We start from the raw sequence: 54,551 nt of genomic DNA, 5'->3' as shown, positions 1-54,551 counted from the left end.
TTTTGTATATCAAATTGCAGCGAATTGGGGAGGTTTTTCTGTACATCCCAACCTGAAAGAAAATTTCCCTGAACAATACAAAGCGCATGTAAAATGTATTCGCGAACTATTTGATCTAATGAAAGAATACGGTTCGGACCACGAACAATTTGAATTATACACTTGCTGGGACGGTGAGGAAAAGCAAAGAAAAAATGAGAAATTACACAAAATCATTGATTTAAAGATCTTTCAACTTGGCGATGAGTTTGAATTGAAAGATAAGCAGTATATATTGATCAAGACCTGATGCGAACTCAACATAACAAAAACAATGATAATCTGAATTGAGGTTACGATATGTCCTTAATGCCATTAAGAATACCCATGGGCTACGCTATTTGCTTTAATAAATTTTCAGATGTTGAGCCAATCCCTTGTAAGAGTGGGGATGGTTTTATTGATAATTGGGAGTATTTCACCGAAGATATTTTGCAAATCGCAAGGATGCAGCTTGTCGATGGGGTTTGGGGGTTACCAGCCAACGGGAAACTCATCATTGACTTGGGATGGTATCCGGATGGTCAAATCTCCGGTCAATACAGACTGGTGCAGGTCAATGAGCATTGGGAAGTGATTCGTGAAAAGCACTCCAAAAACAGGTATGAGATCAGGGATACGATCGAAGATTGGATGAAGAATCCCGCTGGTTTGTAACCGCGGCACGAGATTAGCTTTTAAAAAAAAGGAGACCATCTTATGGAAATACGATATGTTTCAGAATTACCGACAGAAGACGGGATATACGAGCTATACGAGAATCTGGATTGGAATCAATATTTGCAGCTAAGCAAAGAACGACTGCTGACCGCCATGAGGCAAAGCTGGTACGCCATCTATGCCTACCATGACAATCGCTTAATTGGTACCGGCAGAATCGTTTCCGATGGGATGATCAATGCTTACTTGTGCGGACTGGGGGTCCACACGGACTATAGAAGCAACGGGATTGGATCCGAAATTTTCCGTTTACTCGTAGAGCATTGTAAAAAATACAACCTGCATCTGCAATTTTTTTGTGAAGAACAGTTGGTTCCGTACTATGAAAATAAGAACTTTAAAGTTTTTGCAGTTGGAATGACAGGCGCTTAAGATGCTGTGCCTGCGGTTCACACCAAAATTCGGAGGTGCTTTATGAGTGCAAGCTTACTAGACCCTAGAAACCACCCGGATTGGCTGCGTCCTCATTCTATCGAATGGTATGCACAACTTGGAAAATTACAAGGGCAGTATTCGTTTTCGTGGCACTCCACAATCGCCGAGCCTAATGCCGAAGCCCTATTTGCAGAAGAAGTAGCGCAAGCGGTGCAGGGCAGGAAAGTATTGGACATCGGATGCGGGCACGGAGAATTTACGATCCAATGGAGTCCCCTAGTTAAACATATTACTGGTCTGGATATTACGAATGACTTCATCAAAACAGGGAATGCAGCGAATCTTTCCAATGTATCCTTCGTTACGGGAAATACGAAACACAGACTCCCCTTCGAGTCGGATGAATTTGATGTCGCGTATAATCGCAGAGGGCCAACCTCCTCTTATCTGGACGTTGGAAGAGTGGTAAAAAAAGGAGGAAAGATTCTCGGATTACATCCGGGGGACGGTATAGCTGCGGAACTCTCGGAATGGTTCCCGAACTTGTTCGAGCCGATTTCGGCGGGGACTCCCATCCTTGATAATCTCAAACAGCGCCTTGAGCAAGGCGGCCTGGGACATGCCGAGATTGAAACGATGAGAAGTATGGAATACTTCCATGAGCCTGTTGATGTGATCCGGATGCGCTGCTTCGGTCAGGCACCCTCCATTTACGAATGGGTGATGGAGAAATGCCTCACCGAAGTTACGCGGATATTCGAAATAAACACCGTAAACGAGGGCTTACCCGTCACGTTTGAACGCTATCTGATACGGGTCACGGTTTAAGTTTGTACTTCCGGCGTTTAGGAAACAATTTTACTTTGAATAATGGCATGCAAATCTTCCGGGGCGATCCAAGGGCTGCCCGCGTTAATGCGCGGGATTTTCATCAGATCCGCTTGACGGGTTGCCATGGCCTCAACGATGGTAAATCCGTATTTAAACCCGCCTTCTTGATAATATTGAATGGCTGTATCGGTATATATGCCGAAAGGGTAAGCTACGACATCCACCGCATGTTTATTCACAGGATGCAACTGCTGCCTGCTTCTTTTCGCGTCTTCCACAATCCGGGCATGGTATTGCTCGTCGGTTTCGATCGTTCCGTTTGAAGTAGGAAGTTTGGAAGTGAAGTACGCGTCCCCATCAGGGTCATCGTTGTTGGTTTTGTGATGCAAAGCATCCGTATGACTCTGGTTCTCGACCAAATCCGTTTCTTTGTTCATGATGGACAATTGCTGCGCCGTCATCGTTGGGGGCAGGTGTGATGCCTCGGGCAAGGTTTCCGTCATGATGAAGTTAACTATCGGAATATGCTGCTGTTTTATAAATGGATATACGTTCTCATAAACGCTCTCATATCCATCATCAAATGTAAGCAATACCGCGTTGTGTGGAATAGGGCTGCCGTTCAAATAATGTTTTAATTGATGCAAACTAATAAAATGGTACCCTAGATTCTGTAGATGACTGATCTGCTCTTTGAATAATTGGGGGGTAATCGTAATCCCTCCCTCATCCGTTGCATGTACATGATGATACATCAAAACAGCGACTTGATCCCGATAAAATGCAGTAGTCAAACCACATCACTCCCCACAAATGAATTTAAGGACGAGCGAAATCTTTGGTAATCAACCCTATTATACCTAAAATTTGGTTGGAAATTTGTAGAACTATGTAACCCCTCCTTCCTTTTTCTCGTATAGAACTTGTAAGGAACGGAGGGGTGATATGGATTGGCACGCCATATTCATTTTTATTTTGGTCATTCTTAATTTCCCGGTATATCGTTTCATTTATAAACTGATTTTTTCCGATCCGGAAGATTTTGACGAGTCGGTCAAATATTCTTTTACGCCTAATTTCATCTCATTTTTTAGGGGGAAGTACTGGCAGGACAAATGGGGTACTTTCAAACTAAGGATGTACATCCTCTTGTGTCTTGCCATTGTTCTTCTTGAGTACATGGCAGTGGACATGGTCATGGGGTACTTCCATTGATTGAGCCCCTCTCCCGTCATCCCTTATCCCGCAATATCTACACCGCAAGGTTCTCCATGTTCATCGACAAACACCATAATGATATGATTGCCGCAAATGCCATCGTCGTGATAGCTCAAATCAAAGCTTTTCCCTGAACCGACGGAAAAAGACTCGAGCTGCATTCGATTCACTATCTGTTCCTTCGTTATACTTGTACCTTCTACTATGTATTCCCGATAATGATTCAGCACTTCATCGGCGGCATACTCTCGAAATGCCATATCGTTCTCTTCTATGCGAGCAAAAATTTCTTTTGCATTCTCTATGATTTCATGCAGATCGTCTTCATCCGGCATGAAGGCAACCTCGATCTCCTCTCCTTTCAAAAGCCTCCGGCATGTATATAAATCCATATCCCGGTCTTTAATGATAACACCCCAGAATTCATCGCGGATCTCTACATTGTTCATGTTCTCTGTTCTCCTGTTCTATTATTTCATAGGAAATAACCATATACACTGAATGCAAACGTCGATACCAGCGCCATTCCGACAATCAAGCCTCTCCACCAGCTAATTTCTCCGTGGACGATCGTATTGCCCATATCTCGGTCCCACGTTATCATTCCTTCTCTTACTAGTCGAGAATGGCCAAGAATGCACGCTATTAATTGGGGTATTCCTATACCGAGTCCCGTCCCTCTCCACCAAACCAATCTGCTGCGCTGAAACGCTTGGGCTGGCGTTAATTTCTGTCCTTGATGATTTAAAATGGTAATCTTCAATAACCATTTCCCCAACGTCGTCCCAAAGATGGCTAAGCAGGCTCCTTCTACAAACAACCAACTAAAGGTTAACAGTACCGATAGCAACGTATTGTTTACATGATCCAGACTTTCCGCATCAATAAGAGCCCATAGGATACCGACAGCAATGCCAAATGTATAAACATCGAAGCTTCTTGCCCAGAACCGGACCCATGGTCTTGGAGCCGGAGGCGATCCGTTGGATACATTCTCCGATACAGAATCCATGTTGATCAACAATCTTCCTCCTCATCAATCACCCGAAAATAACTCGCCCTTCCAGTCAACCAATACAATCTCTTGTTTCTCCGAATAGCACCAATCGATTATTTTTCCTACCAACAATGGTGTGGCGGGAAAATCGTCCCATGCGGGTGTCCGGACTCTGATGTAGCCGGTACGCTGTAAACGATATCCGGTAAACTCTTGACCCATCACAACCAAATACGGACTTTTTCCCATTATGCTTACTTATCCGATCGAGTTTCGTTTATGGCCGCGTTGTTACGGTTTCCCCAGTTGGGAGATTGCCGTCATATCCAAAAGCAAATGTACCATGATAACAGGAACGATCTTCCTTGTTTTCGCAAAATAAATTGAAAACACAAAAAATACGATTCCGGTATACAGCGCGGGGATTAAGCCTTGGTACAGGTGGTACGAAGTTTGAATAATCGTACTGGCCAAAACGGTTATTTCTTCTTTTTTGATCAAGAAGTTCAGCTCAGTCATCGTATAAGCTCGAACAATTAATTCTTCGAAAAAAGGATTGATAACGATGAATGCAAAATAGCTTACGGTCATTTTCGTTCGTAGAAAATCGACGTTTTGGGGAGCCTGCAAAAAACTAGGGGAAATCGTAACAGCTATAATAACAACAAAATACAAAACCAGATAAAGCAATATCCCGTGAAAAATATCCGTTTTACGAAATTGAAAACCAATGTCTTTCAAGCTGCGTCCTTGCCTATGCAGGACAAAATAAAGCAGGCTAAGCGAAAGCATTTCCCATAGAATGCTATAAACAAAATTGGGATGTGTGCCGCTTTTTGCGCCTGTAAACAGGTAAACGGAATTCACGATCAGCGGGAAAATGGTAACGAGTAAAATGCTGACCAACAGTAGCAGTCGAATCTTGGCCTCCGATTTCACCGATAAACTCCTTTATTATGGATTTGTTTTTGTAGTAAAATTATACCACATCCCGGGGTTTCGGGACGTCCATAATCAAGATATACGGAGGGCCAATGCCGTGCAGGACATCACTTACCTCAAGAAAAATAACTGCTTTTACATTCTGATGACTTCCGACGAGGAGGAAGGAAAGACCGAAGTGCTGGTCATCCCGTGCGAAAACTTCCCGTCCATGGATCGTGCCTGGGAAAAGTGCACGGTTTATGAGATTGGCAATAAGGAAAGCTTCGAATCTTTCAATCATTTACTCCCTCCAACGGAAGGAATCTTGCTGAGCAAGTTGGGATATTTCTTTACGGAAAACTTCTACAATGCCGTGGTTAAGCTTGTCATGGAATAGGTAATACTACGAGAGGAGGCGACGGCCCCTCTTTTTTTCTTTGCTTGTGCAAACTATTTGCAGACTTTTTACGAATATACCTATAAGCCGCAATGATCGTCGGGAACAGAGGTGAACTATGGACAGTGAGCAGCGTTGGATGTCCTAAAGATATCCCAAGAGGTTTCGCAAAATACCCGCCGGAGAAGCTAATTTCGCTCTTGTTGCGGCGGGTATTTACCATAATACACAACTTTAGACTCACCCGATAATTTAATCTTAAATATGTCGGAATTGGGCTTTAGAACATGCTCCTCTGCTACAACGTCATATTCCCCTGTTAATGTCTCCTCGCTATATTGCCGTATGGATTCAATCAACGTTTGGCTTTCGTTTAGTCGAACTTTCACATAATTGCTAGTCGTAACCGACTCGTAAGTTCTTGGCTCATTTGTCGGCACAAAGCTATTGTTCTGGATATTTCGCATCGTCGTTTCTAACGCTTCATGATCAAAAAAAGCGTAAGGGGTCGGATAGGAATCATAAGGATAGACGCTCAATTCTTTCGTTTCCGGGGAGTACCTTTGCAACAGGTGCCCGTCCCACACCCAAATGTGCCCTTGCATGGGTCCTTCGGTATATTCGGCACGATACCGGCCTTTGGAGTCAAGCCACAGGCTCCCGGCATCCTTGGATTTTACAGTAAGCTTATTTTCATCGTAGGAAACATCTACGAACTTGATGAAGTGAAAGGTTTGTACCTCTCCAAGATCGACCTCGTAAGGGATCTGAAGAGTGACTCTCTTCTTTCGGAATAGGGATAAGATCGCAGAGAAAATTTTAGCTAGAAATTGGTTTCGCATAATTCACCCTCGTAAGTTAAGTAGTAGTCGTATTCGTACAACAACTTATGCAAAAGGATTCGGTCGTTTGACAGGAAGCAAGCGTTCTCCCCATAGGGTAGGAAGCAAAACTTCATTTTTCTCGTACAGCGTCGAGATAACGAGATCATGACCATCGAGTTCGTGCTCCATGCTGTCGAGCAGCGTATCAAAGACATAAACCTTGCCTTCGTAGTCGTGCTTAAAATACAGCTTGCCGGATCGCCCAATCGCCACGACAGCAGGGTAATAATACCCGGATTCGCCTAGACAAAAGCAATCCTCGCCCGCAAAGCTCACAATAGCCCTATAATCCTCATAGCGGCCAATTTCTTTAAGGGCATCCGGAATGAAATGAAACGTGTAGTCATGCCAATCATCGGCAAAACGGCTATTCGGTTCGTCCGGATGATATTTAAAATAAACGCTGTCGTCAATTCCGGAAAACTCTTGAAGAAACGCTTTCGCGCTATCGAATAAATCGATGCCCGCTTCCTTGCATCGAAGCTCAAAGCCTGAAATATCCACATGTCTGCCTTCATACCATCCCGCTTTTTTCAGCAGCAATATCATTTGTTCCCGTCTGCCGAGTTCATGAGTATCTGGTGTCATTCGGTTTCCTTCCTTATTTGACGATCGTCCTTCAATTTACTCCATAACGCCTCATCGTAGAAATCAACACACAAGCCTTGATGCTTTGGAGTAAAAAGGTCTAAATGATCGTGATCATGCCCGCCGTTTCGTATAAAATAAGAAGCCCCGGTTCTGGACAGCGGCTCCAAGCCTCCGGAAGCAAACTCGAATGCTTTCTTGCTTCCGTAAAAAAACAAGGTGTCGGCGTATTTTTTTATCAAAATTGTGTCTTTATTCTCCACATAGGTAAACGGGCTGTAATCCTCATATCCCAAATCTGAAAATTGACGCGGATTGCACTCGAAGCTTTTCGGCTCCCCTTTGGTTCTAAACATTCTTTGCTTCATCTCTTTCCAGAGCTTCGTGTTGAACTGGACCGAATGATGCATGAATACCATGTCCAGATTTTTGTTATAGGCGGAGAAATGCTGTAAATCTTGGGGGAGCAGCCGGGTTGTGACCGGCACATAGATCATCTTGTCCCGATGGATACTTGCAGCAAGAAATAAGCACGCCAAATATTGCAGAGATTTCTGGTCTCCGAACAACATAAAAGTTCCACAACTATGTTCGAGAGCGAACATGTTATCCGTAGGAAAGTTAGGGATGAAAACAGTATAATTTTTGGTTGGCAGGTTGATTTCTTTCTTTATGAAATGCAGCTTCATCTAAGTCACCGTAGGTTAGCCCTTCCCCATTATTCACAAAATTTCAATACACTCGTTCTCTATTTTATCGGAATTGTCCGTCTCGTCGGCCAGTATTCATTTTAACGCATCCGTGTTCTAGTGTACCAATTGTTAATTTTTGGTAAATGTATTGTCTCTGCTTCTCTCGTACTATATGATTGCATTGTAGCAAAAATATACAATTTTTGGAGGGATTCCTAGTGAAAACTTTTAAATCGCTGCTGTTATCGACTGTAGTTGCTGCGTCTCTTTTTGTTACGTCCGCCGCTTCCGCTCATCCTTTGGTCAATTTGCACAGCTATAATTCGTTTGCAACTTACAAAACCGCGTTGGACAAGCAGTTGACCATTGATTTAAACCATGCCTACGATCAATGGGAGCTCGACGAACACTATAAACAATACTACGCTGATATCGCGACGGGGACCGTATTTTTTAAAGGTACGGGATACGGCGAGCCGCGATTGAATCTGGTACATTACAAAACGTTCAATTCGTACAAAGCGGAATTGGACAAATTGCTGACATACGATTGGAATCATGCCTTCGATCAGTTTGAGCTGGATCGGATCACGGCTCAATATGATGCCGACATCGCCGCTGCCAAAATTTATTTTGGAGTATGACGCAGATTGCTGTCAATGGAATCATCATTGGAAAAAACTCTTGCGGGTCATCCGTTAGAGTTTTTTTCTTTGACAAAAAAGCCCGCCGCTAGAGTCGCTTTTCGACTCAACGCCGGGGCCGGTGGGCGCGCACTCTTAAGCGCTCAGCCTAAACGGGAATTCATTCCAGACGCTGTTAGGGTCTTCGAACAGATCTCTTTTGGCCTCCCATACTGTATCGTAAATGCTTCCTTCGTAAGCAATCGCCCTGCCGAAGGCAAACGAGATATAGTAATATTTCCAGTCCAGAAACGTTTTGCTGGCTTTCTTAGCCGCCTCCTCTATATACTCCCATGCCTCTTCCTCCGTAATGTAATCCAAGGCATGGCTCCATCTTGCAATATTGATCGCGCGATCGTAATCCCACGCGGCAATCGTTTCAATCGCGTTGAAGTCTTCGTCGGTAAAATTCAGCTTGCTTTTGATGACATTTTTAGCTTCTTCATAACACGACTTGGATTTGCCAAGTTCCTCTTCCACAATCGGATCGCCCGATTTCAAAGCCGCATAGACTTCGTTATATCTTGTTCGATGCCCTTCATTTATCAACCACTCCAATATATCGATGGCATCGTCTCTGCCGGAGATTCCCCAAGCGGACGCCAGTCCTTGCCTTAGTTCCTCGCGATCCCATTTGATCTCAAGAACCCGCGTCGATTCTGTCCTGTACAGGGCAAGGATTGCGCCGTAAGCAAGCAATCGCCGCTTGTCTTTGGACAGCTCGTATTTGTTTTCCAGCTCTTTTCTTTCCTTATTCATTTTGGCGGTTAGGCGGCTGCTCCACAGCAGTAATGCGCCTACGGCCGCGATGATGCACACTATGACGATCAATACAATCTTCATATTTTTACAACACCTTTTCTGAAAAGTTTTTTCCGTACAGCCCAATCTCATAGAGATGCGTCATCTCATGGTACATATATCGGATGCGCACTTTTCCATTTTTATGTAAATTTTCACACACTTTTAGAGCAGGAGACGGCATGAAGCGTATGCTGCACACGGTGTGATAAGTTAAGAACAGAACGGACGGGAGATATTCCTGGACCTGCGGACATGGAGGAGAATTGAATGGGGCTAATTCCAAGCATTGACGACGTATTTCAAGCGGTACAATCGGAAGATGCCTCGCGGCTACAAGACGCCGAGCCTCGCCCATACGGAAAACAGCGACGGGCTAACTCCCTTAGGGTTCGCGGCGCATTTCGGCAGCAAAGCCGCCGTGCAGGTGCTGCTGGACTATGGTGCGGATGTGAATGCCGTGTCGCATTCCAAAATTTCTTACATTCCTTCGAATACCGCGCTGCATGCCGCGATAGCGGGGGAACGGGACCCGGAGGTCATCCGGCTGCTTCTGGAGGTTAAAGGAGCGCTTGTGCGATAAGCGCCGCTCCTTTTCTCTTTAACGCGCTTATTGGATTTGATAAAGCGTCACTTCATAATCTTCGAACGTTTCTTCCAGCATCTTCCCTACAATCTCCCAAGATCCGTTAGCTAACCCGCAGCCGATCCCATAGGGAAGCGCCACCGTCAAACCGTGCTCTTTCGCATAGTTTTTTAACGAGAGCAGGGCCTCTTTTAGCGCGGCATAATCCGTATACACTTTCTTTGATCGGCCATAGGTCAATTGACCGAAGATGTTCGCGACGAACTTCCCTTGCACGGCTACAAGCTGAAGGGTTCCGAGAAGCTCCTCCGGAGCCTTATCTTTGCAATAATCCAGGTAGGACGTATACAGGTTCGGATATTTCGTCTTTAATAATTTCGCTACTCCCGAGCCCATCACGGCTTGGCAATTGACTTGGTGACCAACGATGTCTTCCTTAGCCTCCAGCAAATCTCCCGCAATGATCGTTACTGCCACGCAAACCCTCTCCTTCGGTTAAAATACTTTGCAGCCTTATCGACTACGTTCCGCAAACGGAAATATTAACAAGAATCTCCATCCGGACGATATAATACTAACATAACTTTTCATGAGGTGAGGAGACACCGTGGGAATTTTCGATCTTTTTAAAAAGAAGCAGCAGCCTCAGGCTCAAGGGAACGAGCTTATCCAATCCATCCGTCACGCGATCGAGATCATGGAGCATGCCGATTCGGAAAGCCACGAGGAAATCATCGAAAAGATCAGTCAATACACCGAGGACGAGCGTTTGGCGTGGGAGCTGTACTGCTTGATCCCATCGGTCTATTGCCGGATGATCGTCAAAGAGGTTCAATATTCGGACGAAATGATCGTTATTTTTCCTGACGATACGCAGCAGAAGGCTTTGCTTTCCAACAATCGGGTCTATAAGGTCATTCAAGGCGTCGTGGCGGACAAGTTCAGCGGAGAGATCGACAACGGGAAAATTCAAAACATTTTATTCCAAAGCTCGGAATTTAACGCCATCAATAATGCATTAAACGACGGCAGCTCCCTGGAAGATCTGATGACCGGGCCGCTGGTCATGTTCGCGCCGGAAAAGTAGTCACCCCTTGGCAGCAATATCGATGCATTTCAGCATGAGCCTGATCGCTTTGCCGTAAGAGCCGAACCGGTTCAGGCTGCCGATCAAATAAAGCTCCGACGCCGGGTGGTAGAACATAAACGAGCCCGTGGACCCGAAGTTCCCCCACATGTTGTATTTTTTGGGCATGACCAGAGGAACGGTACGAAACGACACCAGGCCATAGCCGTAATCAATGCCGATCGCAAATTTCGACCAGACCTTCATGCTCTCGAAGCTGTCTTTCCGGAGCAGTTCATGGTTCGCCAACGCTTTCACAAAGGTGAGCAAATCTTCGGAGGCAGATACGATTCCGCCGCCCGCATATTCTACGCTAAGACTGGAATAGTCCGTCACTCTGATATTATCAATATACAAGTCGGCGATGGGGTGTTCAGACTCGGCAATAGGCTCTCCGTGATGGGCCAGATGCGAATGCTTCATCCCCAGAGGCTGGAAAATGTAATGCCGGAGCGCTTGATGTAAAGGGAGCGATGTGACCGTTTCAATCATGAGTCCCAGGAGATGGTACCCTGTATCCGAGTAGTGGAACCCTTGCCCCGGCGGAAAATGGGACGGCAGGTTTTCCCTGGACCACTGGATCACCTCCTGCGGCGTCCAGAAACGGGAAGGTTCCTCCAAGATAAGCTCCATCATCGCCTTCCCCTGTTTCGGCTTGTCTTCGAAGTAATCGTGCAAGCCGGAGGTGTGGCCCAATAAATGCTTAATTCGAATTTCGCCGGTGTAGTCCTTCCCCTTAACGACATGCAGCCCGTGCAGCAGGTCTGTATCCACATACCGTTGAATCGGGTCCTCGTACGAGACTTTTCCCTCCTGAACCAACAGGACCGTTAGCACCGAGGTGAACAGCTTGCTGACGCTGGCAATAAAATAACGCTGCCCGGCATGGGCAGGACGGTTCCCGGTCGAGCCTTCCGCGATGTTGAGATGAATGCCGAGCTTTTCCGAATGGACTAGCAGATAGGCATTCTGGATTTTCCGGTCGTTCCGTACAACTTTGCGAAAATGCTCCTCCATCCGTAACTGAGCACGTTGTTTATTCATGCGCTTATCACTCCATCGGGCATCATGTCAACGTTCCTTTCTTGCGTAAGCGGGCCGCAGCCATGATGTCTACGGCGGTGCTCTCCAGCATCTCAACTTCCCTCTCCTCGTCGAAATCCTCGGAAAGCAGGCCGTTGGCTACCATAACGGAAAGCCCCAATTGAAAAATCCTCATTTTTAATAAAATGACTCGAAGCTCCTCCTCGGAGAAGCTTTCCAGCTCGGGATCTTCCTTCATTTGTTCCACAAGAACGCCCATTTCATTGTCGTAATTGTTCATGTAAGCATTGTTCTTCATAACCAGATCCCGAAACAGAACAGGGTATTCCTTGGCAAAACGCAGGCTCGCCACTCCAATATCCCGGAACGGGTTGCCCGTGCTCTGTTCCGCCAGCTTGCGCCGGCTAAGCTCGAAGATCTTATGAATCACTTCCCCGATCAGCTCTTCGACATCCTTGAAATTGACATAGATCGGGGCAATGGAACTCCCCAGCTTCTCGGCGACCTTTCTTATCGTGATGCTGTCCATTCCTTCGAGCTTCGCGATCTCGAAAGCGGCATCGATGATTTGCTCTTTGCTAAACTTCGGTTTGGGGGGCATATTCGCCTCTCCTTTAAAATATCTATTGATATATATCATATGATATTCATTGCCCATTGTAAAATAAACCGAGCGCTAATGGTAACCAATCGAGCTAGCGTGAACCGGTAGGCAAAAAATGGTACAATCATGATGGCCCCACAGCCCTCCCCGGCAAATGCTTAACAAGGAGGAATTCCAATGACAACAGAGCTTAAACGGCTTGCCCATCTCGTTCGGGCGAATTTTATAACCAAATCCACCTGCTTGGCGAAGGAGTCCGGTGAGATGAATGTCCGCAAAACGGCGGATTTTATTCGAGTGGATAGCGGACTGCCGTCCGATACGTTCAACAATTCGGTATGGCTGAAGGAGCAGGTGAAACCGTCGGACACCGGTCTGATCGAAGAGACCGTTGAATACTTCAACAAGAAGCAATACCCTATGGCGCTGTGGTCCTGGGAGGATCGCAATAGCTGCACGTTTGAAACGTTAAGAAGCCTGGGGCTGAACGAAGCGGAGATCAATATCGCCATGTATGCCGACTTGGATGCTTTGCGGCCGGATACGTTTTGTCCGGCGGAGCTGAGGCTGAAGGAGGTGGCGACAGTCTGGGAAATCGAACAATACGGGGACGTACTGACTTCTTTGTTCGGCGAATCGGCGGAAGCCGCTAACGTTCGGTTATATTATAAGAGGGTGCCCGCTTCCCTTCTGCAGAACCATTCCGTCATGAAACCGTACATCGGATCGGTTCAGGATGAAGTCGTGGCAACGGGCTGTCTAATTTTCGCTCCCGATAGCGTCGGCATCTACGACATTGCCACAAGGCAGGAATACCGTGGAAAAGGCTTCGGGTCCGCCATGTTTAATTTCCTGCTTGCGGAAGCCCGGAAGCTCCGCACCGGCTGGTGCGTACTCCAAGCTTCGCCGGACGGCATTAACATTTATAGGCGATCGGGTTTCGAGCCGGTCTGCGAAGTAACGGTTTATGAAAACCGGTACTTGCTTGAATAAAAACGGAGGAATGGCAGTTACAGCCCGTTCACCTTTACCATCTCCACAAAAGCGGCACAAGCTTTGCTCGAAAATCCATCGTTGCGGCGGACAAAGCTTGTTGTCGTATAGCGGAACGCTTCCGGAACCGGGTAGCTTCCCAGCTCCTCGAACTCCCCGGATAGTACAGATTGGGGCAGCAGCGTAGCGGCAAGTCCGGAACGTACGCAGCTCAGAAGCGTTTCCAGAGAGCTCACTTCCAGCATATTGGCCAAAGGAATTCCTTCGCTGCGAAGCCACGCTTCCAGAACCGCCCGGAAAGGACAGCCCTTCGGTGAAACGGCCCATTTGGTATGGGCCAGATCCGGGTACGTCTCCCCGGTCGTCCGGGTCAGCAGCCGGAGCTCGTCTTTTGCCGTATGTTCGAAAACCAGCTTGGATGAATCGATCTCACCGGTAACGAACGTTCCGTCAAGCTGATGATTCAGCAATTTGGCAAGCAGATCCGCGGAAGTTCCGGTCGTGATCGAGAGAGAGACGCCGGGATACCGGGCTTGAAATTCCGCCAGAGCTTTCATTAAATTACGGCAATTTACGGTTTCCACCACCCCGATCGCCAGCGGGCCGCTCGGATAATCCGTCTCCCGCACCGCTCTCACCGCTTCTTCGGACAAATTCAAGATCGTTAGGGCGTAATCGCGAAAAGCGCCGCCTTTTTCCGTCAGGACAACGCCTTTCGGATGCCGATGAAATAACGGGACCCCCAGCTCAGATTCCAGCTTCCGGATTCTCGCGGTCACATTCGATTGGACGTAGCCCAGCCGTTCTGCGGCGCGGGATATGCTGCCCTCCTCGGCAATGACTGCAAATACTTTAAGATCCGTCAATTCCACCGGACATCCCTCCGTTCATATATCAAAAATAATGATACCTTTATCAATATTGATCATTATACGATATGCCTCTATTGAATTACAATGACATCAAGCGTTTCTAAGCAAGCAAGGAGGAGAACAGCAAGAGATGAACAAAGCATGGTGGTTGTTAATATTGGCCGGGGCAACGGAGGTCGTCTGGGTCACAGGCCTGAAGCATTCGACGGCGTGGTGGGAATGGCTGCTCACCCTCGCATTTATTGTATTTAGCTTCAAAGCCTTTCTGGATTCGGCCGCCAAATTGCCGATCGGTACGGTGTATGTGATGTTTACGGGGCTCGGTACGGCCGGTACGGTCATTACCGAAATTGTGCTCTTCGGGGAACCGGCTCATCCGCTCAAGCTCGTGCTCATCGCTGCGTTGGCTGCCGGCGTTCTGGGGCTTAAGCTCGTTACGAAGGATGCCGAGGCCAAAGGCGGTGAGGCATAATGGCATGGGCTGCTCTGCTGGCCGCCGGACTGTGCGAGGTCATCGGCGTTGTTGCCCTCAAACGTGTGACGGAGCATCGCCACTGGACCTCGTACACGTTCCTTATCGTCACGCTCGGAACAAGCTTCACATTACTGTCGCTCGCTATGAATCACATCTCGATGGGCACTGCCTACGCCGTATGGACCGGCATCGGAACCGCAGGAAGCACGCTGCTCGGAATGTTCGTCTTCGGCGAGCCGAAGGAATGGAGGCGGATCTTGTTCATCGGCCTGATCCTCGCGTCCGCTATCGGACTTAAACTGATTTCGTAGAAAAAAGAGGGCTGCTTCTCTTAGCGGAGCTGCCCTCCTTCCGGAGTTTCCGTAGCTTATACCCTTTTTGCCAAGATCGTATGGCCCTGCCGGTCATATTCGACGGAAAAATAATCATCCTCCGTCTCGGTAAGCCGTAACGGAACTTGTAAGCTCCGTATCCCTTCCTCCCAATGCAAAATTTCGACCATATGCTTCAAGTGAAAGTTCTTTTCTTCGTTGAAAATATCGAGATATTCCATTAAGTACGCCTTGCTTTCCCGGGGATCGACCCGAACCGCAAAATGGTACATCATAGGCTCCCGGTGTCTGACGCCCATCCAGGCCATGTCCGCACCCGCAAACCGATTGTAGATTTCCATCGCTTCGTCGAGGGTGAAGCGCCTCGGCTGATCTGCAGACCGCACCACGCCGTCCGAGACTAATTCGTAGCTTTCCTTTTCGGTTAAATACGTAATAAGCTTCTTCTCGATCTCTCCGTCTTTTTTGAACCTGTGCGGCAATAACATGTGCTCCTCCTACGTCCAGCCCCAGAAGAAAGCGTCCCGGTCCCAGGCTACCCTTCCCTTGTGCAGCTTCTTGAACGCCTTCTTCACTTCCTTATCGATAGACGCGTTCCCGTTCTCGTTGACATAAATAAACGCTTCGCCAAAATGAGCGGAGATATGCCGCACGGCATCGCTTTGATATAGAATGCCCGCAGACTTCACTTCATTCAGCATCCACTCGGCAACCTCATCAGCGGTAAAATTCATTCGTATTCCCTCCTTTCCTTGAATCGGAGCCACTCCTCCACGCTCGCAGCCTTCACCTGAGGGTTAGGATGCTCCATCAGCTCCTGCAAAATCCCATCGATTTCGGGGCCCCGAAACTTGGAGATCACTGCAGCGAACTCGATGAGGACGTCCGGATTGGACGAATCCTTCAGGAACAACAACGGCCGAAAGTCCTTGATACGGCGATCGTGATCGATCTTCAGCACCCAAATGGACCTCAGAATCGACTGGATTCCCAGTTCGTCAGCTTGTCTTAGTTCGGACAGCAGCTCCTCGTACCTTCTCAAAATGAGCTTGTTATCGTTCATTTCTCCGCCGCGCAGGCACCCGGGACAGAGGCATCTCTTGGTTCCTTTCGCCTTCGGGTAAAAGCGCCAGCCGATCGTCTGAGACAGCTTTTTGGTTCGCAAGATTTCGTTCTTGAGGATTTTTCTCGGCACGATCACCTGAAAGCCCATCCGGTCTTCCCGGTTCAAAAAAGCTTTGACGGCCTGCCCGGCGCTCCCCTGCCGGTGCTTCTGGTAATAATCGCCGAAAAAGACGGTCTCGTCATCGCTCAGCTTGAAATAAACGGCGGTCATACTCTTTTTGTTAAACCGTCTCAGCTCCCGGAGCCATTGGTGCGACGCATAAAAATCGTGAATCACCGGCATGCAGAAGACGCCGTCTCCGACCTCGGCCGCATGAACCTCGCTCGGCTTGATGCCGTTTCGAACGATATTTGCGATCGATTGCTCCGGCGTCAAATGTACAAATACGGGCATAGGTCACCTTTCGCTTTAGAAAAATATAGTCAACCGTGCATTCCGGCGTCTTCCGGCTCGCCCTCGTCGGATGTATCATAGTAATTCATGTTCATTCTCCTCCGCAGGGTCCGATTCCCAAATTATATCATATTGTACTCGAAGCGAGCCGCCGTGGGAAATGAAAAAAGCACCCGTTAAGGTGCTTTCCGAGTGTTGAGAAAGTGGTCAATTGAGATAATAGGGGTTACGAGGGGCGGGGTATCCACTTCCGACCACTGTTGTCCTCGGGAAATTTGATTGGAAGCCGCTTGTTAGCGGACATTTCCCGAAGACAAAGGTGGCCGCTATCGCTTCTCCAGTGGATACCCCGCCTCCGTGTGCATCTCTATTTTTTTAAAAGCCTACTTTCTCAACACTCTGACCGGTTAAGGTGGTTTGCTTACCCGCTGCCGTTACTTAATCACTAGCACCGGTACTTTCGAGTGCTGAACGACATTGTGGCTGACGCTGCCAAGGACAAACTCGCGAATGCCGCTTAGTCCCCGGCTTCCCATAATAATAAGATCGACGCCGTTTTCTTCCGCATACTCCAGAATCGTAACGGCCGGCTGGCCTTGCTGCAGCACGTGCTTCACCCGGGACACGCCGGTAGTCAACCCTTCCGCTTCTTTCAGCACGGACCGGGCAAGCTCTTCGTAGTCCTGATCGAGGTTGGCCGGAACGGTGACGAAGGCGGATCCATAAGCAAGGACCGGAGTTTGATATACATGGATGACGATTAATTCCGCCGAATCTTCCTTGGTAATGGAGATTGCTTTCTGAAGAGCCTTCACGGACAGCTCGGAACCGTCAAAAGCAACTAGCACTTTTTGGAATGGCATAATTGGAAACCTCCCCGTAGATCGTTTACACTTTTATGGTAACGTCTACACGGGGCCGAAGATATGATCTAAATCACACTCTGCCGAAACCGGGCCGCGGACAAGCCAACATCCCCCGGGACGAGGGGGCGAATCGGCTAGCAGAAACGTCCCCGAAAAGGCCGGTCGAGGAGTACGATCGCCAACAGGTCAAACAAGACGAGCGGAAGAATAAACGGAAGAAACGAAACGGTAGCATTACTGCGATTGTTAGAGCCCGTTTGCAGGTAAACGCGGTTATGGTCTACTTTGACGATCCGCCCTTCGTACGAAGCTCCGCTGATTGTAATAATTCGCACTCGTTTGTTAATATAATTCTTGCAGGTACGGTAATGTTCGTGATTGGCTGACATAGCACACCATCCTTTCTTGTTGGACATGGTATATTCTATGTGCTTCTACGAACAAAAGTATGGACTAATCTGGCAGAATCCTCGCCAATTTCGTAAACTAGTAATAATGTGCAGTTGCTGGAATGGAACTGGAAAAGGAGCTTAAGCATACGATGATAGAAAAAGTTTCTTGGATCAAAGAGCAGCTGGGACCGTATTTCTCCAGAGCTGTCGATATTGCCTTTATGCATGTGCAAGAGAAAGTGCCGCAGGAGATGCGGGACGGAGAAGTCGACGAGGAAGGCTGGGTAAAATGGAAGCCCCTGGATTCGACCATCGGCGAAGACGAGATCCGGGCGGTAGAGAGCGAATATGCGATCGAATTTCCGCCGCTTTTTAAAGCGTTCTTGATGAGCTATCATTACGTATCTCTGCAATTCGATAATGTGGAAGTAGATGGGGAATACATAGGGGATTGTCAATTTATAGAGATGCCTTCGCTATCTTCGGAAGAAAGACTTCAGTCCTTGGAGTTTTTAATAAGTGCCTGGGAACCTCTGCTGTCGGCAGGCTATGTGCCTTTTGCCGAGTGCGAAGACAGCCAAGGTCCGGTATGCTTCGATACGATGCAGCGACAAGAAGACGGGGACTGCCCTGTCGTATGGTTCTTGCATGATCATTTGCACGAGTTAGGCGAGGAGGCGTCGAGGAACAGGGATCATCTCCTGCCTTACGTCAGACCGATCTTCGGTTCGTTCAAGGAAATGATGACCGTTTTGTGCAACCGGGAGGCGGTAACGGAGGACACGGAGGAGTAGCGTCTGCGGAGCTCGGGAGCCACTCCCTTACAAAGTCCGCACGAATCTTCATGCCATCTTTGCTTCCTTTTGCCGTCTTATTACGTATATACCAGAGGATGGAACGCTATACCACCTTGAAAAATTTGCCGGCAGGAAAGGATGTCACTCCATGGAACAACTCACTGAAATTACAGAATTCGCGGACAGGTTGTTTGATCTGATCGAGATTCCTTTTACCGAAACGACCGAGCTCGAACGGCAGCTGATCGCCGCTTTCAGCTTCGGCGCCGTGATGGCGGTTGCGGTCCGGGATGACCTGGATCAGCCGCAGACGCATGCGCTGACGATCGCAATGCTGATGCGCGCATTTCAATACAGCGAGCATCAAGCCGCCGCTTTCGCCCACGATCTGATCCAAGCGACGGACCGGGACCATCATCCGGCGATGAACACCATCATTCATCGAGGCATCAACGGACACTACGAGTACGTGAATGAAGAAATGGAAGATTTGCGTCAAAATCTGCTTGATATTTTAAATTCGTTTAGCGAGTGAAATGAGTGAAATCGATGAAGATACGGAACCGATTTCCGGAAACCGATAAACAAAAGCATGCGGAGTTCATCCGCAACGGCTGGGCCTTGCTGAAGGAGCCCAAATCTCCCATGCGCGCTCTAGTCCTGTCCGTTCCTTTCATGATCATCAATCTCATCGTGACCGTCTGTATCGTAAGTATGTTTTCGACTGTCCCTCTCGCAAATTTTTTGCCAGAATCGATATCGTTTACGATCGACTTGAAAAGTATAATGGGAATTGTATCGCTGCTCTTGGTTCATGAGCTGCTGCACTTCATCTTGATCCCGAACTTTATCGCGTCGAAGAGCACGTATGTCGGCATTACCTTGTTCGGGGGATATGTGTATACGGAAGAACAAGTATCCAAAACGAGATATATCGTCATTACGCTTTTGCCCTTTATTGTCATATCCATCATACTTCCGGCCTTGCTGGGCCTATTGGGGGCGCTCTCCCCTTTCATCCTCTTTTTGATCGTCTTAAATTCGTTGTCGTCTTCTTTGGATATCTTGAATTGGATTCTGATCTGGATTCAAGTCCCTTCCAAAGCGGTCATTGTCTGCAACGGAACGAAGACGTATTGGAAATCGACAACAAGGCAAAAATCTTCTCATATCTAAATCGCTTAGGACGTGAACGAAATGGAGCAAACTTTGTCTTACGAGAAAATTTTCGAATTGGTGCAGGAAATACAGAGCGCCCAGGATTCCGGGGAGCCGTACGAAGAAAAGCTGAAGCAGCTCAAGGCTAATGTCACCTATCCGGATGTTGAAGAGCTGCTGTTACATACCGACGAAGGCGCCGAGTTTGTCGCCAGAAGACTGTTCCATCACCGACCGGTCCTGCTGGGAGAATTGAGCAGGGATGAGCTGGTCGGGCTCGTGGAACAAGTGATGCAGTGCTCGGGAGAAGAGTGGGAAATGGACATTTGGCTGGATATGATTACGAGTTCGGTCGCGGACCCGAGCATCAGCAATTATATTTTTTGGAGCGACGAAGATTTGTCGGCCGAGGAGATTGTAGACAAAGCGCTGGCCTATAAGCCGATCATCCTGTAGAACAATTGACCCTCAATGGGGACAGCGCCTCATTTTATTTTGCGCAAATAGCCTCTCGGGTTGAAGGTTACGAAAAATTTATGCCGGCTTTCGTCGACTGCAAACCGGTCATTTTCTTGAAGAAACGCGTCCAGTGCTTCCATCGGGCCGGGACCGTGGCTCGGAAGCACGGGGTGTCCGGCACGATCAGGTCAAGCATCGAGGCGAAAAACAACGTGCTGCCCCCGTTAAACGTTCCGCTTTCGATAATAAGATCCGGCTGAACCTCATAAATAATTTCCTGATAGATCATCAAATCGAGCGGCATTTTCAGGATCTGCACCCCGAGCCATTTCGTATTCTGCCATACGAGGCTATCATAGTAATGCCGATGGAATTGGTCGATGAAATCACTCATGCCCTCCTCTCCTCTTCCTCTCCATTTATAAAAGCCACTGTATGTGTGCGGCGGGCAGAATGGTTCGTACACCAGCCTTCCCAAGCGGTTTTGCGGCGAATTTGGTTATAGTCAAAAAGCCACACCACTCTGTTTCCGGTTTATGGTAATCTATCCATGGCTTATAAGCCGGTTCATACCTTAGCTTCAGGAAAGGAGTGACGCGATTTTGAAGAGTGAACTTCAAATTGGCATATCGGTGGGAGGACTCGCCGCTTAATCGGGCTTTGTTCTCCCGCATGGTATGGCGGGAGGCAGATCCACAATGATGAATTTACGAAACATGGTGCAGGGCCTGGAGTCCGACGCGGTCGCTCTGGAGCTGATAGCACATTGGGAACACGACCAAGGGACGTTAAAATTTTGGAGAGCAAGCTCGACCTTTGTGTACGTTGTTAAACGGAAACGGAACACATATTTTCTAAGATTCACGTTTGAGCAGGAAACCCCGCTGGAACAAATCGAAGCGGAGCTGGATTTCATGCAATACTTGCATCAGCATGGGTTCCCCTGCGTCATTCCGCTTCCGTCCGTAAACGGCAGGCTCATCGAATCCGTACAACTGCCGCAAGGGCGGTACTACGGTGTTGTGTTCAGCAAAGCCGACGGAGTGCCGCTGTATGAGGTTGACGAGCTTCCTTGCGAGGCGTGGGGACGGTCGCTGGCATCGCTACACGGCTTGTCCCGGACGTACAAACCGGCGGGCGGAAAGCGCCGCAGCTGGCGGGAGGCGCTCCTGTTCGCAGAGAACGTCCTGCACAGGCATCCTCACGAGAACGAAGCAATGGCCGAGCTTGCCAGAGTGAAGGCTTGGCTGGAATCGATGCCGGCTTCGGAAGAAGCTTACGGTCTGATTCATTACGATTTTCAGACGGATAACGTCTTTTGGCAGGAAAAAACCAAGCAGCTGAGCGTAATCGACTTCGATGATTCCATGTACCATTGGTTCGCTATGGATATTGCGGCGGCGCTTGCAGATCAGTTGGAAGACGAGAACCCGGAAGGCGAGGCGCAGCTTCAGGCTTTTGTGCGCGGGTACCGCTCTGTCAGACCATTGGATGAGGCTGTGGTGCAGGCTTTTCCGCGGTTTCGGAGATTCGCCGAACTATACAGCTTCTCCAGACTGCTTGCTTCGCTGGAAAACAGCGAGCTGGAGGAAGCCCCTGAGTGGTTAGACGGGCTGAAGGCCGAGCTGCAGCAATACTGCGACGAAATGCGGCAGAGCTTTGCGAAGCCGTGGTAAGTACTTAGACATATGAAATGAAGCTTGAAGCAAGGCCGGAATTTCCCTCCAGGAGGGATTCCGGCTTTGCTTGTTGGAGGAACGCCCCCGCCGCCCTTTCTCAGAGAGCGGTGCCGCCGGGAATAACGAGCACCTTGCCATGAACGCCGGAATCCAGCGCCCGGTAGGCGTCGGCGGCCCGATCCAGCGCAAACCGCCCGGCAGCGCCGCTGGTCAAAGGACGCTTCGCGGCGAGCTTCACCGCATCCGCGATGAGTCCGGCCATGTCAGTCGGGCCCTCAACCCCGCCGGGGCCATACTTGGTCACGAAGACGGAGCCAGCCGTCATGAGCTCCTTCATGTCGACGGACGGCAGATCGCCGGACAGCTGTCCGTAGTTGATCAGGCAGCCGCGACGCGCCAGCAGGCTTAAGCTCAGCTTGTACGTCTCCGTACCGACGGGATCGAACACGGCGGCAGCCCCGCGACCGCCGGTGAAGGCACGGACGGCGGCCTGCACGTCTTCGGCGGAACGGTCGACGGCTTGAACGGCCCCGGCCGCCCGCACCGCTTCCAGCCGCTCGCCGCCGCTGGCGATGCCGATCACCTCGACGCCGCGCTCGGCCAGCGTAGCGACAAGCAGACGGCCTACGGCGCCGGCAGCGCCCCATACGACAGCGGTCGAGCCTTCGCTGAGCGGCCAGTGGCGGGCAAGACCGCCGGCGGTCAGCCCTGCGTGAGCCAGGCTGGCGCCGTCCTCGAACGTAAGCGGGTCCGGCAGAGGGACCAGCATGGCGGCTTGCGCGATGACGGCCGTCGCGCAGGACCCGGGGACGCCGGTCCAGCATACCCGCGTACCCACGGGGAGCGTGACCTCCGGGCCGACCGCCAGAACGACCCCGGCCCCCTCTACACCGACGCCGTAGGGAAACGGAAACTGGATGGGATACGTACCGGACCGCACCAAGGACTCCACGTGGTTCAGGCCGACGGCCTCCACCCGCACAAGCGCCTCGCCGGACTTTAAAGGGGCCAGCTCTTCTTCTGCAACCTCGATGACTTCCGGCCCGCCGGCACGCAGCGCCCGAGCAACCCGCCGTGTCGTGACCGCTCCCCCGGAGTGAATTTCCTCGGAACCATTTCCGTGCAGCCGATCGTTATTCATATTCGAATCCTCTCCTCGCAGGCTGACGAGTCAGCAATATTGTTTCCTGGAAACAATATTAGCGGCGATTACTCTGTTTGTCAATATTGTTTCCCGGAAACTTTTTTTGTTGGAGGATGATCAAGCTCCATTACCGTTTTTGAAATGGCCCCTTTCTTGATATACTGATAGAATAGAACCGATCGAAAATGAAGGAGATTTCTTCATGGCACATACTTCCAACGGCAGCCGGCCCAACGGGAGCCAACATTCCAAAGAGCCGCTCATCCGGCAGGTCATTGCCTTGTTCGGGCAAGTCCAGCGGCGGATGGAGGCCGAAGATGACGAGGAGCGGCAGTGGATGGCCCGGAACTGCGACAATGAGGCAATTATCGGGCTTTTGAAAGATACGACGGTGACCGAGCTGCATGTGCTGGACGCCATAGGACGGCTGGAGCCGGTGAACGGCATTACCGTCTCCAGACAATTCGGCATCCCGAAGGGCAGCGTCTCCAAAATTACCCGGAGGCTGACCGCCAAAGGATTGATTCAGAAACAGTTCCTTCCCAATAACAAAAAAGAGGTCCTGTTCCGCACGACCCCGCTCGGTCAGGAGCTGTTCCGGCTTCACGAAGCGCTGCACCGGCAAATGGAGCAAGGCGTCATACGCTTCCTGCAAAAGTATGACGACGCGGAGCTGCGCGTTCTTACCCGAATTTTGCAGGATTCCTTACAAGCCTCCTGGGTAAATCCGCAAGCGAACTCCGGCCCGGATGACGAAGCGGGGAGAGCGGAGCCGCCCTCCGTGTAAGCTTGCGCGCATAAACGAGAGAAAGCGCTTAGCCTGACCGGCGCCCTTCTGCAAGCTCATGGGGCCACCGGTATGTCGCTACATACCAAGCAGAGCCCGGCTAAGCCGGGCGATCCCCTCCTGAATATCCTCCTTGGGAAGATGACCGTACCCTAAAATGAGCCGGCTGCGGTGCGCTTCTTTGTCGTTGGCGTGCTCTTCCACCAGATACACCTTAACTCCCATACGCTCGATTTTCCGAACCGCCTCTTCGTCGAACCGGCGTCCGGGAAACTCCGCGACGAGATGCAGCCCGGTCGAATCGCCGATGATGTTCACCTGGTCCGAAAAAGCGGACCGCAAACATTCGATCAGACAATCTCTGCGGCTTTTGTACAGCTTCTTCATCTTCGCAATATGCCGTTCCAGATAGCCCCCTTCCATAAAACGCGCAAGAATGAGCTGATCCATCGAAGGCTTGTGCAGATCCGCGTACCACTTCAACCGGCGGCATGGCTCGACGAGAGGCCTGGGGAGAATCAGGTAACCCATGCGCAGCGCCGGAGATAAAATTTTGCTGAACGAGCCGATGTAGAGGACGCGGTCCGGCTCCAACCCCTGCAAGGAGCTGACGGGCGGCCCTTCGTAGCGGAATTCGCTGTCGTAATCGTCCTCGACCAAGTAGCAATCGTGCGTACGCGCGTATTGAATCAACTGAATGCGCCGCTGAATCGGCAGCGCTCCTCCCAGCGGATATTGATGCGAGGGCGTAACGAAGGCCAATTTAGGCGAACTTGCCTGCGGCAGCAAAGCCGTCTGCAGCCCGTGCTCATCCACCGGTACGAAGCGAATGGAGGCGCCTTGGGCTTGAAACATCGCCTGAATATCGCAGGTGATCGGATCTTCCATGATCACTTCGTCGCCCGGCGACAACAGCAGCTTGGACACCAGAGACAGCGCTTGCGTAGCGCCGGAAGTGATGACGAGCTGGTCCGGGTGACAGTGCACCCCCCTGCTTTTCAGCAAATACCGCGCCAGCACATGCCGCAGCTCCGGACGCCCTTCGGGAGCATCGTACCCCAGCACCGCAGGCGACGCTTCGTTCCAGACGGCCGAAGACAGCTGCGCCCATATTCTGCGCGGAAACCGGTCCAGGGCCGGAATGCCCGAGCGGAAATTGACGAGGTCCCCGTCCCGGAGCAGGTTACCATACGCGCTCGGCGCAATCGCTTCTGTCACTCGTCTGCGCTGTTCAAGATAGGCGCCTTCCGCCACGAACGTCCCCGAGCCCCTCCGCGAGATGAGAAAACCTTCAGCCAGCAGTTGATCGTAAGCCTCCAGCACGACATTGCGCGATACCTTCAACTCCCCGGAAAGCTCCCGCGTGGACGGCAGCTTCTCTCCGGACGGAAGCTCCCCCTTCAATATGCGGTCGCGGATTTGCCCGTACACCTGCCCGATCAGCGGCATGTCGAGCGACCGGTCAATCGGAATCCACAGCATAGACCTCTCCCCTTTTGCCAAAGTGGCTCCATTCAGATTCGGCTTCATTGGCACTATTATAAACCACTCGGCCATGCTACAGTAAATTTGTTGGATTTCATTGACAGCAGAAATTAATTTGAATATTATCTAATTAGATAAATATTAAATTAGATGCATATTAAAAAATATGGATGGTGATCATCAACCCATGCAGTTGGATAAGATCGTCAATTATCATAAAGCGCTCGCCGACCCGACAAGAATCCGCATCCTTATCCTGTTGGCGGACGGGGAGCTGAACGGACAGGTGCTGGCCGACAAATTAGGCGTAACCCCTGCCACCATTACCCACCACGCCGCCAAGCTGCGGGAAGCCAGCTTGCTTTATGAGCGCCGGGTGAAAAATACCATCTACTTTTCGCTGAATCATCATTTCATCAAGGCGAACGCCGCCGCTTCGGTAGAGCTGATCTACTCCCATTCCAACGAGACAGGAGGGCCTTCCATGCCCGAGGACAAAGCCGAACGTCTTCAACAATCCGTTCTGAAAAACTTCTTCACCTCCGAAGGCAAGTTGAAACACGTGCCAGCCCAGTTGAAGAAGAAGCTGATCGTATTAGAAAATATCGTCTCGAGGTTAGAGAAAGGACGAAAGTATACGGAGCAAGAAATCAACGACTTCATCCGGCAGTATCACGAGGACTTTGCAACGATCCGCAGGGAGTTTATTATGCACCGGTTCATGTTCCGGGACAACGAAGAATACGAGATGAACCCGCGCAAAATGTGGGCCAAGTGGGATAAGTTAACTTAAGAGAGGAACTTGCGGGAGGAATTGCTGTGGACCACATTCACAAGCTCGAACGATGGCAAAACAAGAAATGAGAAAAACTCCTTACCGGAGTCTTTTCGGGCAAAACGTTATAAATCCGCAGCGAAAGGCAGACCTGCAAGCTTCTCTATGCGGCTGCCTTTTTCGGGTCGCCTAACGGCTGTTTTTCAATAAGCGCGAATCCAGGATAAAATTGCCGAACGGAATGAAGGCGGCAAGCATGGCGAACAGCACTTTCAGCACGGTCCAGCGGTGGGCGAAGGTAACGTGGATGACGGCCAGCACGTACAGCACGAACAACAGGCCGTGGAGCGATCCGACAATTTTGACGGCTTGCGGCATGTCCAGGAAATACTTGAGCGGCATGGCGACGGCCAGCAGAACGAGATAGGACATCCCTTCAATAAAAGCGACGACGCGCAAGCGGCCGATGGGATGATTCAACATGGCATGACCTCCAAAGTACGAAATAGGATGTAACCGCTGTCTTCTGGCCCGCTTTGGACGAACCCAAAGATGCATCTTTATTATAAACTGCCGGAATCCGCCAAGTATTGGGCAATTGTGACTTTTTTCAAACACCTGCCCGTACCGTCCACAGCCGGCAGCGGCGCTTGGTCAATGCCCCGCGCCCGGCTGTGGACGGTACGGAGCACCTGCGCTTTGAGCGTCTCTCCCTGCGACAAACGGCTTGCCATCGACGCCATCGCGGCGCCGAGCGCCGCAGCGAGAGCGGCCACACTGCCTCCTCCCGGCGTCGGCTCCGCGCTTCCGGCCTCTTGAACGAACTCCCCGACCGTCCGCTTCCACCAGATCGCCGACGTCATCGTCCCGCCACCTTTCCTTGGGCTTGCAGCTCCAGCGCTTTTAGCACATTTTCGAACAAAATCGCCGTCGTGAGCGTCCCGACGCCGCCGGGCACCGGAGACACCGCCTTCACCGCTTCGGCCGCTCCTGCGGACACATCGCCCGCGATGCTTCCGTCCGCCGTTTCGTTAATTCCCGCATCAATGAGAATGAGCTCCGGGTGAACCATCTCCCGAGTCACAAGGCCAGGCTGTCCTGCGGCGGCGAACGCAATCTCCGCATGCCGCAGATGGAAGGCAAGGTCCGGGGTACGCGAGTGACAGACGGTGACGGTGGCTTGTTCCCGCTGCAGCATATGGAAGAGCGGCAGCCCGACCGTCTGGCCCCGGCCGATTAACGCGACGTTGGCGCCTTCCAGCCGGTAGCCGTAATGCCGGAGCAGCCGGATGCATGCTTGTGGCGTAGCGGGGTAAAGACCCTCGACGCCCGTCATCGTTGCCAGCTTACTTGCGGGCGTCACCCCGTCCACGTCCTTCTGCGGAGCGATGGCACTCTCGATCCGTGCCTGGGACCAATGCTTCGGCAGCGGAAGCTCCAGCATAATCCCGTGAACGGCGGGATCGGCGTTCCACTCGGCGATCAGGCTCATCACTTCGCTTTCCTGCGCGTCAGGCCGGAACGTTTTCAACTGAAACGCGATGCCCAGCTTTCCGGCAATTTTTTGCTTGGCCCGGACATAGAGCAGCGAGGCGGGATCGCCTTCGACCAAAATAACCCCCATGCAAGGCTGACAGCCCACCGCCTTCCATTCCTCCGTTCGCTTGAGAATCCGCTCATATACTTGATCCGCCGCCTCTTTCGCTTTCAGCAGTTGTGCCATAGATCTCGACCTCCAATGTGTTTTCACTAGAATTCGGTACATAAACGAAAAAAAGCATTCGCCAAAGCTCCTCCAACGAGTCTTCGGCAAATACTTTTACCCAGGCGAACGGCAAGATTCCGACCGCATGCTCCCTTGTGGTTATCCACTCTTTTCGCCAGTCGCATACGGCTTTCGTTTGTTGTTGATATTGTAGCAGAAGGAACGGTGTATGGAAACCTTGATTTTGCGAATGTACATAGAACATCGGAATTACGCATAATTCATTATTTTAATTAGGCATAATTACTTATATTTGTTGAAAATCACTTGTTAACACAAGTTGTCATAAGTATAATTAAGTTATCTTGCATTATTCATGAAGAAAGGATTGATTCCTCATGTATCCTTGTCTATTATTCGATGTAGATGGCACGCTGCTCGATACGGAGCAGGCGATTCTCAGTTCGCTGTCGGACCTGCTGCAGGAGAGGAACATCCCTTATGAGCCGAAGGACCTTGCCTTTGTGCTCGGGATCCCGAGCGCCCGCTCGCTTCCCCGCTTCGGGATTCAAGATATTGAGGAAGCCGCGGAACGCTGGAACCGGCTGATGGAGCGGCATGATTACCAAATCCGCGTATTCGAAGGCATCGAGCCGATGCTGCGCCGGGTCAAAGAGCTTGGACTGCGGACCGGCATCGTCACCTCCAAGACCCGCACGGAATATATCAAAGATTTTGCCCGGTTCGATCTGCACCCTTACTTCGATGTCGTCGTCTGCGCCGACGATACGGCCCGGCACAAACCGCATCCCGAGCCGATCCTGACCGCCTTGAAGCGGCTTGAGGCAGAGCCGAAGGATACGATGTACATCGGAGACAGCATCTACGATATGCAGTGCGCGGCCGGAGCGGGCGTCGCCTCCGGACTGGCGCTGTGGGGAGCGCACGATGCCGGAATTGCGGCCAATTACCGTCTGAGGCATCCGAAGGATATTCTGACGATCATGGAGGCCGCGCTTCCATGATCCCTTCCGCTGCTTAGAAAAGGAGCGTCAAGCCATGTCCAAAGCGGACAATATGTTATCGATCCTGTGGCTGCTTAAAAAGGGGAAGCGCATGACCGCCCAGCAGCTCGCGGACGAGCTGGAGATTCATGTGCGCACCGTCTACCGGTGCATCGACGCTTTGTGCGCCAGCGGAGTTCCCGTCGTCGCCGACGCCGGGCATCACGGCGGCTACAGCTTGCTCGAATCGTTCAACGAAGCCCCGTTGTTCTTCGATTTGGAAGAGCAGACGGCGCTCGTCCATTCGGCGGATTTCGCCCAGCAGGCGGGCTATCCTTACGGCGAAGCGCTGGAGCGGGCCATCGCCAAGCTCAAAAGGTACACGAACGAGGATCAGCTCCATGCGCTGGAACGGCGCGAATCGGGACTGGAGGTCATCCATCCGCCTGTCCCTCCCCGGCTCGGGTCGATCCTGCAAGTATTGGAACAATCCGCCGCCGAAGGCCGCACCCTGCGGATCGTCTACCAATCGGGATACGAAGCCGACGTTACGGCGCGGAGCATCGACCCGTACGGGCTGGTCCATTGGAAAAGCGCATGGTATATTATCGCTTACTGCCGGCTCCGTGGAGAAATCCGCAGCTTCCGGGTCGACCGTATCCGCGATTGGACGCACACCGAGGAGAGCTTCGAGCGGCCGGGCGGATTTTCCGCCCGGCAGTTTTTGCTGAAGGATCTGCTGCCGGGCCCCGAAACGCAAGAAGCGCTGATCACCGTCCGCATCCAGGGGCAGCCGCAGGCGATTAACGATCTATGCCGCCACTGGCTGCTCGGTCACACGCTCGTCGAACGTTCTGCCGATCATGTACAGTTTCAAGTCACCGAGTCGTTTGCCTACACCCGCTTGCCTTACATGCTGCTCGGCTACGGAGGATCGATCTTCGCTGTCGAGCCGCTCCCGCTCAAAGAGTGTATGGCGGGCATCGCCTCCGCGCTTACCGAATATTACGAAACAATTTAACTTCACTGGCCGTCCGTGTCAGTGAAGTTTGTTTATAATAGGATTATCAAACAAGGTGGAGGATGACGCGATGACGACCCCGATCTCCAAGCAAGCTTTACCGGACGAAACCGGCCATACGTGGGAAGAGTGGCTGATGATTTTGCAGAGAACCGTGGACCAAGCCTGGTCCTACGAGGATATCGTCAACTATTTGCGGGACGAGCATGACGTGGAGCCACGTTGGGGCGAGACGATCGCCGCCGCCTTCGAGCAGAAGCGGGGCCGTAAGCCCGCGGGATTGACGGCATCGGCCGGCTTCCAGATCGGGGTACGCCGGACGCTGCCGGTCTCCCCGGAACGGGCCTGGGAGCTGCTGACCGCGCCGGAAGGGCTGCGCTTGTGGCTGGGCGGGCTGTCCTCTCTCCCGCCGCAAGGGGAAGTCTATTTGACCGAAGACGGCACGTCCGGCCAGCTTCGGGTGCTCAAGCCCTTGTCCCAGCTCCGCATGACCTGGCAGCCTCAGGAATGGGAGTACGCGTCTACCGTTCAAATCCGTCTGCTGCCGGCCAGCTCGGGAAAAACGACGATCAGCTTCCATCAGGAAAAGCTCGAAGACGCGTTTCGCAGAGAAGAGATGAAACACCGTTGGGAGCAAGTCATCGCCAAACTGGAGGAGAGAATCTAGCATGAACAAATTCAGCCATGTCGACCTACATCCCCTTTCGCAGAGCCGCTTATAAGGCGCACTGCCTCCTCTTCATAACCTAAAAAAGAGGGGCTTCCGCCCCTCCAAGTGTTGAGAAACCTAGAGGTAGAAAAACTCAGACCAATAGAGGTGGGGTATATCCCGTAAGAGTTTACGTCCGCCTTTGAAACCCGTGAAAATACCGCTAATTCTAATCAAATTCACAGGTTTCAAGAGCGGCTGGAGGGATATATCCCACCGGCGTATGCGGAGAATTTCTAAGCGAAGCGGGTTTCTCAACACTCTAGGTGCCTCCGCCCCTCTTCAATCCAAAATGACCGGTTTGTCCGGATCGCAGAGAAACTCGAACATCGTCCGCAGCTGCGCCTCGGTGTTGCGCTCTACCGATAAGACGGGCAGCTCGTCTTCGCCGAAAAAACCGACGGCCGACGTTTCAACCCCGGTCTCAGCGCTTCCCCCGGTAATGTCGCATTGGATAAACAACTTATAAACATGATACGGCTCCGGCGGATGGCCGTGAAATTTCTTGTCCAGCACCGCAAGCAGCCGGACAGGCCTTGCGTCGAAGCCTGACTCCTCCTTGATTTCCTTGACCGCAATCTCCGACGGCGACAAGCCGATATCCGCCCATCCCCCCGGGAGCGCCCAGGCGCCGTCATGCTTTTCGCGGACCAGCAGAAGCTTGCCGTCCCGGAACACGACGCCGCGAATGTCCACCTTCGGCGTGGCATAGCCGGTATCGCTGGCGAACGTCAGCTTGATTTTCTCGGAGCCCGTCTCCGTATAATGAGCCAGGATGTCGACGCTCATTTGCCGCAATTCCTCGAACCGCTCCCGATCGTAGACATCCTTCGTATACGCCAATCCGGTCTGCGCGATTGCTTGAATCTGCTTGGCCCATTCCAACCATCGGTGATTCATAGGACAGCCTCCTTCATAGCTGTGTAAGGATCGTTCCCCCTCATTATACCTTCCTGACGTCCCTGCCTACAATTATTTCCAGCCATTCGTCAACCGCCCGGATTTGTCCAGCCACCGAATTCGGTTGACAAGATTTCCAATTGCGGGGATACTAAAGATACAGAAAACTTTTTTGGTGCTCAAACTATTTTTTTGCAACTCGTGGGGTTTGCACACTGAAGGAAAGAAGTGAGACGGATTGGAATCGGTTAAAGAGGAGATCAGCTTCCTCCTTCCCCTGATTCGCTGCATTGCTGCGCAGTTCGGGGATAAATGCGAGGTCGTGCTGCACGATTTGACACAGGGGTACGAAAGCACGATCGTCGCCATCGAAAACGGCCACATTACCGGAAGGAAGGTCGGCGACTGCGGCAGCAACCTCGGGCTCGAAGTGCTGCGCGGCACGGTTACCGACGGAGACCGGTACAACTATATCACGCAGACGAAGGACGGCAAAATTTTGCGCTCGTCCTCCACGTATATTAAGAACGGCGAGGGCGAGACGGTCGGAGCTTTGTGCATCAACTTCGATATATCGGACTTGCTCGTGGCGGAAAATACGATCCGGTCGCTCACCATGCACAGCCTCGATCAGGAGGTCAAGGAAGTTTTCGTGAACGACGTGAACGATCTTGTCGATTATTTGTTGCAGGAATGCCAGAAGTCGATCGGCAAGCCCGTGTCCCATATGGCCAAAGAGGATAAGATCAAGGCAGTGCAGTTTTTGGATGCCCGGGGCGCGTTTCTCGTGAAAAAAGCCGGCGACAAGGTATGTCAATTTTTAGACATTTCCAAGTTCACTCTCTACAATTATCTCGATGAAATCCGGGTAAATCAGGAACGCAGCGCGGCGCAAAAGTTTTTGTAAGTCCATAGACATAGAGCGTACTGCACCTGCGGGTGCGGCCCTCAACGATCGAGCGAAGCTTTTGCGGATGATTCGGACCTCCGCGGCTTCGCTTTTTTCCGTTTTCGGAAACGCTAAACAAATGCAGAATGATGTAATGGTTTTCATACGACTATTTTCGACAATTATGTCGATTTTTCAAACTATATGTCTTATTGTGAGGAATTTTACAAAAAAAACAATTGCCGGACTAGGAAAAATGGTGTATATTTCCTACAAGGCCATAGGCTGAATTTTCCATACGGGATCCTTTTAACATGAAAAAGGCAAACTATTCGAAAGAATAGGACGCAAAACTAGAGGGGCTAAGGCTGCTATTGCTATAGCGGCTATGCCAGCCAGCTACCTGTCATCAAGGATAAGAATGAAGGTGACGGTACCGAACTGTCTCCTTTTTTGCTTTTTCGCTCTCTTGTGACAGGCGAACAAATCTGCTAGACAACGAAGAGGAGGAACACGAATGCGAGCAAGCAAGAAGAAAATGGCTATTTTAGGAACCGTCGCGGCATTATGTCTCTCTACCGTTTCGAGCGTCGGCGCTGCAAACCGTCCGACTACCATGGCGCCTAGCGGAATGGTCACGACTCAACATTATTTGGCCTCGGCAGCGGCATTGAAAGTGCTGGAGGACGGCGGCAACGCCGTAGACGCAGCCATCACCGCAGCGGCTACGCTGGCCGTTATTTATCCGCATTACACGAGCATCGGCGGAGACAGCTTCTGGCTCATTTACAACGCCAAAAAGAAAGAGTTAAAAGCGTTAAATGCCAGCGGTCCTTCGAGCGAGAAAGCGACCATCGATTACTATAAAAACCAGGGCTATAGCAAAATTCCTTCCAGAGGCTACTTGTCGGCTAACACGGTACCGGGCACGGTTTCCGGCTGGTGGGAAGCGTACAACTACGCCGACGAAGAGATCGGCAACAGCAAGCCGTGGCGTTCTCTGCTCAAACCGGCGATCAAATATGCGGAAGACGGATTCCCCGTTACGCCGAACCAGGTACATTGGACCAACGTCAATCTGGATACGAAGGATGACGAGCTGAAGCATTTGCAGCGCTTCGAAGGCTGGGCCAAAACCTACTTGAAGCCTGACGGGCAGCCATACAAAGCAGGCGAGCTGATGAAGCAGCCGGATTTGGCCAAAACATTAAAGGTCATTGCCAAAAAAGGCGCGGACGGCTTCTATAAAGGCGATGTCGCCGAGAAAATCGTCAAGGACGTGCAAGCGAACGGCGGACTGCTGACCCTGAACGACTTTGCGAACTACAAAGCCGAGTGGCAAAAACCGATTTCGGCGGACTACCGCGGGTATAAGGCATACAACGTTCCGCCGAACTCGCAAGGCATTGCTTCCCTTTCGATCCTGAATATTTTGAACAACTTCGATGTGAAAAGCTTGGGCGAAGGGACGCCGGACTACTACCACCTGATCGTAGAAGCGACGAAGCAAGCGTTCGCGGACCGCAACAAGTGGCTGACCGATCCGAAATTTGCCGACATTCCGGTTGATTACCTGCTCTCCCCTGAGCACGGCAAAGAAATGGCGAAACGTATCGATATGACCAAGGCCGCAGCCGACGTCGTGCCGATGGATCCGAAGGGCGATACGACCTGGATGGGCTTCATCGACAAAGAAGGCAACGCCGTATCGTTGATTCAAAGCCATTACTTCGATTACGGTTCGGGGATCGTGGCGAAGGACACCGGCGTTCTGCTTCAGAACCGGGGCAGCTACTTCTCCTTGGATCCTAAGGAAGTCAACCACCTTGAGCCGAAAAAACGTTCGTTCCATACGATCAACCCGGCGATGCTGTTCAAAAACGACAAGCCGTACATGATCTACGGTACCCAAGGCGGCGAAGGACAGCCGCAGACGCAAGCCGCTCTTGTTACCCGCATCGTCGATTTCGGCATGCCCGTTCAAGATGCGATCGAAGCGCCTCGCTGGCTGCACGGACGCAACTGGGGATCTTCCTCCAACGATTTGAAGCTGGAAGGACGCATTTCGAAAAGCATTCAGGATGAGCTGATCCGTCGCGGACATCCTGTCAAAATGATAGATGATTACACTGATGCGGTCGGGCAATCGGGAGTCATTCTGATTGATCCCGAAACGAACGTGAAATTTGGCGGAGCCGACCCGCGCGGTGAAGGGGCGGCACTCGGATATTAATCCTTTTACGGACTGCCGACTCCATGCTCAGCAGTCCGTTTTTTCTTTGCCATGAGCCTGCCCAAAATTAACAGTAAGCGAGGATGAGATGATGGAGGAACATAGTAAACCGCAGATGCAAGCCGGACAATTCGGCCGTCTGACCGGATGGTTCAGCAAAAAGCTGAAAAATAAAATGATCGCCTGGTTTTTGATCGTATCGCTTGTGCCGGTCCTATCGATTTCCTATTATATTTCCAAGACGAGCTCGGCGGAATTGATCAAGAAGCAATCCGAATCGTACGAAAAGCTGGTGGTCAGCACCGCAACGCTGATCGACCAATACATATCCGAACGTATGTCCGAAGTGAAAATATTGGCTTCCACCACCGACATCCGGTCGAACGATGCGGCGGCGAAGAACAAGTTTATCAAAAACTTTACGGAAAGCACCAAAGTTTTCGACGGCAACACATTTATTTCTCCTAATGGAATCGTAACGGCCGATACGGTCGAAGCCAGCGTCGGCGTTAATTTGGGGGAAAGACCGTTTTTCAAAAACGGTTTGCAAGGAAAATCGACGTATACCGAGGTATTGCTGGCCAAAACGACCGGCAAACGCTCCATTATTGTAGCCACGCCCGTCAAAGACGCTAACGATGCGGTGATCGGCGTACTTACCGGGCTTGTCAATTTCGAAGGTTTTATGGATAAATACGTGAAGCCGCTGATGATCAATGACGGAGCAGGCTATCCGATTGTCGTGGATTCCAACGGAATTATTCAGCTGCATCCCGTGAAGGAGCTCATCGGCAAAAGCGTGGCCGACTCCGGCGTCTCGCCGCTGCTGGCGGATATCCTGAAAGTCGGGAACAAGCAAACGGGCTCGACCACCTACACCGACGGCGGAAAAACCTACATGGTCGCCTATTCCCCGATTCCGCAAACGGGGTACGGCCTGTATCTTCATTTGCCGGTGGAAACGATCACGGCGGAAGCCTCGAAGATCGAGCAGAACGTCCTGATCATCCTGCTGATTGTGGTTGCTCTGGTTATTGTTGTGGCTTATTTCTTGGGCCGACAAATTTCGAGACCGATTGCGGAGATGGCCGCCGTGACCAAGCGGGTTGCCGACGGGAACTTAAAGGTCGAGCCTTTGCCAATCCGCACGCAGGATGAGGTCGGGGAATTGGCCCAGTCGGTCAATACCATGGTAGAAAGTCTGCACACCTTTGTTTCTCAAGTTACGCTAACCGCGGAAGAGGTCGCCGCTTCGGCAGAGCAATTGTCGGTGAACGCCGGAGAAACAAGCAAGGCTACGCAGCTTATTGCCTTAACCATCGAGCAGATGGCCGACGGAACGGAACGGCAGATGCAAGGCGTCGAGGACAGCGTCAACGCCATCAAGGAAGTAGCGAACGGCGTTCAGCAGGTGGCGGCGAATGCCCAGCAGGTGACGGATTCTTCCCAGCACACGCTGCAGGCGGCCACAGAAGGCAACCAGGCCATTCAAACCGTCACCAAGCAGATGCAATCGATCAATACGACGGTCAACGAAATTGCCGCCAATATTTCAAGCTTGGGCGCAAGATCGACCGAAATCGAAAATATCGCCAAAGTCATCTCCGGAATCGCTACACAGACGAATCTACTGTCGTTAAATGCCGCTATTGAGGCGGCGCGCGCCGGAGAGCATGGACGGGGTTTCGCCGTGGTCGCGAATGAAATCCGGCAGTTGGCCGAGCAATCGTCTCAATCCGCAGCGCAGATTGGGGAGCTGATCTCTACGATCCAGAACGAGACTCAGAACGCCGTTGCTTCCATGGAGCAGGGAACGAAAGAAGTGGGCCTCGGCATCGAAGTGGTCAACGAAGCAGGGAAATCGTTCGATCTGATCCGGCAGTCCATCAACCAAGTGACCTTGCAAATTCAAAACGTTACGGACTATGCGCGGCAAATGCAGACCAGCACCGGAGAAGCCGTTGAATTGGTCAGCCAAATTTCCGAGGTGGCCCGAGAATCGGCGGACGGAACCCAGAATATTTCGGCTTCCACGCAGGAGCAATTGGCTTCCATTGAAGAAGTAACCTCCTCTTCGGAATCCCTTGCCAAAATGGCCGAGGATCTGCAGGGCATCGTGAAAGAATTTAAGCTATAGAACATAGGGCGGCCCTCGTTTCTTTTATGGAGACGAGGGCCGCCCTAATTCATTCGTCCGTCATGCGCGGGACGGATCCTCTCCGCTCTTGCCGGAAGCCGCAGGCTGGCCCGGAGCTTGACGCTTCGTACCGAAACGGTTCGCCCCGATCACCCCGGCAACGATCATGACCGAGCCGACGAGATGATAGACCGTTACCGTTTCGCCGAGCACTAGCGCTCCCGCCGCAATCGAGACGACCGTCCCGAGATTGGAGAAAACGCTCATTTTGGACGCTTCCATCTTGGACAGCACGTAATTGGACAAGAGCGAAGTTACCAGCGAGGACAATACGCCCAAATACACAATCGCGACGATAAAACGGCCGCTGCCAATCGGCTCGAACAGCTTGCCCAGCGTTCCGTCCATCCCGTGCTTGCCGAGCGAAATCAGCAGGAACGCGCCGAAGCCGAGCCATGTCGTAACGAAGCTCAGCTCCCAAGGGCTGAACCGTTTCGACAGCGAGCGGGCCAGAACGCTGTATCCGGCGAAGGCGACGCAGGACAGGAACAGCAGAAGCAAGCCGTTCATGTTGCTCACATCGATCGATCTGCCGTTCATGACGAAGACGAAGACCACCCCGAATACGGACAAAAAAATCGACAGCTTCTGCTTCGCATCGGTCCGCTCCTTCAAAAACCAAGAGGCCAGCAGCATCGTAATGACCGGCGTGAAGGCATATAGAATGCCGCCTTCGGCGGAACCGGCGTGCACCAGCCCGAACGCTTGAAAAGCGAAGAAGGCGACGGGGTAAAATACCGCCAGCAGCAGGACGTCCTTGATCCGTTTATTGCTGTAGTCGAGCTTGATCCAGCCGATGGCTGCCGGAACGGACATGACGACCGCCGACAGCAGAAAGCGGAACATGAGCGTATCCAGCGGATCGGCCGATTCCAATGCCTGCTTCGTGAACAGAAACGAAAATCCGATAATCACGGCATTCAGCACGGCGCACATGTAAGCAAGCCGCAAGCCTGTGGTTTTCATAGCTTTCTCCTCCTCTTCGTATCAAGCCTCCGGGCGTTCCGCGAGCGGAAGCCGCACCTGGACGACCGTCCCCTCGCCTGCCCGGGATTTTACTTCAATCCGGCCTTGATGGGCCGTCGCAATCGCCTTGGCAATGCTCATACCGAGCCCTGCGCCGTCCGTCTTCTCCTCCGTATTCGTCCCGCGGTAGTACCTCTCGAACAGATTGCGCATAGTCTCTTCGTCCATGCCTGCGCCGTTGTCTTCCACTTCGATCCAAGCGTCCGCTCCTTCGCATCCGGTACGAACCGTAATCAGCGTCCCGGGCGGGTTATGCTTCACTGCGTTGGAGATCAGGTTATCCAGCATGCGCTGAAACCACTTCGGATTCGCCCGCACCGTCAATGCCTGCTCCTCGCATTCGAAGGAGAAGGATACGTCCCCGATCGTCACGTCGTTCACATATCGGAGAACGATGCGGCGCACGAACTCGTTCAGCTCGACATTCTCAAGCAGGAAAGGGACCGCGTTGTTTTTCAACTGAAAGGTCAGGGAGAAATCTTGGAGCAGGTCAACCATATAATCGCCCTTTTCCCGAATCGTCTTGCCCATGTCGCGAAGCTCCGGCTCGGTCCATTGAAACGTCCCGCTTTCCAGCAGGTGTCCGTACCCTTGAATCGTAGAGAGCGGCGTCCGCAGATCGTGGGAAATGCCGGTCATCCATTCTTCCCGCGTCTTCTCCAGGCGGATGCGTTCCCGTTCCGAAGCTTCCAGTCGCGACGCCATCTCGTAGAAGCCTGCGATCACTTCTTTATACAACCGGTAGCGCAGACGGATGCGCCCGTTCTTGCGGAACACCTTCTTCCGGTCTTTCTCCGTAAGCGCTTCTTGATAGCGCCCCTGTCCCATCCGTTCGAACCAATCGACGAACAGCAGCAGCGGCTGTCCATACCGGTAGCCGTGCCATACCGAGAAGACGAAGGTCAGCAGCAGCACCACGCCTCCCGTGATGACGAGCGTCAGAATGACTTCATGCAGAATCGGCTGACTGGCAAAAGGCGGCCCTGCCTTGGCCGTATGCAAAATCCACATATACCCGGAGGAGGAGTCGTAATAGAACGACATATCGGACGGGTAAAGGCCCGGTTCCGCCCGCATCGCGATCAGCTCAAGCGGTCTATAAGGCTCCTTGCGCGCCGAATCGCCGACCGATTGCACGATGGCGCCGGACGCATCGATAATTTGTACATAAGCGTTCTCGGACGCCAACTGCCGCGTCAGCTCCTGAAGCGCATCCTCCCGGACCCGCCCCGCTTCTCCGTAGGCGCGAATCCATGCTTCCAGCTTCGCGGGCCCGCGATCCTCCGTCCCAAGCATATACAGAAGCGGCGAGCCTCCCGCGCCGCTAAACTTCGTTCCGACGCGGAACGAATCGAAGCGCCCGTTCTCCTCGATTTGCAGCAGCTCGGCGGTCCCGTACGACGCCGGGAGCCGATTCGGGGCATTGATGGCGCGGATGACCTTTCCTTCCGCGTCTATGACCTGCAGCCAGTAGCCCCGCTCCGTAAGCTGATCGGTCCAGTGTGAAGGAATCGTCACGCTTTCCCCGTTCTCGACCGTTTCCGTAATGATGGTGTCCAGAGCCCCGACGGGAAACGTCTTTTTCAAATCCTGATTGGTCAAGAATCGGATGACCAGCAGCAGAACGACAATCAGGGTGACCAGTACGAACATCCACAAGAAAAAAAACTGCACGGTAAAGTGCGCGGCAAGCCTTCGCCTCACCTTGCTCATCGGTCCTGCTCCTTGAGCAGCTTGTAGCCGAGCCCGCGAACGGTAACCAGATGCTTGGGATCACCCGGATCGGACTCGATGCGCTCGCGGATTTTGCGAATATGCACCATCACCGTATTGTCGTCGCCCATGCCGTCGATGCCCCATACGGCTTCGTACAGCTGCGCTTTGGAGAACACGATATTCGGATGCTTGCATAGATACAGCAGCAGCTGATAAGCCTGCGCAGGACAGGAAACCGTCTCTCCGTTCACCGTCAGCTCCCCTGCCTGCTCGTCAAGTACGAACCGCCCGAAATCGTAGCGGCTCCGGGAGTCCTCCGTCTCCCGCGGTGAAGAACCAGGCTTGTTCCGGCGCAGCCTGGCTTTAATCCGGGCCGCAATTTCGAGCGGATTGAACGGCTTGGTCACATAATCGTCGCCGCCGGTCGCGAAGCCGGTCAGCACGTCCAGATCCGACGTCCGGGCAGTCAAAAAAATAATATGCGCATCGGACATCTGCCGGATTTTCGGACACAATTCGAATCCGGTCTGGTCGGGCAGCATAACGTCCAGCACAATAATATCCGCTCCGTGCCGCTCCAGCAGCCGCAGCCCTTCCTGCGCCGTTCCCGCCGTGTAGATCTGGCGGAAGCCTTCTTTTTGCAGCACCATCTGGATCAAATGAATGATCGAGGCTTCGTCGTCTATAATTAAAATTTTTGGATTCAGCATCGTATCCCTCCATCCTTATTGTACCAGAGGCACCTTAATTCCGGCTAAACTTCCGCTCAGACGTTAAGCAAACGTTAAGGATAGCTTTCGCCGGAATTTAACCGGCGGTGTTATACTCGATTCGAGGTGATATCGTTGCTTGAAGGGAAAAACAGACTACACGTCATTGACGGGCTGCGGGGGTTCAGCTTGCTTGGTATTTTACTGGCCAATATGCTTATCTTCCAGTACGGGATCTGGGGGAAGGATGAGCTGCAGTTTTTCGCGTTGTCCCCGGCGGATACCGTCGTACATAAGCTCGTCAAAATTTTCGTCGAGGGCAGCTTCATGCCGATCTTTACGTTTCTGTTCGGGTTCGGCATGATCAAAATGAAGGAGAGCATGGAAGCGAAGGGGCTGAAAGCCGGGAGGCATCTGATCCGCCGGTTTCTGATGCTGCTCGGCCTCGGCCTACTGCATTCCACTTTTTTGTGGGAAGGCGACATTTTGGCTTTTTACGGAATTATGGGCTTTTTTCTGTTGATATTTATGAACCGGAAAGCGAAGACGCTGCTGATCTGGGGAACGATTCTGCTGTGCCTGTTCGGTCTGCTGGGGCTTGCGCCCGAGGCTCCCGACGACCCGGCCGCGAAACAGGACAAGGCGCGCATGGAGCAATACGTGAAGGACACGAACCTTATCTACGGAACCGGCACGTATGAGCAAATCAAGCATCACCGGCAGACGGCGGACCCGTTCGGGATGGATGGCTACATGATCTTTTTCATGCTGCTGCTCGCCCCGTTGTTTACCGGGCCGATGTTTCTGTTCGGGATGTACGCCGCCAAGAAGCGATGGTTCGTGGACCCGGTGGGCGAGCGAAGCGCTTATTTGCGGGGGCTGCTGATTTTCCTGCCGGCGGGACTGCTGCTGAAATCGCTGAAGCCCCTGTTTCCGGGGCTTGGCTGGGCGGGAATTGGCGAGATGCTTGGCGGCAGCATCCTGGCGCTCGGTTACATATTCGGCTTTGCCCTGCTCTGCTCGGCTGCGAAGAAGTCGCCTTGGCTGCGGCGGTTCGAAGCGGTCGGCAAGCTCTCGATGACGAACTATTTGATACAGTCGGTGATCTGCACGTCGATTTTTTACGGATACGGTCTCGGACTGTTCGGCAAGCTCGGCGTCGCGGTCGGCTGCGGACTGGCAGTCGCCATTTATTTGATGCAGCTCTTCGGGAGCGCTTGGTACGTGAAAAAGTTTTCCTTCGGGCCGATGGAGCGGCTGCTGCGTATGTGGACGTATTTCTCCTTCGCCGGGAAGCCGAAGCCGCGCATACAGCGGCCAACCGTGTCCTCCTAGATCTGAACGCGAGAAAAGATGGGTCCCCCCGCCGCATTGGGGTCGGCCCATCTTTTTACTTTCTCGCCACACCGCAGCATCCACTCGTCGATCGTGGATAAACTAATAAACGGCCTCCTCCATCTTCCAGCTCGTCCTGACATCCCGTTCCGGGTTCATTGGCATCGTTTTTGCTTGAATCCGGTTGAACAACTATGTGAAAGAAGGGATCCTCATGATTTATGTGCTGATGGCCGTCGTTCAGATTGCTTATGTCGCGCTCAACTCTTTCCGCGTCGTCCTGATGATCAAAGGAAAAAAATACTTGGCTTCCGCCATCAGCACGCTCGAAATTTTCATCTATATTTCCGGGCTGTCACTGGTGCTGAATTACACGGAGTCTTCGCTCGGGCTGATCGTGTACAGCGTCAGCTTCGGCGCGGGCATTCTGCTCGGGATGTATATCGAGCAAAAAATCGCGCTCGGCTACATCGCGCTGCAGGTCGTGTCGGAATATGGCCGCGATTTGGCACCGCCGCTGCGGGCCAAGGGCTACGGCGTCACCGTCTGGGCAGGCGAAGGGGCGCAGGGCATGCGCAGCCTGTATCTGATCGTCGCCAAGCGTAAAGAATACGGCGCGCTGCGGCGGACGATCCTTGAGCTTGATCCGAAGGCGTTCCTTTTTTCTTATGAGCCGATGCAATTTTCCGGTGGGTATTGGGCCAAAAAACTCGAATAAAGCAAAAAGGGAAAAAAATACGGTAAAACTTTCACCCGCAGGTGCTGTATAATAGATCACACATACGAATTATTTACGAAGCGGGTGATCCGAATGTCATTGCGTCCCTCTCTGACCCAAGTGCAGACGTTGAAGGTTCATTTGACACCGCAGCTTAGACAATCCATTCAACTGTTGCAGCTGTCTGCCACGGAATTATCGGAATATTTGCAGGAGCAAGCGGTGGAAAATCCGGTCCTAGACATCGAGTGGATTCCCCCGTCACGAAGCCGGACCGCCGGGTCCGATATGGCGTGGCAGGACCATGCGCTGAACAACATCGGCGGGCAGGCTCCGACGCTGGAGCAAATGCTGCTCGGCGAGCTTCGCCTGATCGGGCTGCCCGAGCCGACACACCGGATCGCATGTTATTTGGCAGGCAATTTGAACGAAAACGGTTATGTCACGATCTCACCGGAAGAAGCGGGCGAAGTATTCGGCGTCTCCGCCGCCGAGGTTATGGAAGCGCTTCACAGGCTGCAGGACACTGCCCCGGCAGGCATCGGCGCGCGAAATTTGCAGGAGTGCCTGCTGCTGCAAATTCGCAGAGACCCTGGCGCGCATCCTTGGGCGGAGCCGCTCGTCAGCCGTCATCTGGCCGATCTCGGCGCCGGACGGCACAAGACCATTGCGGATAAGCTCGGCATTCCGCTGGACGACGTCATGCAAGCACTCGCTTATATCCGCAGCCTGCATCCCCGTCCGGGCCTGCTGTACGGCAGTACGCAGGCTGCCTATGTCGAACCGGACGCTTACATCGAGTGTGTGCGGGAGCAGCTCGTGATCCGGATGAGCGAGGCTCATTTGCCGCGTCTCTCGCTGAACACGTCCTATCGGCAGATGCTTGCCGACAGCATATGTAAAGATACGAAAAGCTACTTGCGCCAGCACGCACAAGCCGCGCAGTGGCTGATCCGCAGCGTGGAGCAGCGGAAACGGACGCTCTACCGTGTCATTGAGTGCATCGTCTCGGAGCAGGCGGCGTTCTTTACGGAAGGCATCGACCGGCTGAAGCCGATGAACCTGAAGGCGGTAGCGGAAAAGCTGGAGCTTCACGAATCGACGGTAAGCCGCGCCGTACAGCACAAGGTCGTACAGACGCCGCAGGGATTTTTCGAGCTGAGCTATTTTTTCTCGGCGAGGCTGCAGACGGAGGAAGGCGACGCGGCATCGGCCGCAAGCGTCAAGGCGAAGATCAAGCTGCTGATCGAGCAGGAGGATAAACGCAATCCGTTGTCCGACCAGAAGATTACCGATCTGCTCGTGCAAGAGGGGATTCGGATTTCGCGGCGGACGGTGATGAAATACCGGGAGGAGATGCATCTCTTGTCCTCCCGGCTGCGGACGCAGGCCTGAACGACCCGATCGCAATTAGTACGGCGGCTCGCCTGAGGAGCCGCCGTACTTGCGGATCAGGCGGGCAGCCTTCGTTTGGCTGATCTGCAAATGCTCGGCCACTCTGCGCGTGCTCCCCAGCTTCTGGTACGCAGCAGTAACGAGCTGCTTTTCGACCTCCGCCAGCGCATCGTCCAGCGCCGCTGGCAGCGAAGCGGACGGCGTTCTGGCCTTCGTATGCTGGAGCATGTGCTCCGGCAGGTCCGACGCTTCAATGACGGAATCGGTCGTGACGACCAGCTTCTCGATCAGATTTTCCAACTGCCTTAAATTGCCCGGCCAGGAGTAAGCGGAGAAAATGTCCAGCGTCGCTTGCGAAATCAGTTGGTTGACGCCGTACTGCTTGTTGAATTTGTGCAGAAAATAATACGTCAGCGGAATAATGTCCTTCGTACGTTCGCGCAGCGGCGGAATTTTGATATCGATCACGTTGAGCCGGTAATACAGATCTTCCCGGAACTGCCGGTTTTGCACCATATCGTACAGGTTGCGGTTGGTGGCCGCAATGATGCGGATGTCCACCTTTTTCGTTTCCCGGCCGCCGACCGGAATGAACTCATGGTCTTGAATCACCTGCAGCAGCTTCGCTTGGATTTTGGGCGAGATTTCCCCGACCTCGTCGAGGAACAGCGTACCGTTGTCCGCCGATTCGATCAGGCCGACTTTGCCGGTTTTGCTTGCGCCGGTGAAAGCGCCCTGCGCATAGCCGAACAGCTCCGATTCGAGCAGTTCCTCCGGTATCGCCGCGCAGTTGATCGTGAGGAGCGGACCTTTTTTGCGGCGGCTCATTTTATGAATATATTTTGCAAGGACGCTCTTGCCCGTACCGGATTCGCCTTGAATCAGCACGGTCGAATCGACGCTTGCGATCTTTTTGCAAAATTTGATGACGCTCTCCATCTTCTCGCTGTTCGTGATTAAGTTCGCTTCGGGCGCATCCGGATCGGCGGGCTGTCCCGTCTGAGCGTCCTTGATCTCCAGGCTCTTGTAATTTTGCAGCTCCTTGGAGTTGATGACGACCAACTCGATGTCGCCCGCTTGGTTCAGAATCGGCACCGCCGTCGTGATCAACTCGCCGCCCAGGTACGTCGTTTGCTTCATCGTGACCGTCTTCTTCCGCTCGAATACGGGAGGAATAATGGAAGGCGTCCAATAGCCTTCCTCGAATAGCTCCATCGTATTGCGGCCGATCACCTCGGCCGGCTTGAGTCCGTAATGCCGCTCGCAGGCATGATTGACATAGACGATGCGCTGGCTGCCGTCGACGACGAAGATTTCATCCGAAGAGTTGTCCAATATTTTTTGCAGCGTGTCATGGCTGATCTGAATCGGTTCGATGGGCTGCATTCGGCGTTCTCCTCCATTCGATTCGATTTTAATGAGTCGAAAATAACTCGTTTGAGTCAAAAACGACTCAGAATTGCGGCAGTTCATGCGAGGGACAGCATGATTCCCCCTGTTTCCCGGGCTTTTTTTGCGGTTGGCACGGAACTTGCTATATCTAAAAACGAAAGCGAAACGCCGGCAACGGCTTGGACGGAAGACCGGCGATCGCTGGAGGCGGTACGGGTATATTATATCACCGCCATTTTGAAAGCGCTATCTTGTAAGCGCATGCAAGTTCCGCCGAGGCAGATGCCATGGCATACAATCACGGACATTCGAAAGGGGCTATCTGACATGACATTGCAGAAAACGACGGTTTCCCACACGGGCGCTTTGCCTACGCTGCCTTATTACTTATACACGGACCCTCGCATTTTGGAGCTGGAGAAAGAAAAAATATTTTCGAAGGCATGGAATTACGTCGGACATACGAGTCAGGTAGCGAAGCCCGGAGATTACTTCACCTGTGAGGCCGCGGGCGAGCCGATTATCGTCGTCCGCGATCAGGACGGCACGCTGCGCGCCTTCTACAACGTCTGTCCGCACCGGGCCACGAAGCTGGAGAAGGAAGCGGCCGGACATAAAAAGATTTTGCAGTGCTCCTACCACGGCTGGACGTTCCAATTGAACGGTCAGCTTCATAAGGCCCCGAACTTCAAAGAGTCGGACGATTTCTGCAGCGGGGCCCACTGCTTGAAGTCCGTGCGGGTGGAGACGCAAGCATCGCTCATCTTCGTCAATCTGGACGAGAATGCAGCGCCACTGGCCGAAACCTACGCCGACTTTTTCGAAGACATCGGACAGTTCGGATTTCTCGGCAAGCTGAAGAAGCACGAGGTGAAGCAGCGGATCATCAAATGCAACTGGAAGGCGTTCATCGACAATTTCCTGGAGTGCGACCACTGCCCGATCGCCCATCCCGGCTTCGTGGCGACGCTGGACATGAGCAAGTACAACATCATCAACGGTCCGTACTGCAACATTCAAGGCTCGTCGGTCAAGCAAAGCCGCAGCGATTACGACGACGCCGAAGTGAAGGAAGGCCGCTTCTACTGGATATGGCCGAACGTGATGTATACGGTCTATCCGGGGCCGGGCAACCTGTCTACGATCCAGATGTTCCCGGTCGACCACGAGACGACGCTCGGCGTCTACACCGTATTTCTTGAAGGCGACGAACCGACGGAGAAGCAAAAAGAGCTGCTCGCCTTCACCGATCAAGTGCGCAAGGAAGATGTGGAGATTGTCGAGCTGGAGCAGATCGGCTTCAAGTCCCGCGCGTTCAGTCAAGGCATCTGCTCCCCGACGGAGCATGGCGTGCATCATTTTGCGCAGCTGGTGCGGGAAGCTTTGGACCTGTAAGAGGAAAGTTCGCAAAACGAAGCTTATGCTTACGACGCAGTTTTGCGAATCTTCGATCCGCAAAACTCTGAGGAGGGAGAGACATCGAATGATCGCTTTTAAAAACGTTTCCAAAACGTACAACGGCCACCAGATCATCAAACAGCTGGACCTTAAAATACACGGCGGCGAATTGTTCGTGATGATCGGTCCAAGCGGCTGCGGCAAGACGACGACCATGAAGATGATTAACCGGCTCATCGAGCCGTCCTCCGGCACGATCGAGATTAACGGCCAAAACATCTCCAAGCAGGATCCGGTCGAGCTCCGGCGCGGCATCGGCTACGTCATCCAGCAGATCGGCCTATTCCCGCACATGACGATCGGACAAAATGTGGCGCTCGTCCCGAAGCTGAAAAAGATGGACCCCGCCGCTTACGAGAAAAAGGTCGATGAGCTGCTTGACATGGTCGGACTGGACCCAAAGGTTTACAAGAACCGCTACCCCGCCCAGCTCAGCGGCGGCCAACAGCAGCGTGTCGGCGTCATCCGGGCCTTGGCGGCCGATCCGCCGATCATCCTGATGGATGAGCCGTTCAGCGCGCTCGATCCGATCAGCCGCGAGCAGCTGCAGGACGAATTCGTCCGGCTGCAGAAAGCGATCCACAAGACGATCGTCTTCGTCACCCACGATATGGACGAGGCGCTGAAGATTGCGGACCGCATCTGTCTGATGCAGGGCGGCGTGGTCGTGCAGCTCGGAGAGCCCGCCGACATTTTGCATCGTCCTGCCAGCGATTTTGTAACCGATTTCATCGGCCCGAAGCGGTTAAAAACACCGATTCAAAGCACCAATCTTCCACCGCAGCCAAGCCACGACGTCATCCAATTTCAGCCGGGCATTTCCTGACAAAAAAAGGGGGACGGCAAGCATGAGTGAATTTCTCGCCTTTGTCGCCGAGCGATACGCCGATATTTTGGCGGTCATCTGGCAGCACTTGTATATTTCCGCGATAGCGGTAGGCGCCGGCTTTCTCGTGGCCGTACCGCTCGGTATCCTGCTGACCCGCAAGGAGAAAGCAAGCCATTACGTCATCGGCGTCGTGAACGTCATTCAGACCATTCCGAGCCTTGCGCTGCTCGGCTTCATGATTCCGCTCATCGGCATCGGCACGTTTCCCGCCATTATGGCGCTGTTCCTGTATTCGATTTTGCCGATGCTCCAGAACACGTATACGGGTATCCGGGAAGTCAATCCGGCTACAAAAGAAGCCGCACGAGGCATGGGCATGACCGACCTGCAAATTTTTTTCCAAGTCGAGCTTCCACTCGCCATCTCCGTCATTATGGGGGGCTTCCGGACGGCCGCGATTTATACGATCAGTTGGGCGACGCTCGCTTCGCTGATCGGCGGAGGCGGGATCGGGTATCTGGTGTTCACCGGGCTTACGATCTCGAATCAGGACATGCTCATTGCAGGTGCCGTTTCGGCTGCCATTCTCGCCGTAGCCGCGGATTTTATTACCAAACGTTTCCAATACCTATGTACGCCCAAAGGGTTGCGCAAGCCTTAAAACTCATACGGGGGGATTCATCATGAAAAAGACAACGGGGCTTTTGCTGACGCTGATGTTAACGGCCGGGCTGTTTGCAGGCTGTTCTTCCAAAGAAACGATCAAAATCGGCTCGCAATCGACCTCTGAGCAGATGATCATTGCGAATATGATCAAACTGATGATAGAGGACCGGAAGCTGCAGGCGGAAATCGTGACGGGGCTCGGCTCCACGCCGGTGATCGTCAATGCGATGAAAAGCAACGAAATCCAGATTTCGGCCGTCCGCTACGTCGGCACGGACCTGACGGGCACGCTCGGCGTGAAGGAAATGCCTGCGGACAGCGCCGCCGCCCTCGCCATGGTGCAGAAAGGCATTCAGGAGAAATTCGATCAAACGTGGTTCCCCTCCTACGGCTTTGAGAACACGTACGTATTTACCGTGAGGCAGGATTTGGCCGACCAATGGAGGCTGAACAAAGTATCCGATGTCGCTTCCCACGCCAAAGAAATGCGTCTGGGCACCGACAACGCTTGGCTGGAACGGACGCTTGACGGTTACCCGGCCTTCAAGAAAGCGTACGGCCTCGAATTCGGCAAAACGTCCCCGATGGAGATCGGACTCGTCTACAAAGCCGTCAGCAACAAAGATGTGGACATCGTGCTCGCGTACTCGACCGATGCGCGGCTTAAGGAATACAATCTGAAAACGCTGGAGGACGATAAGAAGTTTTTCCCGCCGTATCAGGCTTCCCCTGTCGTCCGCAACGATACGCTGAAGAAGCATCCCGAAATCAAGGAAATTATGGACAAGCTCGCAGGACAGATCGATACGAAAACAATGACCGAGCTCAACTATCAGGCCGATGTGAAAAAGGTAGAGCCAGAGCAAATTGCGAAGGACTTCCTGAAGCAAAAAGGATTACTGAAATCGTAAGGAGCGTGAAGCCTCATGCAAACGTTCGTCGGCGTCTTCGAGATGATGGCAAGAGACTGGGATAAGCTCCTGAAGCTGACGCTGGAGCATCTGTATATGAGCCTGAGCGGCGTGCTGCTGGCAGCCGCCATCGGCGTCCCGCTTGCCGTCTTCATGACGCGCAACCGCAAAATCGCCCAAACGATTCAAGTGTTCATCAACATGGTGCAGACCATACCTTCGATCGCGCTGCTGCTTATCGTCATGATCTTTTTCGGTCTGGGCTACACGACCGCCATCATCGCGCTGATCTGCTATTCGTTTCTGCCGATTATTCAAAATACTTACGAAGGGCTTCGCAACGTAGACCCGCACCTGATCGAGGCCGGCAAAGGAATGGGCATGACCGACCTGCAGCTGCTCGTCAAAGTGAAATTCCCGCTGGCGATGCCGGTCATGATGGCCGGATTCCGGGTCGCAACCGTGATCTCCATCGGGGTGGCGACGATCGCCACCTTCGTCGGCGCGGGCGGTCTCGGCGAGATGATCTACCGCGGCATCGCGACGACCGACGACGTCAAAGTTCTGGCCGGTTCCATCCCCGCGGCGCTGCTCGCCGTCAGTATCGATTTCCTGCTGCGGTGGATTGAGAAAAAAACGGGCTGCAACCTGCACAAAGCCAAATCACACTAACGAACGGGGGTTTCGCTATGCAAACGGCAATCGCAAAACAAAAGCTGTTCATCGGAGGACAATGGGTGCAAACGGAAAACGTCCACCCCATCTATAACAAATATACGGGCGAGCTGTTTTCGCAGGTCTGCAAAGCCGGCGAACGCGAGGTATCTTTGGCCGTCGAATCGGCGGTGCGCGCCTTTCGCAAGGTGCCGTTTACGCCGGAATACCGCTATACCGTGCTCTCCAAAGTATCCGCCCTGCTGCGGGAGCAAGCGGATGACATCGCCCGGATCATCGCGCAGGAAGGCGGCAAGCCGATTACCGACGCCAAGGTGGAGGTCATCCGCTCGGCCAACACGTTCCTGCTCGCTGCCGAGGAAGCGAAGCATCTGAAGGGCGACATTGTCCCGACGCAGGCTACGCCCGGTGTCGGCAACCGCTTTATCTATACGATCAAGAAGCCGGTCGGCGTCGTCTGCGCGATTACGCCGTTCAACTTCCCGCTCAATCTGGTTTCGCACAAGGTCGCCCCGGCGCTGGCCGCGGGCAATCCGATCGTGATCAAGCCCGCTTCCGATACTGCGGCGGTTGCGCTTAAGCTGTGCGAGCTGCTGGAGAAGGCAGGCGTGCCTGCCGGGTACGTCCAGTGTGTCGTCGGTGACGGCTCCACGGTCGGCGAGCAGCTGCTGCACGATCAGCGGATCACGTACTACACGTTCACCGGCTCCCCCGGCGTCGGCAAGCATATCAAGCAGACGATCGGCCTGCGAAAAGCGACGCTGGAGCTCGGCTCGAACTCGGCGACCATCGTCCACGAGGACGGCAATGTGGCGAAAGCCGCCGAGCGGCTGGCCAAGATGGCATTCGCCCATGCCGGGCAAATCTGCATCTCCGTGCAGCGCATTTTTGTCCATAAGGATGTGGCGCAGCCGTTCATGAAGGCGTTTCTTGGCCATGTAGAGAAGCTCCAGGTCGGCGACCCGCTCGATCCCGCTACGGACGTCGGGCCGATGATCAGCGAGAAGGAAGCTCAGCGCATCGAGGCATGGGTCAACGAGGCGGTGCGCGAAGGCGCCAACGTCTTAACCGGGGGAACGCGCCAAGGCAGTCTGTTCCAGCCTACCGTCATTACGAACGCCTCCAAAGGCATGAAGGTCGTCGACGAAGAAGTGTTCGCTCCCGTCGTCACGGTGACGACATTCGATACGATTGAGGAAGCGATCCGTCTGGTCAACGACTCCAAGTACGGGCTGCAAGCAGGCATTTACACAAGCAACCTCTCCTTGTCTTATCAAATTCCGCACCTGCTCGAAGTGGGCGGCGTCATCATCAACGATACCTGCTGCTTCCGTGCGGACCAAATGCCGTACGGCGGAGTCAAGGAAAGCGGCATCGGACGGGAAGGCCCGGCCTACGCTATCGAGGAAATGCTCGAAACCGTAACCGTCGTCGTCAATCTGGACGAATAGCCGCAGGCGGAAAGAAGGGATGGGATCATTATCATGAAAACGTATCGCATTGCGGTCATACCCGGCGACGGGATCGGTCCCGAAGTGATCGCCGAAGGCGTCAAGGTGCTGAACCGGGCGGCGGAGCTCGACGCCTCCTTTCGCTTCGAGTTCGTCACCTTTCCTTGGGGCTGCGAATATTACGCGAAGCACGGCAAAATGATGGACGACGACGGCATGGAGAAGCTGCGTTCGTTCGACGCCATTTATTTGGGCGCGGTCGGCTATCCCGGCGTTCCGGACCATATCTCGCTATGGGGCCTGCTGCTGCGCATCCGCAAGGAATTCGATCAATACGTCAACATCCGTCCGATTCAGCTGCTGGACGGAGCCCCCTGCCCGCTCAAAGACGCCTCCAAAGTAGACATCGACATGCTCGTCATCCGCGAGAACAGCGAGGGCGAATATGCGGGCGCCGGAGACTGGCTGTTCAAGGGCAAACCTGAGGAAGTCGTACTGCAGACCGGCGTTTTCTCCCGCAAAGGGACGGAGCGCATTATCCGTTACGCCTACGAAACCGCCCGCCGGTTAAACAAATCGCTGACCAGCGTCAGCAAAGGCAACGCCTTGAACTATTCCATGGTGTTCTGGGACCAGGTGTTCGAAGAGGTCGGCCGGGAATACCCCGATGTCAAAACGTACTCGTATCTGGTTGACACCGCGGCGATGTTCATGATCAAGCAGCCGCAGCGGTTCGAGGTCGTCGTCACGTCGAACCTGTTCGGCGATATTCTGACCGACCTCGGCGCGGCCATCGCCGGCGGGCTCGGCCTCGCCGCAGGCGCGAATGTGAACCCTGAACGCGCGTATCCGTCAATGTTCGAGCCAATCCACGGGTCGGCGCCCGACATCGCCGGACGCGGGATCGCGAACCCGCTTGCAGCCGTCTGGTCGGCCAGCCAGCTGCTAGATTTCCTCGGCCAGGAGCGCTGGGGCAAAGCCGTACTGCAGGCCGTGGAGCAGGTGATGGTCGAGCGTGCGGCGCTGACGCCGGATATGGGCGGCACCGCCTCCACCTCGGAGGTTGGCGACCGGGTCGTTACCGCGCTGGCTGCGTTGTCGGTAGCGGCGAAATAATCCAGATAAGGGCAGTCCAACCGGACCGAGGCCGGACAAAATCGGCCTCAGAGCTTGCCGGTCACTGCATTAGCGGAGCTGCAGATGCGCTATTCGATGCGGATTTGCCCATCCGCCCGAAATAGAGAACCTGTGGTGCTTTTAACGCCCTCATTTTGGGGAATATGAACATTTTTCGACACGGTTAAGTGATTGCAGTTCCGCTATACCCCGTAGCCGCTTCGAATGCTCCACTTAACGCATCGTACTTCCTCTATTTGCAAAAAAGAGGCCCCGGAACTCGTGCACCCAGAAATATGATCCATGTTCACCAATGCAAACTCATAAAAAGCTTGGTGACTCAAGCGAGCTTGTTGATCTGGGCGGTCCAAACGGACCGCCTTTTTGATGTGCCGCGAGAACCCAGCCCCCTACTGTCGTCTCCCCTGTTATGTCCCGAAGCCCCAGTCCGTTCCGCGGCCGCCCGCCTCTCCTGCGATTTGGCCCCCTTGCCCGTGTACAGTATAATGGTATATACGAATGAACATTAACATTACTCCCCGAACTTTATCGAAGAGGTGAATCCGATGAGTCAACAACCGACCGAGCTGGCCACGTTTGCCGGCGGCTGCTTCTGGTGCATGGTCAAGCCGTTCGACGAGCTGCCCGGCATCGTTAAGATCGTATCCGGGTATACGGGCGGTCATAAGGAAAACCCGACGTATCAGGAAGTATGCTCCGAAACGACCGGACATTTGGAAGCCGTGCAAATTACGTTCGAGCCGGCCGTTTTCCCTTACGAAGATTTGCTTCAGCTGTTCTGGCAGCAGATCGACCCGACCGATGCGGGCGGACAGTTCCACGACCGGGGGGAGTCTTACCAAACGGCCATCTTCTACCATACGGAAGAGCAGAAGCAGAAAGCGGAAGCGTCCAAGCGGGAGCTTGACGCCAGCGGCCGCTTCGACCGTCCGATTGTAACGCCGATCCTTCCGGCCTCCGTCTTCTACCCAGCGGAGGACTATCATCAGGATTTCTATAAAACTAATCCACTGCGCTACAACTCGTATCGCAAAGCTTCCGGACGCGACGATTTCATCAAGCGCCATTGGAATACGCCCGCCGACAAAGCGAAGCTGAAAGACAAGCTGACCCCGATGCAGTGGGAAGTGACGCAAATGAACGGCACCGAGCCTCCGTTCCGCAACGAATTCTGGGATCATAAGGAAGAGGGGCTCTACGTCGATATCGTCTCGGGCGAGCCGCTGTTCAGCTCACTGGACAAATTCGACTCCGGCTGCGGCTGGCCGAGCTTCACGAAGCCCGTCGTACCGCCCCTTGTGCAGGAAAAGCCTGACTACACCCACGGCATGATCCGTACAGAAGTCCGCAGCCGCAAAGCCGACTCCCACCTGGGCCATGTTTTTCCCGACGGCCCCAAAGATAAAGGAGGGTTGCGTTACTGCATCAACTCCGCGGCGCTCCGCTTTATTCCGAAGGCCGATTTGGAGAAGGAAGGCTACGAAGCGTACCTGTCCTTGTTCGAGCAGGAAAAATAACCCCGCCGAACGCCGCGGAAAGGAGCCGGAACCGTGTTTAAATACCGCATTGATTCGCAATTGGAATTGAAGCTGCTTGAACCGGGGGATGCCGGGGAGCTGTTCCGGCTGACGGACGACAACCGCGCATATCTTCGGGAATGGATGCCTTGGATCGACATGACGCAGACGGAGGAGGACAGCCGCGGATTCATCGAATCCGCCCGGCACAAGTGGGCAAAGGGCGAAGGAATGACTGCAGGTATTGTTGCGGACGGAAAGCTGTGCGGAGTGATCGACCATCATTCGCTGAACTGGATGAACCGCAAGGCGGCCATCGGCTATTGGCTGGCCGCTTCCGATCAGGGCCGGGGGATCATGACCCGTGCCTGCCGCGCGATGATCGATTACGCGTTCGGGGAGCTGAAGCTGCACCGGATCGAGATTATGGCGGGCACCGGGAATACCAAAAGCCGCGCTATTCCCGAGCGGCTCGGCTTTACGCAAGAAGGCGTCGCCCGCGGCGCTCAGAAGCTGTATGACCGCTACATTGATTTGGCCGTATACAGCCTGCTTGCCGACGAATGGAACGCATAGAGCCCGAACTGCAGCCGATGAACTCTTTTGAGAAAACGGAGCGCCTCCACGATTCGAATCGTGGGAGCGCTCCGTTTTCTAATCGGCTATGATCGTCCTGTTCTTCCCCGCCTCCTTGGCTTGATACAAAGCATGGTCG

62 protein-coding genes, 3 pseudogenes and 2 riboswitches (2 of these 67 running past the window's edge) are annotated in these 54,551 nt (G+C 53.0%); of the genes and pseudogenes, 36 read left to right on the top strand and 29 right to left on the bottom strand.

Features of this window, described 5'->3' with window-relative positions:
• The 4 genes in view from NI000_RS21555 to NI000_RS21540 are tightly spaced (at most 50 nt apart) and all read left to right on the top strand, a layout consistent with a single transcriptional unit that may run on beyond the window.
• On the top strand, positions 1–289 hold the final stretch of the coding sequence (locus NI000_RS21555) for a hypothetical protein (RefSeq protein ID WP_253413467.1). It extends 311 nt beyond the left edge of the window; the window shows 289 of its 600 coding nt (coding positions 312–600); the start codon falls outside the window, past its left edge; its stop codon occupies positions 287–289.
• Between the two features lie 50 nt (positions 290–339).
• Positions 340–696, top strand: coding sequence for a hypothetical protein (locus tag NI000_RS21550; protein WP_253413466.1), 357 nt, complete (start codon positions 340–342; stop codon positions 694–696).
• 42 nt (positions 697–738) lie between these two features.
• Positions 739–1,131 (top strand): GNAT family N-acetyltransferase, encoded by a 393-nt coding sequence (locus tag NI000_RS21545; protein WP_253413465.1) that lies wholly within the window; start codon positions 739–741, stop codon positions 1,129–1,131.
• A 42-nt stretch (positions 1,132–1,173) separates the two neighbouring features.
• Positions 1,174–1,962, top strand: a complete 789-nt coding sequence (locus tag NI000_RS21540) for a class I SAM-dependent methyltransferase (protein ID WP_253413464.1) — start codon at positions 1,174–1,176, stop codon at positions 1,960–1,962.
• A gap of 17 nt (positions 1,963–1,979) precedes the next feature.
• Here NI000_RS21540 and NI000_RS21535 read toward each other — a convergent pair whose 3' ends face one another.
• From NI000_RS21535 to NI000_RS36980, 4 genes are all read right to left on the bottom strand, one after another.
• Positions 1,980–2,759 (bottom strand): polysaccharide deacetylase family protein, encoded by a 780-nt coding sequence (locus tag NI000_RS21535; RefSeq protein WP_253413463.1) that lies wholly within the window; start codon positions 2,757–2,759, stop codon positions 1,980–1,982.
• Between the two features lie 444 nt (positions 2,760–3,203).
• Positions 3,204–3,632, bottom strand: a complete 429-nt coding sequence (locus tag NI000_RS21530) for a DUF2262 domain-containing protein (RefSeq protein ID WP_253413462.1) — start codon at positions 3,630–3,632, stop codon at positions 3,204–3,206.
• A 26-nt stretch (positions 3,633–3,658) separates the two neighbouring features.
• Positions 3,659–4,195 carry an RDD family protein gene (locus NI000_RS21525; RefSeq protein ID WP_253413509.1) on the bottom strand — a complete coding sequence of 179 codons (537 nt, stop codon included), beginning with the start codon at positions 4,193–4,195 and terminating at the stop codon, positions 3,659–3,661.
• 276 nt (positions 4,196–4,471) lie between these two features.
• Positions 4,472–5,119 (bottom strand): CPBP family intramembrane glutamic endopeptidase, encoded by a 648-nt coding sequence (locus NI000_RS36980; RefSeq protein WP_253413461.1) that lies wholly within the window; start codon positions 5,117–5,119, stop codon positions 4,472–4,474.
• Between the two features lie 100 nt (positions 5,120–5,219).
• On the opposite strand from NI000_RS36980, the gene NI000_RS21515 reads away from it, so the two are divergent.
• A complete protein-coding gene (locus NI000_RS21515; protein WP_253413460.1) occupies positions 5,220–5,501 on the top strand; it encodes a hypothetical protein in 282 nt (93 codons plus the stop codon).
• 188 nt (positions 5,502–5,689) lie between these two features.
• Here NI000_RS21515 and NI000_RS21510 read toward each other — a convergent pair whose 3' ends face one another.
• From NI000_RS21510 to NI000_RS21500, 3 genes are read right to left on the bottom strand one after another with little or no spacing between them, the layout of a single operon-like run.
• On the bottom strand, positions 5,690–6,343 hold the full coding sequence (locus NI000_RS21510; RefSeq protein ID WP_253413459.1) for a hypothetical protein: 654 nt from the start codon (positions 6,341–6,343) through the stop codon (positions 5,690–5,692).
• A gap of 45 nt (positions 6,344–6,388) precedes the next feature.
• On the bottom strand, positions 6,389–6,934 hold the full coding sequence (locus NI000_RS21505; RefSeq protein WP_253413508.1) for an SUKH-3 domain-containing protein: 546 nt from the start codon (positions 6,932–6,934) through the stop codon (positions 6,389–6,391).
• A gap of 35 nt (positions 6,935–6,969) precedes the next feature.
• Positions 6,970–7,662, bottom strand: coding sequence for a hypothetical protein (locus tag NI000_RS21500; RefSeq protein ID WP_253413458.1), 693 nt, complete (start codon positions 7,660–7,662; stop codon positions 6,970–6,972).
• A gap of 221 nt (positions 7,663–7,883) precedes the next feature.
• Between NI000_RS21500 and NI000_RS21495 the strand changes: the two genes are divergently transcribed.
• Positions 7,884–8,309 carry a hypothetical protein gene (locus NI000_RS21495; RefSeq protein ID WP_253413457.1) on the top strand — a complete coding sequence of 142 codons (426 nt, stop codon included), beginning with the start codon at positions 7,884–7,886 and terminating at the stop codon, positions 8,307–8,309.
• 135 nt (positions 8,310–8,444) lie between these two features.
• Here the strand turns inward: NI000_RS21495 and NI000_RS21490 are convergent, their stop codons facing one another.
• Positions 8,445–9,191 (bottom strand): DUF1266 domain-containing protein, encoded by a 747-nt coding sequence (locus NI000_RS21490; RefSeq protein ID WP_253413456.1) that lies wholly within the window; start codon positions 9,189–9,191, stop codon positions 8,445–8,447.
• A 228-nt stretch (positions 9,192–9,419) separates the two neighbouring features.
• Here NI000_RS21490 and NI000_RS21485 point away from each other — a divergent pair.
• A pseudogene (locus NI000_RS21485) lies at positions 9,420–9,705 on the top strand (ankyrin repeat domain-containing protein); the annotation flags it as partial.
• A gap of 54 nt (positions 9,706–9,759) precedes the next feature.
• Here NI000_RS21485 and NI000_RS21480 read toward each other — a convergent pair.
• Positions 9,760–10,212, bottom strand: a complete 453-nt coding sequence (locus tag NI000_RS21480; RefSeq protein WP_253413455.1) for a macro domain-containing protein — start codon at positions 10,210–10,212, stop codon at positions 9,760–9,762.
• 130 nt (positions 10,213–10,342) lie between these two features.
• Between NI000_RS21480 and NI000_RS21475 the strand changes: the two genes are divergently transcribed.
• On the top strand, positions 10,343–10,822 hold the full coding sequence (locus NI000_RS21475; protein ID WP_253413454.1) for a hypothetical protein: 480 nt from the start codon (positions 10,343–10,345) through the stop codon (positions 10,820–10,822).
• On the opposite strand, the gene NI000_RS21470 is transcribed toward NI000_RS21475, so the two are convergent.
• Both NI000_RS21470 and NI000_RS21465 read right to left on the bottom strand, forming a co-directional pair.
• Entirely contained in the window at positions 10,823–11,905 is a 1,083-nt protein-coding gene (locus tag NI000_RS21470) for a serine hydrolase domain-containing protein (protein WP_253413453.1), read from the bottom strand. It abuts the gene before it with no gap.
• A gap of 22 nt (positions 11,906–11,927) precedes the next feature.
• Positions 11,928–12,506: a TetR/AcrR family transcriptional regulator gene (locus NI000_RS21465; protein ID WP_253413452.1), complete on the bottom strand. Its 579-nt coding sequence runs from the start codon at positions 12,504–12,506 to the stop codon at positions 11,928–11,930.
• Between the two features lie 180 nt (positions 12,507–12,686).
• Between NI000_RS21465 and NI000_RS21460 the strand changes: the two genes are divergently transcribed.
• A complete protein-coding gene (locus NI000_RS21460) occupies positions 12,687–13,502 on the top strand; it encodes a GNAT family N-acetyltransferase (RefSeq protein WP_253413451.1) in 816 nt (271 codons plus the stop codon).
• A gap of 17 nt (positions 13,503–13,519) precedes the next feature.
• Here NI000_RS21460 and NI000_RS21455 read toward each other — a convergent pair whose 3' ends face one another.
• Positions 13,520–14,374 (bottom strand): LysR family transcriptional regulator, encoded by an 855-nt coding sequence (locus NI000_RS21455; RefSeq protein WP_253413450.1) that lies wholly within the window; start codon positions 14,372–14,374, stop codon positions 13,520–13,522.
• A 130-nt stretch (positions 14,375–14,504) separates the two neighbouring features.
• Here NI000_RS21455 and NI000_RS21450 point away from each other — a divergent pair, with 130 nt between their 5' ends.
• Positions 14,505–14,846, top strand: a complete 342-nt coding sequence (locus tag NI000_RS21450) for a DMT family transporter (RefSeq protein WP_253413449.1) — start codon at positions 14,505–14,507, stop codon at positions 14,844–14,846.
• Positions 14,846–15,160, top strand: a complete 315-nt coding sequence (locus tag NI000_RS21445; RefSeq protein WP_253413448.1) for a DMT family transporter — start codon at positions 14,846–14,848, stop codon at positions 15,158–15,160. Before NI000_RS21450 ends, NI000_RS21445 begins: the two co-directional genes overlap by 1 nt.
• A gap of 56 nt (positions 15,161–15,216) precedes the next feature.
• On the opposite strand, the gene NI000_RS21440 is transcribed toward NI000_RS21445, so the two are convergent.
• From NI000_RS21440 to NI000_RS21420, 5 genes are all read right to left on the bottom strand, one after another.
• A complete protein-coding gene (locus tag NI000_RS21440) occupies positions 15,217–15,669 on the bottom strand; it encodes a hypothetical protein (protein ID WP_253413447.1) in 453 nt (150 codons plus the stop codon).
• Positions 15,670–15,678: 9 nt separating this feature from the next.
• A complete protein-coding gene (locus tag NI000_RS21435; RefSeq protein WP_054976704.1) occupies positions 15,679–15,915 on the bottom strand; it encodes a DUF6953 family protein in 237 nt (78 codons plus the stop codon).
• Positions 15,912–16,700 carry a HEAT repeat domain-containing protein gene (locus NI000_RS21430; RefSeq protein ID WP_253413446.1) on the bottom strand — a complete coding sequence of 263 codons (789 nt, stop codon included), beginning with the start codon at positions 16,698–16,700 and terminating at the stop codon, positions 15,912–15,914. The genes NI000_RS21435 and NI000_RS21430 overlap by 4 nt, the downstream gene beginning before the upstream one ends.
• A 434-nt stretch (positions 16,701–17,134) precedes the next feature.
• Positions 17,135–17,563, bottom strand: a complete 429-nt coding sequence (locus NI000_RS21425; RefSeq protein ID WP_253413445.1) for a universal stress protein — start codon at positions 17,561–17,563, stop codon at positions 17,135–17,137.
• 137 nt (positions 17,564–17,700) lie between these two features.
• Positions 17,701–17,955, bottom strand: a complete 255-nt coding sequence (locus NI000_RS21420) for a hypothetical protein (RefSeq protein WP_253413444.1) — start codon at positions 17,953–17,955, stop codon at positions 17,701–17,703.
• Between the two features lie 152 nt (positions 17,956–18,107).
• Here NI000_RS21420 and NI000_RS21415 point away from each other — a divergent pair, with 152 nt between their 5' ends.
• The 4 genes from NI000_RS21415 to NI000_RS21400 all read left to right on the top strand — a co-directional run bounded on the left by NI000_RS21415 (position 18,108) and on the right by NI000_RS21400 (position 20,369).
• Positions 18,108–18,752, top strand: coding sequence for an SMI1/KNR4 family protein (locus tag NI000_RS21415; RefSeq protein ID WP_253413443.1), 645 nt, complete (start codon positions 18,108–18,110; stop codon positions 18,750–18,752).
• A gap of 151 nt (positions 18,753–18,903) precedes the next feature.
• The gene (gene imm48 / locus NI000_RS21410; protein ID WP_253413442.1) at positions 18,904–19,290 is read left to right on the top strand and encodes an Imm48 family immunity protein; all 387 of its coding nucleotides are present in this window, start codon (positions 18,904–18,906) and stop codon (positions 19,288–19,290) included.
• A gap of 14 nt (positions 19,291–19,304) precedes the next feature.
• Positions 19,305–19,931: a DUF3267 domain-containing protein gene (locus tag NI000_RS21405; RefSeq protein ID WP_253413441.1), complete on the top strand. Its 627-nt coding sequence runs from the start codon at positions 19,305–19,307 to the stop codon at positions 19,929–19,931.
• A gap of 21 nt (positions 19,932–19,952) precedes the next feature.
• On the top strand, positions 19,953–20,369 hold the full coding sequence (locus tag NI000_RS21400) for an e9imm peptide (RefSeq protein WP_253413440.1): 417 nt from the start codon (positions 19,953–19,955) through the stop codon (positions 20,367–20,369).
• Between the two features lie 29 nt (positions 20,370–20,398).
• Here NI000_RS21400 and NI000_RS21395 read toward each other — a convergent pair.
• Positions 20,399–20,766, bottom strand: a pseudogene (locus NI000_RS21395) (CmcI family methyltransferase).
• Between the two features lie 304 nt (positions 20,767–21,070).
• Here NI000_RS21395 and NI000_RS21390 point away from each other — a divergent pair.
• Positions 21,071–22,048 (top strand): phosphotransferase enzyme family protein, encoded by a 978-nt coding sequence (locus NI000_RS21390; RefSeq protein WP_253413439.1) that lies wholly within the window; start codon positions 21,071–21,073, stop codon positions 22,046–22,048.
• A 100-nt stretch (positions 22,049–22,148) separates the two neighbouring features.
• Here the strand turns inward: NI000_RS21390 and NI000_RS21385 are convergent, their stop codons facing one another.
• A complete protein-coding gene (locus NI000_RS21385; protein WP_253413438.1) occupies positions 22,149–23,192 on the bottom strand; it encodes a zinc-binding dehydrogenase in 1,044 nt (347 codons plus the stop codon).
• Between the two features lie 205 nt (positions 23,193–23,397).
• Here NI000_RS21385 and NI000_RS21380 point away from each other — a divergent pair, with 205 nt between their 5' ends.
• A complete protein-coding gene (locus NI000_RS21380) occupies positions 23,398–23,982 on the top strand; it encodes a MarR family winged helix-turn-helix transcriptional regulator (RefSeq protein WP_253413437.1) in 585 nt (194 codons plus the stop codon).
• Between the two features lie 78 nt (positions 23,983–24,060).
• Here NI000_RS21380 and pdxR read toward each other — a convergent pair whose 3' ends face one another.
• Positions 24,061–25,464, bottom strand: a complete 1,404-nt coding sequence (pdxR, locus tag NI000_RS21375) for a MocR-like pyridoxine biosynthesis transcription factor PdxR (protein ID WP_253413436.1) — start codon at positions 25,462–25,464, stop codon at positions 24,061–24,063.
• A gap of 190 nt (positions 25,465–25,654) precedes the next feature.
• Between pdxR and NI000_RS21370 the strand changes: the two genes are divergently transcribed.
• Positions 25,655–26,260, top strand: a complete 606-nt coding sequence (locus NI000_RS21370; RefSeq protein WP_253413435.1) for a DUF2087 domain-containing protein — start codon at positions 25,655–25,657, stop codon at positions 26,258–26,260.
• Positions 26,261–26,431: 171 nt separating this feature from the next.
• On the opposite strand, the gene NI000_RS21365 is transcribed toward NI000_RS21370, so the two are convergent.
• The 3 genes from NI000_RS21365 to NI000_RS21355 form a co-directional block, all read right to left on the bottom strand.
• Positions 26,432–26,725 (bottom strand): DUF3817 domain-containing protein, encoded by a 294-nt coding sequence (locus NI000_RS21365; protein ID WP_253413434.1) that lies wholly within the window; start codon positions 26,723–26,725, stop codon positions 26,432–26,434.
• An 80-nt stretch (positions 26,726–26,805) separates the two neighbouring features.
• Complete coding sequence (locus tag NI000_RS21360; RefSeq protein ID WP_253413433.1) at positions 26,806–27,105, bottom strand: cyclodeaminase/cyclohydrolase family protein; 300 nt, start codon at positions 27,103–27,105, stop codon at positions 26,806–26,808.
• Entirely contained in the window at positions 27,102–27,965 is an 864-nt protein-coding gene (locus NI000_RS21355; RefSeq protein WP_253413432.1) for a bifunctional 5,10-methylenetetrahydrofolate dehydrogenase/5,10-methenyltetrahydrofolate cyclohydrolase, read from the bottom strand. The genes NI000_RS21360 and NI000_RS21355 overlap by 4 nt, the downstream gene beginning before the upstream one ends.
• A 91-nt stretch (positions 27,966–28,056) precedes the next feature.
• Positions 28,057–28,140: riboswitch (ZMP/ZTP riboswitch) on the bottom strand.
• Between the two features lie 205 nt (positions 28,141–28,345).
• Between NI000_RS21355 and NI000_RS21350 the strand changes: the two genes are divergently transcribed.
• The 3 genes from NI000_RS21350 to NI000_RS21340 all read left to right on the top strand — a co-directional run bounded on the left by NI000_RS21350 (position 28,346) and on the right by NI000_RS21340 (position 30,639).
• A complete protein-coding gene (locus tag NI000_RS21350) occupies positions 28,346–28,972 on the top strand; it encodes an HAD family hydrolase (RefSeq protein WP_253413431.1) in 627 nt (208 codons plus the stop codon).
• A 34-nt stretch (positions 28,973–29,006) separates the two neighbouring features.
• The gene (locus tag NI000_RS21345; protein ID WP_253413430.1) at positions 29,007–29,972 is read left to right on the top strand and encodes a helix-turn-helix transcriptional regulator; all 966 of its coding nucleotides are present in this window, start codon (positions 29,007–29,009) and stop codon (positions 29,970–29,972) included.
• Between the two features lie 70 nt (positions 29,973–30,042).
• On the top strand, positions 30,043–30,639 hold the full coding sequence (locus NI000_RS21340) for an SRPBCC family protein (RefSeq protein WP_253413429.1): 597 nt from the start codon (positions 30,043–30,045) through the stop codon (positions 30,637–30,639).
• Positions 30,640–30,963: 324 nt separating this feature from the next.
• Here NI000_RS21340 and NI000_RS21335 read toward each other — a convergent pair whose 3' ends face one another.
• Complete coding sequence (locus tag NI000_RS21335) at positions 30,964–31,581, bottom strand: NUDIX hydrolase (RefSeq protein WP_253413428.1); 618 nt, start codon at positions 31,579–31,581, stop codon at positions 30,964–30,966.
• A gap of 238 nt (positions 31,582–31,819) precedes the next feature.
• On the opposite strand from NI000_RS21335, the gene NI000_RS21330 reads away from it, so the two are divergent.
• The 3 genes from NI000_RS21330 (at position 31,820) to NI000_RS21320 (ending at position 36,840) form a co-directional block, all read left to right on the top strand.
• Positions 31,820–32,488 carry a helix-turn-helix transcriptional regulator gene (locus NI000_RS21330; protein WP_253413427.1) on the top strand — a complete coding sequence of 223 codons (669 nt, stop codon included), beginning with the start codon at positions 31,820–31,822 and terminating at the stop codon, positions 32,486–32,488.
• A 294-nt stretch (positions 32,489–32,782) separates the two neighbouring features.
• A riboswitch (cyclic di-GMP riboswitch) is annotated at positions 32,783–32,877 on the top strand.
• 110 nt (positions 32,878–32,987) lie between these two features.
• Entirely contained in the window at positions 32,988–34,703 is a 1,716-nt protein-coding gene (gene ggt, locus NI000_RS21325; protein WP_253413426.1) for a gamma-glutamyltransferase, read from the top strand.
• 91 nt (positions 34,704–34,794) lie between these two features.
• Positions 34,795–36,840 carry a methyl-accepting chemotaxis protein gene (locus tag NI000_RS21320; protein ID WP_253413425.1) on the top strand — a complete coding sequence of 682 codons (2,046 nt, stop codon included), beginning with the start codon at positions 34,795–34,797 and terminating at the stop codon, positions 36,838–36,840.
• 60 nt (positions 36,841–36,900) lie between these two features.
• On the opposite strand, the gene NI000_RS21315 is transcribed toward NI000_RS21320, so the two are convergent.
• From NI000_RS21315 to NI000_RS21305, 3 genes are read right to left on the bottom strand one after another with little or no spacing between them, the layout of a single operon-like run.
• Positions 36,901–37,866: a DMT family transporter gene (locus NI000_RS21315; protein ID WP_253413424.1), complete on the bottom strand. Its 966-nt coding sequence runs from the start codon at positions 37,864–37,866 to the stop codon at positions 36,901–36,903.
• Positions 37,867–37,887: 21 nt separating this feature from the next.
• Complete coding sequence (locus tag NI000_RS21310) at positions 37,888–39,639, bottom strand: sensor histidine kinase (protein WP_253413423.1); 1,752 nt, start codon at positions 39,637–39,639, stop codon at positions 37,888–37,890.
• Positions 39,636–40,352 carry a response regulator transcription factor gene (locus tag NI000_RS21305; protein WP_253413422.1) on the bottom strand — a complete coding sequence of 239 codons (717 nt, stop codon included), beginning with the start codon at positions 40,350–40,352 and terminating at the stop codon, positions 39,636–39,638. The genes NI000_RS21310 and NI000_RS21305 overlap by 4 nt, the downstream gene beginning before the upstream one ends.
• A gap of 135 nt (positions 40,353–40,487) precedes the next feature.
• Between NI000_RS21305 and NI000_RS21300 the strand changes: the two genes are divergently transcribed.
• The 3 genes from NI000_RS21300 to rpoN all read left to right on the top strand — a co-directional run bounded on the left by NI000_RS21300 (position 40,488) and on the right by rpoN (position 43,800).
• Positions 40,488–41,687 carry a DUF418 domain-containing protein gene (locus tag NI000_RS21300; protein ID WP_253413421.1) on the top strand — a complete coding sequence of 400 codons (1,200 nt, stop codon included), beginning with the start codon at positions 40,488–40,490 and terminating at the stop codon, positions 41,685–41,687.
• 196 nt (positions 41,688–41,883) lie between these two features.
• Positions 41,884–42,405 carry a DUF2179 domain-containing protein gene (locus NI000_RS21295; protein ID WP_253413420.1) on the top strand — a complete coding sequence of 174 codons (522 nt, stop codon included), beginning with the start codon at positions 41,884–41,886 and terminating at the stop codon, positions 42,403–42,405.
• Between the two features lie 93 nt (positions 42,406–42,498).
• Complete coding sequence (gene rpoN, locus NI000_RS21290; protein ID WP_253413419.1) at positions 42,499–43,800, top strand: RNA polymerase factor sigma-54; 1,302 nt, start codon at positions 42,499–42,501, stop codon at positions 43,798–43,800.
• A 15-nt stretch (positions 43,801–43,815) separates the two neighbouring features.
• On the opposite strand, the gene NI000_RS21285 is transcribed toward rpoN, so the two are convergent.
• Positions 43,816–45,186 carry a sigma-54 interaction domain-containing protein gene (locus tag NI000_RS21285; RefSeq protein ID WP_253413418.1) on the bottom strand — a complete coding sequence of 457 codons (1,371 nt, stop codon included), beginning with the start codon at positions 45,184–45,186 and terminating at the stop codon, positions 43,816–43,818.
• A 333-nt stretch (positions 45,187–45,519) separates the two neighbouring features.
• Here NI000_RS21285 and NI000_RS21280 point away from each other — a divergent pair, with 333 nt between their 5' ends.
• From NI000_RS21280 to NI000_RS21240, 9 genes and pseudogenes are all read left to right on the top strand, one after another.
• A complete protein-coding gene (locus NI000_RS21280; protein WP_253413417.1) occupies positions 45,520–46,587 on the top strand; it encodes an aromatic ring-hydroxylating oxygenase subunit alpha in 1,068 nt (355 codons plus the stop codon).
• Between the two features lie 88 nt (positions 46,588–46,675).
• A pseudogene (locus NI000_RS21275) lies at positions 46,676–47,428 on the top strand (ABC transporter ATP-binding protein); the annotation flags it as partial.
• 70 nt (positions 47,429–47,498) lie between these two features.
• Positions 47,499–48,140, top strand: a complete 642-nt coding sequence (locus NI000_RS21270) for an ABC transporter permease (protein WP_253413416.1) — start codon at positions 47,499–47,501, stop codon at positions 48,138–48,140.
• A 22-nt stretch (positions 48,141–48,162) separates the two neighbouring features.
• Positions 48,163–49,056, top strand: a complete 894-nt coding sequence (locus NI000_RS21265; RefSeq protein WP_253413415.1) for an osmoprotectant ABC transporter substrate-binding protein — start codon at positions 48,163–48,165, stop codon at positions 49,054–49,056.
• Between the two features lie 15 nt (positions 49,057–49,071).
• The gene (locus tag NI000_RS21260; protein ID WP_253413414.1) at positions 49,072–49,728 is read left to right on the top strand and encodes an ABC transporter permease; all 657 of its coding nucleotides are present in this window, start codon (positions 49,072–49,074) and stop codon (positions 49,726–49,728) included.
• Positions 49,729–49,745: 17 nt separating this feature from the next.
• Positions 49,746–51,182, top strand: coding sequence for an aldehyde dehydrogenase family protein (locus tag NI000_RS21255; protein WP_253413413.1), 1,437 nt, complete (start codon positions 49,746–49,748; stop codon positions 51,180–51,182).
• 33 nt (positions 51,183–51,215) lie between these two features.
• Complete coding sequence (locus NI000_RS21250) at positions 51,216–52,298, top strand: tartrate dehydrogenase (RefSeq protein WP_301292612.1); 1,083 nt, start codon at positions 51,216–51,218, stop codon at positions 52,296–52,298.
• Positions 52,299–52,864: 566 nt separating this feature from the next.
• On the top strand, positions 52,865–53,836 hold the full coding sequence (gene msrA, locus NI000_RS21245; RefSeq protein ID WP_253413412.1) for a peptide-methionine (S)-S-oxide reductase MsrA: 972 nt from the start codon (positions 52,865–52,867) through the stop codon (positions 53,834–53,836).
• A gap of 33 nt (positions 53,837–53,869) precedes the next feature.
• Positions 53,870–54,412, top strand: a complete 543-nt coding sequence (locus NI000_RS21240; RefSeq protein WP_253413411.1) for a GNAT family N-acetyltransferase — start codon at positions 53,870–53,872, stop codon at positions 54,410–54,412.
• A 78-nt stretch (positions 54,413–54,490) separates the two neighbouring features.
• On the opposite strand, the gene NI000_RS21235 is transcribed toward NI000_RS21240, so the two are convergent.
• Positions 54,491–54,551 carry the final stretch of a sensor domain-containing diguanylate cyclase gene (locus NI000_RS21235; RefSeq protein WP_253413410.1) on the bottom strand. It continues 1,577 nt past the right edge of the window, so only the last 61 of its 1,638 coding nucleotides appear in the window; its start codon lies off the right edge, out of view; its stop codon occupies positions 54,491–54,493.

Source organism: Paenibacillus tyrphae (genome assembly GCF_024158745.1).
Lineage (GTDB): Bacteria > Bacillota > Bacilli > Paenibacillales > NBRC-103111 > Paenibacillus_G > Paenibacillus_G tyrfis_A.
Note: the sequence above shows the minus strand (reverse complement) of the source record. Positions and strands in the feature narration are given on the sequence as shown.

Coding starts and splice junctions, on each gene's coding strand:
- NI000_RS21550 (WP_253413466.1), top strand. CDS start 340: ATGTCCTTAATGCCATTAAGAATACCCATGGGCTACGCTATTTGCTTT.
- NI000_RS21545 (WP_253413465.1), top strand. CDS start 739: ATGGAAATACGATATGTTTCAGAATTACCGACAGAAGACGGGATATAC.
- NI000_RS21540 (WP_253413464.1), top strand. CDS start 1,174: ATGAGTGCAAGCTTACTAGACCCTAGAAACCACCCGGATTGGCTGCGT.
- NI000_RS21530 (WP_253413462.1), bottom strand. CDS start 3,632: ATGAACAATGTAGAGATCCGCGATGAATTCTGGGGTGTTATCATTAAA.
- NI000_RS21525 (WP_253413509.1), bottom strand. CDS start 4,195: ATGGATTCTGTATCGGAGAATGTATCCAACGGATCGCCTCCGGCTCCA.
- NI000_RS21510 (WP_253413459.1), bottom strand. CDS start 6,343: ATGCGAAACCAATTTCTAGCTAAAATTTTCTCTGCGATCTTATCCCTA.
- NI000_RS21505 (WP_253413508.1), bottom strand. CDS start 6,934: ATGATATTGCTGCTGAAAAAAGCGGGATGGTATGAAGGCAGACATGTG.
- NI000_RS21500 (WP_253413458.1), bottom strand. CDS start 7,662: ATGAAGCTGCATTTCATAAAGAAAGAAATCAACCTGCCAACCAAAAAT.
- NI000_RS21490 (WP_253413456.1), bottom strand. CDS start 9,191: ATGAAGATTGTATTGATCGTCATAGTGTGCATCATCGCGGCCGTAGGC.
- NI000_RS21470 (WP_253413453.1), bottom strand. CDS start 11,905: ATGAATAAACAACGTGCTCAGTTACGGATGGAGGAGCATTTTCGCAAA.
- NI000_RS21465 (WP_253413452.1), bottom strand. CDS start 12,506: ATGCCCCCCAAACCGAAGTTTAGCAAAGAGCAAATCATCGATGCCGCT.
- NI000_RS21460 (WP_253413451.1), top strand. CDS start 12,687: ATGACAACAGAGCTTAAACGGCTTGCCCATCTCGTTCGGGCGAATTTT.
- NI000_RS21450 (WP_253413449.1), top strand. CDS start 14,505: ATGAACAAAGCATGGTGGTTGTTAATATTGGCCGGGGCAACGGAGGTC.
- NI000_RS21445 (WP_253413448.1), top strand. CDS start 14,846: ATGGCATGGGCTGCTCTGCTGGCCGCCGGACTGTGCGAGGTCATCGGC.
- NI000_RS21440 (WP_253413447.1), bottom strand. CDS start 15,669: ATGTTATTGCCGCACAGGTTCAAAAAAGACGGAGAGATCGAGAAGAAG.
- NI000_RS21435 (WP_054976704.1), bottom strand. CDS start 15,915: ATGAATTTTACCGCTGATGAGGTTGCCGAGTGGATGCTGAATGAAGTG.
- NI000_RS21430 (WP_253413446.1), bottom strand. CDS start 16,700: ATGCCCGTATTTGTACATTTGACGCCGGAGCAATCGATCGCAAATATC.
- NI000_RS21425 (WP_253413445.1), bottom strand. CDS start 17,563: ATGCCATTCCAAAAAGTGCTAGTTGCTTTTGACGGTTCCGAGCTGTCC.
- NI000_RS21420 (WP_253413444.1), bottom strand. CDS start 17,955: ATGTCAGCCAATCACGAACATTACCGTACCTGCAAGAATTATATTAAC.
- NI000_RS21415 (WP_253413443.1), top strand. CDS start 18,108: ATGATAGAAAAAGTTTCTTGGATCAAAGAGCAGCTGGGACCGTATTTC.
- imm48 (WP_253413442.1), top strand. CDS start 18,904: ATGGAACAACTCACTGAAATTACAGAATTCGCGGACAGGTTGTTTGAT.
- NI000_RS21405 (WP_253413441.1), top strand. CDS start 19,305: ATGAAGATACGGAACCGATTTCCGGAAACCGATAAACAAAAGCATGCG.
- NI000_RS21400 (WP_253413440.1), top strand. CDS start 19,953: ATGGAGCAAACTTTGTCTTACGAGAAAATTTTCGAATTGGTGCAGGAA.
- NI000_RS21390 (WP_253413439.1), top strand. CDS start 21,071: ATGATGAATTTACGAAACATGGTGCAGGGCCTGGAGTCCGACGCGGTC.
- NI000_RS21385 (WP_253413438.1), bottom strand. CDS start 23,192: ATGAATAACGATCGGCTGCACGGAAATGGTTCCGAGGAAATTCACTCC.
- NI000_RS21380 (WP_253413437.1), top strand. CDS start 23,398: ATGGCACATACTTCCAACGGCAGCCGGCCCAACGGGAGCCAACATTCC.
- pdxR (WP_253413436.1), bottom strand. CDS start 25,464: ATGCTGTGGATTCCGATTGACCGGTCGCTCGACATGCCGCTGATCGGG.
- NI000_RS21370 (WP_253413435.1), top strand. CDS start 25,655: ATGCAGTTGGATAAGATCGTCAATTATCATAAAGCGCTCGCCGACCCG.
- NI000_RS21365 (WP_253413434.1), bottom strand. CDS start 26,725: ATGTTGAATCATCCCATCGGCCGCTTGCGCGTCGTCGCTTTTATTGAA.
- NI000_RS21360 (WP_253413433.1), bottom strand. CDS start 27,105: ATGACGTCGGCGATCTGGTGGAAGCGGACGGTCGGGGAGTTCGTTCAA.
- NI000_RS21355 (WP_253413432.1), bottom strand. CDS start 27,965: ATGGCACAACTGCTGAAAGCGAAAGAGGCGGCGGATCAAGTATATGAG.
- NI000_RS21350 (WP_253413431.1), top strand. CDS start 28,346: ATGTATCCTTGTCTATTATTCGATGTAGATGGCACGCTGCTCGATACG.
- NI000_RS21345 (WP_253413430.1), top strand. CDS start 29,007: ATGTCCAAAGCGGACAATATGTTATCGATCCTGTGGCTGCTTAAAAAG.
- NI000_RS21340 (WP_253413429.1), top strand. CDS start 30,043: ATGACGACCCCGATCTCCAAGCAAGCTTTACCGGACGAAACCGGCCAT.
- NI000_RS21335 (WP_253413428.1), bottom strand. CDS start 31,581: ATGAATCACCGATGGTTGGAATGGGCCAAGCAGATTCAAGCAATCGCG.
- ggt (WP_253413426.1), top strand. CDS start 32,988: ATGCGAGCAAGCAAGAAGAAAATGGCTATTTTAGGAACCGTCGCGGCA.
- NI000_RS21320 (WP_253413425.1), top strand. CDS start 34,795: ATGGAGGAACATAGTAAACCGCAGATGCAAGCCGGACAATTCGGCCGT.
- NI000_RS21315 (WP_253413424.1), bottom strand. CDS start 37,866: ATGAAAACCACAGGCTTGCGGCTTGCTTACATGTGCGCCGTGCTGAAT.
- NI000_RS21310 (WP_253413423.1), bottom strand. CDS start 39,639: ATGAGCAAGGTGAGGCGAAGGCTTGCCGCGCACTTTACCGTGCAGTTT.
- NI000_RS21305 (WP_253413422.1), bottom strand. CDS start 40,352: ATGCTGAATCCAAAAATTTTAATTATAGACGACGAAGCCTCGATCATT.
- rpoN (WP_253413419.1), top strand. CDS start 42,499: ATGTCATTGCGTCCCTCTCTGACCCAAGTGCAGACGTTGAAGGTTCAT.
- NI000_RS21285 (WP_253413418.1), bottom strand. CDS start 45,186: ATGCAGCCCATCGAACCGATTCAGATCAGCCATGACACGCTGCAAAAA.
- NI000_RS21280 (WP_253413417.1), top strand. CDS start 45,520: ATGACATTGCAGAAAACGACGGTTTCCCACACGGGCGCTTTGCCTACG.
- NI000_RS21270 (WP_253413416.1), top strand. CDS start 47,499: ATGAGTGAATTTCTCGCCTTTGTCGCCGAGCGATACGCCGATATTTTG.
- NI000_RS21265 (WP_253413415.1), top strand. CDS start 48,163: ATGAAAAAGACAACGGGGCTTTTGCTGACGCTGATGTTAACGGCCGGG.
- NI000_RS21260 (WP_253413414.1), top strand. CDS start 49,072: ATGCAAACGTTCGTCGGCGTCTTCGAGATGATGGCAAGAGACTGGGAT.
- NI000_RS21255 (WP_253413413.1), top strand. CDS start 49,746: ATGCAAACGGCAATCGCAAAACAAAAGCTGTTCATCGGAGGACAATGG.
- NI000_RS21250 (WP_301292612.1), top strand. CDS start 51,216: ATGAAAACGTATCGCATTGCGGTCATACCCGGCGACGGGATCGGTCCC.
- msrA (WP_253413412.1), top strand. CDS start 52,865: ATGAGTCAACAACCGACCGAGCTGGCCACGTTTGCCGGCGGCTGCTTC.